The sequence below is a fragment of the Pseudocoprococcus catus genome, assembly GCF_019734885.1.
Classification (GTDB): Bacteria; Bacillota; Clostridia; order Lachnospirales; family Lachnospiraceae; genus Coprococcus_A; species Coprococcus_A catus.
In genome coordinates, this window is sequence record NZ_JAAXCM010000029.1 from 1 (window position 1) to 57,671 (window position 57,671).

53 protein-coding genes and 4 pseudogenes (1 of these 57 running past the window's edge) are annotated in these 57,671 nt (G+C 39.9%); 3 read left to right on the plus strand and 54 right to left on the minus strand.

The genetic code is table 11. From position 1 onward, the window contains the following. From HED67_RS07240 to HED67_RS07280, 9 genes are all read right to left on the minus strand, one after another. Nucleotides 1-810: RNA-guided endonuclease TnpB family protein (locus tag HED67_RS07240; RefSeq protein ID WP_221717884.1), on the minus strand; the 810-nt coding region annotated here is incomplete at its 3' end. Nucleotides 811-926: 116 nt separating this feature from the next. Continuing rightward, on the minus strand, nucleotides 927-1,337 hold the full coding sequence (gene tnpA / locus HED67_RS07245) for an IS200/IS605 family transposase (protein ID WP_178815957.1): 411 nt from the start codon (nucleotides 1,335-1,337) through the stop codon (nucleotides 927-929). A 236-nt stretch (nucleotides 1,338-1,573) separates the two neighbouring features. Continuing rightward, the gene (locus HED67_RS07250; protein ID WP_221717885.1) at nucleotides 1,574-2,476 is read right to left on the minus strand and encodes a sugar phosphate nucleotidyltransferase; all 903 of its coding nucleotides are present in this window, start codon (nucleotides 2,474-2,476) and stop codon (nucleotides 1,574-1,576) included. Between the two features lie 21 nt (nucleotides 2,477-2,497). Further along, nucleotides 2,498-3,559 carry an LCP family protein gene (locus HED67_RS07255; RefSeq protein WP_178441708.1) on the minus strand — a complete coding sequence of 354 codons (1,062 nt, stop codon included), beginning with the start codon at nucleotides 3,557-3,559 and terminating at the stop codon, nucleotides 2,498-2,500. 6 nt (nucleotides 3,560-3,565) lie between these two features. After that, nucleotides 3,566-4,321, minus strand: coding sequence for a hypothetical protein (locus HED67_RS07260; protein ID WP_221717886.1), 756 nt, complete (start codon nucleotides 4,319-4,321; stop codon nucleotides 3,566-3,568). A gap of 26 nt (nucleotides 4,322-4,347) precedes the next feature. Next, a complete protein-coding gene (locus HED67_RS07265) occupies nucleotides 4,348-5,115 on the minus strand; it encodes a class B sortase (RefSeq protein WP_221717887.1) in 768 nt (255 codons plus the stop codon). Beyond that, entirely contained in the window at nucleotides 5,108-5,815 is a 708-nt protein-coding gene (locus HED67_RS07270) for a CpsB/CapC family capsule biosynthesis tyrosine phosphatase (RefSeq protein WP_221717888.1), read from the minus strand. The genes HED67_RS07265 and HED67_RS07270 overlap by 8 nt, the downstream gene beginning before the upstream one ends. A gap of 5 nt (nucleotides 5,816-5,820) precedes the next feature. Beyond that, the gene (locus tag HED67_RS07275) at nucleotides 5,821-6,588 is read right to left on the minus strand and encodes a CpsD/CapB family tyrosine-protein kinase (RefSeq protein ID WP_221717889.1); all 768 of its coding nucleotides are present in this window, start codon (nucleotides 6,586-6,588) and stop codon (nucleotides 5,821-5,823) included. Beyond that, complete coding sequence (locus tag HED67_RS07280; RefSeq protein WP_221717890.1) at nucleotides 6,581-7,345, minus strand: YveK family protein; 765 nt, start codon at nucleotides 7,343-7,345, stop codon at nucleotides 6,581-6,583. Before HED67_RS07280 ends, HED67_RS07275 begins: the two co-directional genes overlap by 8 nt. Nucleotides 7,346-7,679: 334 nt before the next feature. Between HED67_RS07280 and HED67_RS07285 the strand changes: the two genes are divergently transcribed. Beyond that, complete coding sequence (locus HED67_RS07285) at nucleotides 7,680-8,480, plus strand: SDR family oxidoreductase (RefSeq protein WP_221717891.1); 801 nt, start codon at nucleotides 7,680-7,682, stop codon at nucleotides 8,478-8,480. A gap of 80 nt (nucleotides 8,481-8,560) precedes the next feature. Here the strand turns inward: HED67_RS07285 and HED67_RS07290 are convergent. The 17 genes and pseudogenes from HED67_RS07290 to HED67_RS07365 form a co-directional block, all read right to left on the minus strand. Continuing rightward, nucleotides 8,561-8,800 (minus strand): annotated as a pseudogene (locus tag HED67_RS07290) (AAA family ATPase); the annotation flags it as partial. Between the two features lie 304 nt (nucleotides 8,801-9,104). Next, nucleotides 9,105-9,638 (minus strand): hypothetical protein, encoded by a 534-nt coding sequence (locus HED67_RS07295; RefSeq protein WP_221717892.1) that lies wholly within the window; start codon nucleotides 9,636-9,638, stop codon nucleotides 9,105-9,107. Nucleotides 9,639-9,677: 39 nt separating this feature from the next. Continuing rightward, a complete protein-coding gene (locus HED67_RS17215; protein ID WP_260702724.1) occupies nucleotides 9,678-9,812 on the minus strand; it encodes a hypothetical protein in 135 nt (44 codons plus the stop codon). 147 nt (nucleotides 9,813-9,959) lie between these two features. After that, the gene (locus HED67_RS07300) at nucleotides 9,960-14,219 is read right to left on the minus strand and encodes a leucine-rich repeat domain-containing protein (RefSeq protein ID WP_221717893.1); all 4,260 of its coding nucleotides are present in this window, start codon (nucleotides 14,217-14,219) and stop codon (nucleotides 9,960-9,962) included. Nucleotides 14,220-14,260: 41 nt separating this feature from the next. Next, complete coding sequence (locus HED67_RS07305) at nucleotides 14,261-15,442, minus strand: nucleotidyltransferase domain-containing protein (RefSeq protein WP_221717894.1); 1,182 nt, start codon at nucleotides 15,440-15,442, stop codon at nucleotides 14,261-14,263. A 5-nt stretch (nucleotides 15,443-15,447) separates the two neighbouring features. After that, on the minus strand, nucleotides 15,448-15,882 hold the full coding sequence (locus HED67_RS07310) for a S24/S26 family peptidase (RefSeq protein WP_221717895.1): 435 nt from the start codon (nucleotides 15,880-15,882) through the stop codon (nucleotides 15,448-15,450). After that, on the minus strand, nucleotides 15,875-16,132 hold the full coding sequence (locus HED67_RS07315; RefSeq protein WP_221717896.1) for a PqqD family protein: 258 nt from the start codon (nucleotides 16,130-16,132) through the stop codon (nucleotides 15,875-15,877). The genes HED67_RS07310 and HED67_RS07315 overlap by 8 nt, the downstream gene beginning before the upstream one ends. Before the next feature lie 36 nt (nucleotides 16,133-16,168). Next, nucleotides 16,169-16,900 carry a hypothetical protein gene (locus HED67_RS07320; protein WP_221717897.1) on the minus strand — a complete coding sequence of 244 codons (732 nt, stop codon included), beginning with the start codon at nucleotides 16,898-16,900 and terminating at the stop codon, nucleotides 16,169-16,171. 9 nt (nucleotides 16,901-16,909) lie between these two features. Beyond that, nucleotides 16,910-17,533 (minus strand): VanZ family protein, encoded by a 624-nt coding sequence (locus HED67_RS07325; protein ID WP_221717898.1) that lies wholly within the window; start codon nucleotides 17,531-17,533, stop codon nucleotides 16,910-16,912. Next, a pseudogene (locus tag HED67_RS07330) lies at nucleotides 17,530-17,754 on the minus strand (GDP-mannose 4,6-dehydratase); the annotation flags it as partial. The pseudogene HED67_RS07330 and the gene HED67_RS07325, both read right to left, overlap by 4 nt. Continuing rightward, a pseudogene (locus HED67_RS17640) lies at nucleotides 17,753-17,839 on the minus strand (NAD-dependent epimerase/dehydratase family protein); the annotation flags it as partial. The pseudogenes HED67_RS17640 and HED67_RS07330, both read right to left, overlap by 2 nt. 27 nt (nucleotides 17,840-17,866) lie before the next feature. After that, nucleotides 17,867-19,705 (minus strand): glutamine--fructose-6-phosphate transaminase (isomerizing), encoded by a 1,839-nt coding sequence (gene glmS, locus HED67_RS07340; RefSeq protein ID WP_221717901.1) that lies wholly within the window; start codon nucleotides 19,703-19,705, stop codon nucleotides 17,867-17,869. A gap of 24 nt (nucleotides 19,706-19,729) precedes the next feature. Next, nucleotides 19,730-21,115: a phosphoglucosamine mutase gene (gene glmM, locus HED67_RS07345; protein ID WP_221717902.1), complete on the minus strand. Its 1,386-nt coding sequence runs from the start codon at nucleotides 21,113-21,115 to the stop codon at nucleotides 19,730-19,732. 123 nt (nucleotides 21,116-21,238) lie between these two features. Beyond that, entirely contained in the window at nucleotides 21,239-21,403 is a 165-nt protein-coding gene (locus tag HED67_RS07350; protein ID WP_221717903.1) for a hypothetical protein, read from the minus strand. A 197-nt stretch (nucleotides 21,404-21,600) separates the two neighbouring features. Further along, nucleotides 21,601-22,773, minus strand: coding sequence for a CapA family protein (locus HED67_RS07355; protein ID WP_221717904.1), 1,173 nt, complete (start codon nucleotides 22,771-22,773; stop codon nucleotides 21,601-21,603). 10 nt (nucleotides 22,774-22,783) lie between these two features. Beyond that, nucleotides 22,784-23,689: an ATP-grasp fold amidoligase family protein gene (locus HED67_RS07360; protein WP_246612146.1), complete on the minus strand. Its 906-nt coding sequence runs from the start codon at nucleotides 23,687-23,689 to the stop codon at nucleotides 22,784-22,786. Next, nucleotides 23,682-24,872 (minus strand): glycosyltransferase family 4 protein, encoded by a 1,191-nt coding sequence (locus HED67_RS07365; protein ID WP_221717905.1) that lies wholly within the window; start codon nucleotides 24,870-24,872, stop codon nucleotides 23,682-23,684. Before HED67_RS07365 ends, HED67_RS07360 begins: the two co-directional genes overlap by 8 nt. A 274-nt stretch (nucleotides 24,873-25,146) precedes the next feature. Between HED67_RS07365 and HED67_RS07370 the strand changes: the two genes are divergently transcribed. After that, nucleotides 25,147-26,313, plus strand: a complete 1,167-nt coding sequence (locus HED67_RS07370; RefSeq protein WP_221717906.1) for an IS110 family RNA-guided transposase — start codon at nucleotides 25,147-25,149, stop codon at nucleotides 26,311-26,313. A gap of 338 nt (nucleotides 26,314-26,651) precedes the next feature. Here HED67_RS07370 and HED67_RS07375 read toward each other — a convergent pair whose 3' ends face one another. The 27 genes and pseudogenes from HED67_RS07375 to HED67_RS07500 all read right to left on the minus strand — a co-directional run bounded on the left by HED67_RS07375 (nucleotide 26,652) and on the right by HED67_RS07500 (nucleotide 54,713). Further along, nucleotides 26,652-28,145, minus strand: coding sequence for a lipopolysaccharide biosynthesis protein (locus tag HED67_RS07375; RefSeq protein WP_221717907.1), 1,494 nt, complete (start codon nucleotides 28,143-28,145; stop codon nucleotides 26,652-26,654). 19 nt (nucleotides 28,146-28,164) lie between these two features. Continuing rightward, entirely contained in the window at nucleotides 28,165-29,235 is a 1,071-nt protein-coding gene (locus HED67_RS07380) for a glycosyltransferase (RefSeq protein ID WP_221717908.1), read from the minus strand. Next, nucleotides 29,222-30,424: an O-antigen ligase family protein gene (locus HED67_RS07385; RefSeq protein WP_221717909.1), complete on the minus strand. Its 1,203-nt coding sequence runs from the start codon at nucleotides 30,422-30,424 to the stop codon at nucleotides 29,222-29,224. Before HED67_RS07385 ends, HED67_RS07380 begins: the two co-directional genes overlap by 14 nt. 7 nt (nucleotides 30,425-30,431) lie before the next feature. Then, on the minus strand, nucleotides 30,432-30,560 hold the full coding sequence (locus HED67_RS17220) for a hypothetical protein (RefSeq protein WP_260702725.1): 129 nt from the start codon (nucleotides 30,558-30,560) through the stop codon (nucleotides 30,432-30,434). Beyond that, on the minus strand, nucleotides 30,550-30,963 hold the full coding sequence (locus HED67_RS17370; RefSeq protein ID WP_221717910.1) for an acyltransferase: 414 nt from the start codon (nucleotides 30,961-30,963) through the stop codon (nucleotides 30,550-30,552). Before HED67_RS17370 ends, HED67_RS17220 begins: the two co-directional genes overlap by 11 nt. A gap of 60 nt (nucleotides 30,964-31,023) precedes the next feature. Next, a complete protein-coding gene (locus tag HED67_RS07395) occupies nucleotides 31,024-32,124 on the minus strand; it encodes a glycosyltransferase family 4 protein (protein ID WP_221717911.1) in 1,101 nt (366 codons plus the stop codon). Further along, a complete protein-coding gene (locus HED67_RS07400) occupies nucleotides 32,121-32,870 on the minus strand; it encodes a WecB/TagA/CpsF family glycosyltransferase (RefSeq protein WP_221717912.1) in 750 nt (249 codons plus the stop codon). Before HED67_RS07400 ends, HED67_RS07395 begins: the two co-directional genes overlap by 4 nt. A gap of 1 nt (nucleotide 32,871) precedes the next feature. Then, nucleotides 32,872-34,047, minus strand: coding sequence for a non-hydrolyzing UDP-N-acetylglucosamine 2-epimerase (gene wecB, locus HED67_RS07405; RefSeq protein WP_221717913.1), 1,176 nt, complete (start codon nucleotides 34,045-34,047; stop codon nucleotides 32,872-32,874). Beyond that, complete coding sequence (locus HED67_RS07410) at nucleotides 34,040-35,257, minus strand: polysaccharide biosynthesis C-terminal domain-containing protein (RefSeq protein WP_221717914.1); 1,218 nt, start codon at nucleotides 35,255-35,257, stop codon at nucleotides 34,040-34,042. Before HED67_RS07410 ends, wecB begins: the two co-directional genes overlap by 8 nt. Before the next feature lie 12 nt (nucleotides 35,258-35,269). After that, complete coding sequence (locus HED67_RS07415; RefSeq protein WP_221717915.1) at nucleotides 35,270-35,836, minus strand: PglD-related sugar-binding protein; 567 nt, start codon at nucleotides 35,834-35,836, stop codon at nucleotides 35,270-35,272. After that, nucleotides 35,829-36,875, minus strand: coding sequence for a polysaccharide biosynthesis protein (locus HED67_RS07420; RefSeq protein ID WP_221717916.1), 1,047 nt, complete (start codon nucleotides 36,873-36,875; stop codon nucleotides 35,829-35,831). The genes HED67_RS07415 and HED67_RS07420 overlap by 8 nt, the downstream gene beginning before the upstream one ends. A gap of 32 nt (nucleotides 36,876-36,907) precedes the next feature. After that, nucleotides 36,908-38,158, minus strand: a complete 1,251-nt coding sequence (locus tag HED67_RS07425) for a nucleotide sugar dehydrogenase (RefSeq protein WP_221717917.1) — start codon at nucleotides 38,156-38,158, stop codon at nucleotides 36,908-36,910. Nucleotides 38,159-38,186: 28 nt separating this feature from the next. Then, the gene (locus HED67_RS07430; protein WP_221717918.1) at nucleotides 38,187-39,236 is read right to left on the minus strand and encodes an NAD-dependent epimerase/dehydratase family protein; all 1,050 of its coding nucleotides are present in this window, start codon (nucleotides 39,234-39,236) and stop codon (nucleotides 38,187-38,189) included. A gap of 275 nt (nucleotides 39,237-39,511) precedes the next feature. Continuing rightward, nucleotides 39,512-40,644, minus strand: a pseudogene (locus HED67_RS07435) (glycosyltransferase family 4 protein). Nucleotides 40,645-40,672: 28 nt separating this feature from the next. Further along, entirely contained in the window at nucleotides 40,673-42,124 is a 1,452-nt protein-coding gene (locus tag HED67_RS07440) for a sugar transferase (protein WP_221717919.1), read from the minus strand. A gap of 481 nt (nucleotides 42,125-42,605) precedes the next feature. Beyond that, entirely contained in the window at nucleotides 42,606-43,214 is a 609-nt protein-coding gene (gene thrH / locus HED67_RS07445) for a bifunctional phosphoserine phosphatase/homoserine phosphotransferase ThrH (RefSeq protein WP_221717920.1), read from the minus strand. A gap of 199 nt (nucleotides 43,215-43,413) precedes the next feature. Continuing rightward, nucleotides 43,414-43,785: a heavy-metal-associated domain-containing protein gene (locus tag HED67_RS07450; RefSeq protein ID WP_330656559.1), complete on the minus strand. Its 372-nt coding sequence runs from the start codon at nucleotides 43,783-43,785 to the stop codon at nucleotides 43,414-43,416. Nucleotides 43,786-43,852: 67 nt separating this feature from the next. Beyond that, the gene (locus HED67_RS07455; protein WP_178440788.1) at nucleotides 43,853-44,308 is read right to left on the minus strand and encodes a DUF1934 family protein; all 456 of its coding nucleotides are present in this window, start codon (nucleotides 44,306-44,308) and stop codon (nucleotides 43,853-43,855) included. 129 nt (nucleotides 44,309-44,437) lie between these two features. Continuing rightward, nucleotides 44,438-45,874: an alanine/glycine:cation symporter family protein gene (locus HED67_RS07460; protein ID WP_221717921.1), complete on the minus strand. Its 1,437-nt coding sequence runs from the start codon at nucleotides 45,872-45,874 to the stop codon at nucleotides 44,438-44,440. Between the two features lie 536 nt (nucleotides 45,875-46,410). Continuing rightward, nucleotides 46,411-46,872 carry a YhcH/YjgK/YiaL family protein gene (locus HED67_RS07465; RefSeq protein ID WP_221717922.1) on the minus strand — a complete coding sequence of 154 codons (462 nt, stop codon included), beginning with the start codon at nucleotides 46,870-46,872 and terminating at the stop codon, nucleotides 46,411-46,413. 189 nt (nucleotides 46,873-47,061) lie between these two features. After that, the gene (locus HED67_RS07470; RefSeq protein WP_221717923.1) at nucleotides 47,062-48,222 is read right to left on the minus strand and encodes a sialidase family protein; all 1,161 of its coding nucleotides are present in this window, start codon (nucleotides 48,220-48,222) and stop codon (nucleotides 47,062-47,064) included. Nucleotides 48,223-48,260: 38 nt separating this feature from the next. Further along, a complete protein-coding gene (locus tag HED67_RS07475; protein WP_221717924.1) occupies nucleotides 48,261-49,544 on the minus strand; it encodes a TRAP transporter large permease subunit in 1,284 nt (427 codons plus the stop codon). A 20-nt stretch (nucleotides 49,545-49,564) separates the two neighbouring features. Continuing rightward, a complete protein-coding gene (locus tag HED67_RS07480; RefSeq protein ID WP_221717925.1) occupies nucleotides 49,565-50,053 on the minus strand; it encodes a TRAP transporter small permease in 489 nt (162 codons plus the stop codon). Nucleotides 50,054-50,066: 13 nt separating this feature from the next. Then, nucleotides 50,067-51,071, minus strand: a complete 1,005-nt coding sequence (pdxA, locus tag HED67_RS07485) for a 4-hydroxythreonine-4-phosphate dehydrogenase PdxA (protein ID WP_221717969.1) — start codon at nucleotides 51,069-51,071, stop codon at nucleotides 50,067-50,069. Nucleotides 51,072-51,114: 43 nt separating this feature from the next. Beyond that, nucleotides 51,115-52,014 (minus strand): 4-hydroxy-tetrahydrodipicolinate synthase, encoded by a 900-nt coding sequence (gene dapA, locus HED67_RS07490; RefSeq protein ID WP_221717926.1) that lies wholly within the window; start codon nucleotides 52,012-52,014, stop codon nucleotides 51,115-51,117. A 151-nt stretch (nucleotides 52,015-52,165) separates the two neighbouring features. Beyond that, entirely contained in the window at nucleotides 52,166-53,323 is a 1,158-nt protein-coding gene (locus tag HED67_RS07495; protein WP_221717927.1) for an iron-containing alcohol dehydrogenase, read from the minus strand. 91 nt (nucleotides 53,324-53,414) lie between these two features. Beyond that, nucleotides 53,415-54,713: a four-carbon acid sugar kinase family protein gene (locus HED67_RS07500; protein ID WP_221717928.1), complete on the minus strand. Its 1,299-nt coding sequence runs from the start codon at nucleotides 54,711-54,713 to the stop codon at nucleotides 53,415-53,417. A gap of 368 nt (nucleotides 54,714-55,081) precedes the next feature. Between HED67_RS07500 and HED67_RS07505 the strand changes: the two genes are divergently transcribed. Continuing rightward, nucleotides 55,082-56,854 carry a sigma-54-dependent transcriptional regulator gene (locus HED67_RS07505; protein WP_221717929.1) on the plus strand — a complete coding sequence of 591 codons (1,773 nt, stop codon included), beginning with the start codon at nucleotides 55,082-55,084 and terminating at the stop codon, nucleotides 56,852-56,854. A gap of 86 nt (nucleotides 56,855-56,940) precedes the next feature. Here HED67_RS07505 and HED67_RS07510 read toward each other — a convergent pair whose 3' ends face one another. After that, on the minus strand, nucleotides 56,941-57,671 hold the 3' portion of the coding sequence (locus HED67_RS07510) for a DMT family transporter (protein ID WP_221717930.1). Its footprint extends 169 nt past the window's final position; only the last 731 of its 900 coding nucleotides appear in the window; its start codon lies off the right edge, out of view — the gene reads right to left on this strand; its stop codon occupies nucleotides 56,941-56,943.

A 57,671-nucleotide genomic window follows, 5' to 3' on the forward strand; every position in this document is an offset into this window, starting at 1 on the left:
ATCTTCTACTGCAACAACATCATATGCCTCTGCCATTTCATAACTCAGCTTATGTAAGAAATCTTTCCTCTGGTTTCGGATTTTTTCGTGACATAATGCAACACGTTTTTTCTGTCGGTAATAATTATTGCTTCCTTTCACGCAATGGGATAACTTTCTTTGTTCCCTTGCCAGCCGCTCCTCACTTTTTCTGAAGTATCCTTCATTTTCCTTCTGTATATCTTCAGAAAACACAGCCATTCCATGCATTGCATAATCAATTCCCAGTATCTTTGCGTCTTCATAATCAAATTCTTCTGCTTGGTTTTCACAGTCAGATTTTTCATATAATAGACTTGCATAATACTTTCCGGATGGTTCCATACTTATTGTTACAGATTTCAGGCAATATTTTTCCGGAATATCACGATGTTTTTTCATACGGATCCATTTTAACTTCGGTAGTTTTATCCGATGATCTTCTACCTGAATATTTCCATTGACCACATTTGTCGTATAGCTTTTTCGGCTCCTGTGTTTTGATTTGAATTTTGGAAAGCCAATCTTTGGATTCCTGAAAAAATTCTTATATGCCTTTTCCAGATGCATCTGCACATTTGCAAGTGCCAGGGAATCCACTTCTTTCAAAAATGGATATGTTTTTTTATACATCGCCGGTGTATTTCGCAGCATTTTTTTCGTTGCTTCATATTCCCGTATCTTATCATTCAACATCTGATTATATAAAAAACGACAGCAGCCAAATGTTTTGGCGAGCAGGACTTCCTGTTCTCTGTTTGGATATATACGAAAACGGTAAGCTATATTCATCTTTTTTTCTCTCCCTGCTTCTCGTTCAAGAATGCCTCGGCATTCTTGCTGCAAGGTGCGCGTCATGCAATTGCATGACATACTTCTACTGCGCACCTCTGCAATCCTGCCGGAGGCTATATCAGCTGGGGGATTGACTCCCAGCTGATATAACTACGGATAACATCAATCGGTGCACCACCCGCTGTCAGCAGGCAGAAACTTTGACTCCAGAATGCTTCCTTCCAAAGTCTTTCCCTGATCTGTGGATATTCCTTTTTTAACAAACGACTGCTTGCACTTTTATACGCATTGATAAATTTACTGAGTTCTGATTTTGGCTGTGCCCGAAACATAACATGCACATGATCAACATCATGATTCCATTCTTCCAGTGTGATTCCATAATCAGGTGCAATACGTTCCCAGATCTCTTTTGCACGTTCCGAAATCGGATCATCTATTACTTTTCTTCGGTATTTTACAACCATGATCAGATGATAATACATCAAATATACTGAATGTGCATTATGATCCATTTTGTCCATATAATCAGTCCTTTCTATCCTTTCGACTGATTATAGTATACCACGCTTCGCACCGCAGAACAAGTGTTCCATTTTCTTTTTTCTGCAATTCATCTCCCACCTGTAGAGGAAGGAGAATTCTTGCTAACTTTTGTTAAACCAAAACTGCTGTAAAATAAAGAAAACAAAAAAACAAAAACTGTGTGAATCATCCCACGATTTTATTCTGGAATTTTCACACAGTTCTCATATGCTTTTTATAAATCGGAGAATAATTCTTCTTTGTAAACACCCTCTGCCAGCATCTGTCTGAAGCTTTCTTTGACAGCTGCAACATCCTCATGATAAGTCATACCATACCATGTGTCGTTGGTACGAAGAACTTTGACAGACATCTGGTCCTTCTTCAGCAGTTCTCCGATATAAATTGGTATCAGATATTCAGCTTTCAGAGGATTGGCAGGCACTTCTTCCTTGAAGAATTCTGCAAATCCTTTCTCAAGTGTCTGAAGGAAATCCGGTGTCAGCCCCCACATGTTCATGGAAACAAGAGATTCTGTATCCAGTTTTACGCCGTCTGCTTCTGCACCATCAGCTGTCTTCACAATATTCTTTGTCTCAACAACCTCTGTCAGATTGTGATCTGCATCCATCTTGCAGATGCCGCGGGTTACACCGCCATTGTCAGATAATGTATTCTTCAGAACAAAACCTGCCATACAGGATTTACCGCCCTCAACCAGATAGGTGTGAACTGCCTTAAAACCTTCTTTGCCATAGTAATCATCTGCATTGATAACAATAAATGGCGTTGTGAGCAGATCCTTGGCCGAAAGGACAGCCTGGCCTGTTCCCCATGGTTTTGTACGGCCTGCCGGAAGTTCCCCCGGAATATCATTGATATCCTGGAATGCATAATCTACAGTCACATTGTGTTCTGCACAAATCGCTGAAATTCTGCTGCCGATCACTTCTCTGAATTCTTCTTCAATGTCCTTGCGGATAATAAAAATAACCTTGTTGAAACCGGCTTCAATAGCATCATGGATGGAATAATCCATAATAATATGTCCCTGCTCGTCAACAGGTTCTAACTGTTTGATACCGCCGCCAAAACGTGAACCGATACCGGCAGCCATAATTAATAATGTTGTGTCCATTAAAGCAACAACCTCCTTTATTTATTCTGTCTCCGATACTGAATCACTCTGAGTTCCATCTGTCGGTTCATAAAAATGATTAATTACATACTGTCGGAGCTGTGATTCATCCGGATAAAACTCCATAAACTCTTCACCCTTGACATTCTCGCCATCAATGGTATCAATTGTCGGTGCCGGGCACTGACCAAGGAATTCTCCCAACTCCTGAAGCTGTGATGCTGTGCAGTCCGATGTGAGATTGTCATTGATGGACAGGATCAAATCTGCCGCAAAGCCGTCATCACCACTTAATTTATTGATCAGACCTTTATAAAGCTCTCCCATATACTGGCGCTGGCGTTCCATTCGATGAAGATTCGTACTGTCGTCCAATCCCCTGCGTGTTCTGACGTAGGTCAGTGCCTGCTTACCCTGCAGGGTCACTTCAGCGCCTTTTACAAGAGCAGGATCCGCGCTGGTCATATCATCCAGCACTGTCACTGTCACGCCGCCTACGGCATCATTGATAATTGGTACCGCATCCATGGTTAATGACAAATAATGATCAATAGAAACGCCGTATAAAAGATTCGATACCGCCTTTACTGTATTGCGGCAGCTGTCCTTGCCGCCGGTGCCGTAGGTATGTGCCAAAGCCAGCTGGCCGGTAAAGGTGCCGGTGGATTTGCCGGCCACACCATAACTCTCGATATCTGTCATCGTATCACGGTTCAGCTGCAGAATCTGGCAGGACTGATTTGTCTTGTCTAATATCAGCAGCAAAAGAAAGTCTGTCTGCCTTGTGTTAACATAATCTGCATCATCTTCACCAGCTTCAAACTTATCCTCACCCATAATCAACACTGTCTCCAGATTATCCTTCAGACGATACCACTGATTATCATAGTAAATCTTCTCGCCCTCATTGTCAACCTTATTCTGCGTGTTTTCCACAGCCGCCTCATGATGACGGCGGCCGTTATCCCAGATAACGACCGCCGCAATACAAATGATCAGCAGAAGCAGCACGGCCACACGCCGGACAACCTTTTTCAATTGATGATATTTCTTTCTGCCTAATCTTCGTTTTAATTTGTTCATTCGAGTTTAGAAACCGGCTTTTCTGTTCTTGCCTGTCATTACGAATGCTGCACAAGCGCCAGCAAGGATCATAGCTGCAACTGCTGCTACAACTGTCATGTTGATATCACTTGTCTGAGGTGAAGCAGGGCCATTTGGATTAACGGCTACTGCTGCGCTGTCTTTGATAAAAGCAACCGGGCAGAACTTGTCAAATGTCACATCGACTGTGCCATCAGAATTGGTGTTGATACCCTTCTGGTCTACCATCTCCCACTTTGTGCCATCGCAGTTAACCATAGACATAAGAAGTTCACCCTGTTTTGCACCAAGATCGAATTTCAGAGTAATTGTGTTGCCGTCTTCTTCCAGTTTCTTCTGAGCTTCTTCCGGAAGAATAACATCAAAGAGGTCGCTGACAACGAGGTCTTCAACCTTTACATCACTTGTAATACCAGCCAGAGTTGTCTCGACTTCCGGGCAGATATCTTTCAGAGAAGCTGCATTCTTGATTTCATCATTGGCTTTCTTCAGTTCATCCGAAGCCTCAGAAGATGAAATAGGAACAACCTTGATCTGATCCATAGGAATGCCTTCTACTTTGTTGCCGTCTTTATCGTAGATGATCGCACCAACTTCTGTACCATCAGCTGTCTTTGTTGCAACAACCTTTGGGGCCTCCTTCTGTGTTACACTAGGTGTAAAATTATCTGCAAATGCAGGTACCGCACTGACACATACCAGTGCAGCTGTGAGTAATAAAGCACTTAATTTTTTCTTCATTCGAATCTCCTCCATTCATTGCCACATTACTTGTTGTCATTGTTACATTGTGCCGCTACCAGAAATCTTTTCTGATTGTTGCCTTTTAAGCAGGTTGAAAGGATAATGCTATTGGTATCGGCACCTTTATATGCCTTTTGATCGATACAGGCGCCAAGTGCCCGGGTCGAAAGGATATCTTGGTAAAAAATATTGGCCACACGCTGTTTGCTAAAATCATAATTGTACAGAATGTGTGTCTTGTCAAAAGGAACTGCCGCAAAAACCGTATAGTGAAGTTCCTTATCCGGTAGATAAATAATAATCGCCTGATGTTCTTTCAGAGATTCTTCATCAGAATAAATTGTCTGAAGAGAACCAAACATCTCCCCATTGTCCATATCATGTCCGTAAATCACCGTCATGGGATCTTCCATCGTCGTACTGTTGTAAGAATGCTCTGTAAACAAACAGCCGGCAACAGCATGATTGCCCTTGTAATCCCTTCTCAGATAATATTCATCCTCTGTCGGATGCTGAAGGATCGGATAACTGATATCCGTTCCCGGAATCTCCAACCATGCATAAATATCTTCATTGACCGCTTTCAAGCTGTCAAAATCAATCGGGCTTACGTAGGCCACTGTCTCCGAAACCGTTTCACTCTCAGAGTTCTGAACAGTCTCCGGCTCAGTTTCTGTCTGCCGGTACTGTGACAGCTCCTCATGATGATGTTCCCAGGGACGCCACAGGGCCATAACCAGAACAACAGCCGCCGCAATGATAATGACGATCAGCCACTTTCTCTTACCCATTATCTATCGCCTCCCCGAAAAAATAATCTTCTGTCTCACTAAGCTTATGCACCGCTTCTCTGCCGCCCTTCTCCTGAAGCACTTTCATGGCTTCTCCAATCCTTGGCGGACGAGATGTGAGATTATGACAGTCACTGCCAAGAAAAAATCCATCCATCTCCCGGATCAGCTTCATCACCTTTCTTCGGGTATTCCATGAGAGAAAAGCTTCCGCATTAAATTGGAAGATCACCCCTTCATCCATCAGACGTTCCAGCAATTCCTTTGAAGAAAGCTTAAAATAGCGATCCACATGAGCCAGAACAACCTGCAGATGGGGGGTCTCATTCAGTCTGAGTACCTCATCAACTGTATGATTCGTCCATTTTACAAAGGGCATCTCTACCAGAAGCAGATCTGTTCCGGTAATCCTGAAATCAAGCACCTCCCTGGTATGAGAAATACCATCAAACCAGGCAAACTCCGCGCCTCTGTGAAGCCGTGGTGTCTCCTGCGGGAGTTCAGCCTGAAGCCTTGCCCAGGCATGCTCTCTTTTCTCAAAAAAATGATCCGGCTGATCCCGCCATGGATAAAAATGAGGCGTAAGCACAACCGTCCCGGCTTTCTGCTTCTGCTCCATCTGAAGCAGCTTCAGACTCATCTCTACAGAACGGCTGCCATCATCAATTTCCGGCAAAATATGCGTATGTAAATCTATCAACAGAATCACTCTTTTCCAGACTTAAGAGCCTTCTTCTTTGGCTGTTTGATGGCTCTCTGCCTGTATTCATAACCATAGCCGTATTCATAATTCTTCTTGTACTTGCTGTAATACTTCTTGTACTGCTTATCCTGAGAATCAGCCATGGTCATAACAATACCGAGGATATTGGCCTTGACATAACGAAGCTTCGTAATCGTATCATCCAGTGTCGGCTGCAGACAGTAATTCTGACGCACAACCACAATCATGCCATCCAGCTTCTCCGCCATAACAAGGGCATCTGTTACGACACCCACCGGCGGAAAATCAAAAATAATATAATCAAAATAATACGCCCACATCTCCAGATACTTGTCCATATTCTTGGAATTCAAAAGTTCTGAAGGGTTCGGCGGAATATCTCCCGCCAGAATCAGGCTGAAATTGCGGTCTCCCTCCGGTTTGAGAAGAACAGACTCCAAACTGGTCATACCGGCCAGGATATTGGACAATCCCTTGCCATTCTCAATGCCCAGTTTCTGATAGATACTCGGCAGACGCATATCCGCATCCACCAGAAGCACCTTCTCGCCATTCTGGGCAATGGTGTAAGCCAGATTCAGCGCTGTGGTTGATTTGCCCTCACCTCTCATACTGCTGGTGACACCGATCATCTGACACTTCTTGCCTGTCGGCAGGGCAAACATCAGGTTCGTTCGCAGCAGCTTATAGGCCTCTGATCCCGCAAAACTCACATCCGGTCCAAAAACAATCTTTCGTTTATTATCCATTGCGCTTACCTGCCTTCTTGCCGTATTCTCCATAATTGCCATATCTTGATCGGGAAGCTCCCTTCTGAGTAAGATCCGGCACAGATGCCAGAATCGGAATATCGTAACGCTTCGTCAGCACTTCCGGAGACTTCACGCGCTTATCCATCATCATCATCAGAATAATAATACCACAGCTCAGCACCAGACCAAGGGCCACACCCATGACAAGAAACTTGGCCACGTTCGGTGAATATGGTGCTGTCGGTACAACCGCATACTGTACGATACGCGGTGAACTGCCGTCCACAATATCAGAGATATGATCCGGCAATACTTCAACAATCGTATTGGCCAGCATGCAGGCCTCCTCAGGATCCGCATCTTCCACCACAATAGAGAAAACCTCTGTGCCATCCACAGAAGAGGCAGAAATCATACTCTCCAACTGTTCATAAGTATAGGACACATTCGCTTTCTCAATCACATCTTCTAATGTTGGTCTGGACTTCAAAATAACGATATACGTATCTACCAGACTCTGGGCTGCATTCAGGTCCGTCAGGCTGATAGAAGTACTTCCAACCGAAAGATTCGAGTTGTTGACATACACCTTCGCCTCAGAATGATACAGCGGTGTGATCAAAAAATTCGCATAGGAAAAAGCTGCTGCGCCAAACACAATCATACTGAGTACAATCACCCAAAAATGGCGCCAGAGCTCGCCTGCTACTTCCAACAGGTCAATTTCAATTTCATCATTGTTCTCTCGTTCCATAAACATCCTTTCCTCATTTTCATTAGTTCGGCAGATCATATTCCGCCATTAAATCATATTACATTATATTAAAGAAATGGTTAAAAAGCAATACTTTGACATAAAATGACAATATTGGTTCATTTTTCATAAAAAAAAGCTTCCGCGAACCATCTGCAGATAATGATATCACGAAACCCTGATGGAGTAAAGGCGGAACTGATTTTATCAAGTATGAAAAAAGTAGACATCCAGCCTAGTATACGTTATACTCAATTTAGAACAATACTTCAATGGCTTTTATATAAGATTAATAATTCAGTGGCTTTTATATTAAGAAGAGGGGGATGTAAAAATGGCAGTCAGACATAAAAAAATAGCCGTCGTCACCGGCGGCAGTTCAGGAATCGGCCGATACACAGCAGCCGCACTAAGAGACAAAGGCTATCTTGTATACGAATTCAGCCGAAGGCACATTCCCATTAGCGGGGTAAATCATTTGTCAGTGGACGTAACGGATGAAGAAATGGTCACCTCGGCTATACATCATATTATGAAAGCCGAAGGAAAAATTGATACCGTCGTTAACTGTGCCGGTTTCGGCATATCCGGTGCTGTTGAATTTACAACGACAGAGCAGGCCAAATCACAGTTTGATGTGAACTTTTTCGGAACAGTGAATGTCAATAAGGCAGTTCTCCCTGGCATGCACCAGCAGGGCAGCGGCCATATTGTCAATATCAGCTCCGTGGCAGCCACAGCCCATATTCCTTTTCAGACCTTCTACTCTGCAAGCAAAGCTGCCGTTTCATCCTATTCTTACGCACTGGCCAATGAAGTCAGACCTTATGGCATCTATGTCACAACAGTAGAACTTGGCGATATCCGCACCGGCTTCACCAAATCGCGTCAGAAAAACATCCTTGGTGACAAAGACTATGACGGAAGAATTTCCAGAAGTGTCAGCCGCATGGAACATGATGAACAAAACGGCATGGCCCCAGAAGATATCGGCGGCTTCATCGCAGATATCGTGACAAAAAAGAAACCCTCCGTCCTTTATGTGGCCGGTACTCAGTACAAACTTCTGAGCCTTTTGTGCAAAATCCTTCCAACCGCACTCCGGCAGAAGGTTGTAGGTATGATCTACGGGTAAAGCTATCATTCATTCGGGAGCCGGCTGGACTTTCTTTTCCAAGCACCTGACTCTCCATAAAGCTCATAGACGAACCGCAAAATGACTGATACATATTCATTGTGAATCTTCTCTATTTGTGCAGCAACCGTTGCGCCATCCATGTCCAATGTGGCATCGAGCAAACTATCAGATTCTTGCTGGAAAGTCACCATTTCATTCCAAGGCTTGCTTTCAACTACGGTTGTAAGTTCCTGACGAATTTCTTCATTTGGTACAAAAGCTGTCTTTCTTGTTTCATTATAGCCAAGATAGCCAAGATGAATCATATAAGTCAACACAGCAAGTTGATAAACCTGTGATCATCAGGAATTTATTTTGTATCACACTCCATTTTTTATTTTCGTTATAAACTATACGTCACCTTCCAAAATACCGTGTGAACTCCTGGAGTTCAGTTTGTCCACACGGTCAATCTTATTTCAGTTTTTTGAGGATTTCATCCGTACTCATGCCGCTTGCCAGCAGCTTTTTCAGCACTGTTTCAGCTTCAGCCTTCTTCGCTTCTTCAGCGGCCTTAGCATCTGCCTTTGCCTTCTTCGCTTCCGCTGGTCGGACTCCTATCCTCGCCTGATTTTCATTTTGCTAATTTGACGGAATTATTTCCAGTTCATTATTATCTGGTTTGTTAACTCTACTTTCTGTTTCTTCTGTTTCCTGCTCTTTAGTTTCCTTGTCACTTTCCGTGTTGTCTGATTCAACTTTACTGGTCTCGTCATTATTTTCCGGCTTTTTTTCTGTTGAATCCGAACTGTTATTATCCATGGAAGTATGTTTCTTTGATGTCTCCACTTTTTCCGATGATGAATTTTTATATGAATTGTTTCCGCCTGCTTCTCCTGTAAAAGTCTTATTTTCTTTATTTACATTTGACTCCTGAGGTATGTCCACATTTTGTTCATCTTCCGAAACCTCTGTTCGCAGGAAACTGTTTTGACCTTGTTCTCCATCTCGAATAATTAATTCTGTTTCTAAAACAGTCCCCTGCAAATGGATATCTTCTGAAACGTTTTGTTCCGTCTGACTCTTATGAATGAATCCTCCAATAACAACACACGCAATAATTACACTAAACAGCCAAACTATCAGTAGAATCTTACGTTTTTGCTTTCTATTCATTTACGCTATATACCACTTCTCATTACTTGGATATACTAATTATCTGTTGATTTCATCAGCCTCTTCATCAAATAAATTAACTGGTGATTCATCATCATCACCACTTGTGCAGATAATATCCTCTACCTCAAATTCAACGAGTTCCATGACTGGTTTTACATACTTTTCTTTCATCTTCTTACCTCCATAAATTTAAATATTTTAGCAACTTTTCAGAGCTAATCTCCAAAATACCACGCATTTTATACCTGTTTTTTGAAATTTTGCTTGGCTCTGAACAGTTACATATTTTATATAAATTATAACGACAGTTACAACAAGCTAATTGAAATATTTTTCTGCTGCCTGCCAATACAAATATAAAGCAGCCATTGCATTTTTGTTTTCACTTGCTGACTGTGCATAATTTAACACACCATAAACATGGCTTAACGCACTGAAATTAGATAACTCTAATTGTCCGGCAGAAAATGTATGGGAAGTCTCCAGATCTTGTGCTGCAATATCTCTTACTTCAACATAATAAAGGCCATTGTTTCCGGACTGAACAGGTGTTACAACTTCATTATCAATCTTAAATGTATAATCTGTAATTGATCCTGATTTCAATTCATAATAAATACGAATTGTAGTCTTATCCTTTAACAGAAGACTTGACCCGTATAATTTCAGTCCATCTTCACTTCCTGACCTGCTATATTTGTAAGATGACAAATTTCCAGCAGTTACTGAAGATACATCCATTAATGCTGATTTATCAATAGACGCTTCATTATATCCAAATAAAATTTGCGTATATTGTCCATAGCTAATCAAAGCTGATGTAAGTGCCTTCAGATTCTCATTACTACTTGAAGCATTTGCCTCTTCTGCATACTTTTTCACAGAATAGTATTCGCTCCAACTGCCATATTTTGTTTTCAATGTAGCTTTAATTGTATCAGCCACTTGTTTTGCATTTACGTAACACGAAAATTTATAACAATTATGACTCTGGCCATCTGTGCCTTTTACAACTGTTACTCCATTTTTAACAATATCACTTACATTTACTGTAGATAACGTTTTCCCTGCTGCTTCCATCGTCATTGTTGCTGTGGTATCTTGGACAATTTTATCATTCAATTCAAGATAAAAGTTTACACCAATTTCACCATCCAGAGTCAATGAATGCGCCTGAAAACCTAACTCCATCGTCTCACCAGACTCACTGCCTCCGGTTGTTCCGCCTGATCCACTGCTACCGCCGGTTGTTCCGCCTGATCCACTGCCGCCGCCAGTTGTTCCGCCTGATCCACTGTTTCCACCAGTCGTTCCACCTGTTTCAGTGCCACCAGAACTACTTCCACTTCCGCTTCCAGTACCACTTCCTCCTGCGCCAGAGCCTGAACCACTTCCTGAATCACTTCCTGAATTGTTGTTCCCACTGCCTGTACCGCTGCCGCCGCTTCCTGAACCGCCACTGCCAGCTCCTTCACTTGGCTTTACCATTTCTTTAGCTACCCAGGTCAATTTTTTTGCCCCATAATTTTTGAACATTCCTGAAGTCCATTCACTATTATTCGATGGATAATAGCATGTAGCCGTCACTACATTTGAAAACACTTCTGAATCCATTTGAGGCGCATTCCAACTGAAAGTAATTGTATTCAACGCCTTACATGACAGAAAAGCATCATTTTTTATCACTTTAATACTCGATGGCAAAACGACTTTTTCCAATCTTGTACATCGATTAAATGTCTGCCCTCTGATCTCTGTTACATTATTCGGTATATTAATACTTTTCAATACACTGCAGGAGCCAAATGCACCCTCACCAATTTCCTGTAATGTGGATGGTAATGTAACAGATGTAAAATTAGAAGATTCATAAACTGTACTCATTCCATCATAAAAACCACATGCCCAAAATGCATAATTGCCAATGCTGATCAGGCCTTCCGGAAGCACAACACTCTTTAAGCCATAACATTGTGAAAAAGCACTTTCCTCAATTCTTTGTAAACTTGAAGGTATTGTTACATCAAGTAAACGATAATCCTGCTCAAATAATTTCTTTGAAATAATTGTTAACTTATCAGGCAGAACAGCTGTTTTAAGATATGCAACTGAGGAAAAGGCTCCAACCCCAATTTTCTCAACCTCATCCGGTACAGTTATCGATGTTAATGCACTTCCTTTAAAAGCATATTCTCCAATTTCCGTCAATGACTCCGGCAAAGTTACAGATGTCATACTGCACTCATAAAATGCTGCATTTCCTATATAGGATACCCGATTATCAATTTGTACATCTGTTATAGATTTTCTCTGCTCATACCATGGTGCATATGTGCAGTCATCAATTGAATAATCATACATTCTGCCTGTTCCAGAAATTGTTAATACTCCTGACTCATCCAAGTGCCATGTCAAGTCATCTCCACATTTAAACTGATCTGGATTTTCTTCCTGTCCTTCATACGTCCATATTAGATTTCCTCCAAAATCCGACGTTGTAATTCTGTCTGAATAAGTGTCATCATTCTTCGGATAATAACAAGTGGCTTCGACCCCAGAAAAAGCGTAGTCTGAAACCTCAGGCGCACTGCCTTCAAATACTACTTTTTTCAACTGTGTACAATTAGCAAATGTATAATTTCCTATTGTCTCTAAATGCTTAGGTAAAATTAATTCTTCAATACTCTTGCAATTTTGAAAACTATATTCTCCCAGTGATGTAATTCCCTCTGCGAATGTTATACTCTTCAAATTACTGCAATCAGAAAAAGTATATCCACTTATACTTGTCACTTTCTCCGGAATATCAATGTTCTCTAATCCTTCACATCTGCTAAATGCATATTTTCCAATCGACTGTACACTTTCAGGTAATATAACTGCTGCCAATGCTTTACATCCGGCAAATGCAGAATCGCCAATGCTGACTACAGCAGATGGCAATACTATCTGATTTAAAGATGAACAATCTCCAAGTACAGCTTCTTTAATCTCCGTCATTTCATTCGGAAAGGTAAAAGTGGTTAATGAACTACAGTTACTAAAAGCATATTCTCCAATCTGGTTAATACTCTGCGCTAATACTAATTGCTTTAGTAGTACACACCCCTCAAAAGCATACTTTCCTATATAGGTAACCTTATTCCCCATTTCCACACTTTCCATTGTCTTGCACTTTGAAAAGGCATATGGCTCAATACTAAGTACTTCTTGCGGAATCTTTATTCCAGCCAGACTCTCACAACCATAAAAAGCATATTCTCCAATCTTATTGACACTCTCCGGCAATGTAATCTGTTGTAACGATGTACAATCCTTAAAAACAGCTTCTTCGATAGTGCTTATATTTTGAGGCAACGCCACATTCATAAGCTTCCTACAGCCCTGAAAAGCACCTTTTTCAATACTCTTTACACTTTCCGGCACAGTGAACTCAGTTATAGCACAATCCAAGAATATATATTGCGGAAGCTTCTCTATTCCCTGCGGCAGCTTTATATCTTCCAGTTTCTCGCAGGAAGCACACACACTCTTCCCCAAGGTTTTCACACTATCCGGAATTTTCAGCTTCACCAATTCACTGCATCCGGAAAATGCACTATCTCCTATAGTAGTAACATTCTCAGGAATTTTTATCTCCTTAAAATCATTGCCCACAAAAGCATAATTTCCTATTGTTGTAACAGCATCTGGAATATTTACCTTCTGTGCATGGTTATTTGAAAAAGCGTGATCCCCTATTGTTATAACGGACTCCGGTAACTTTATCTCTGTTATCCGATTGACCTGACGGGCATTTGAAGTCTGCGCAAATGCATATGCCTTAATCTCAGTTATCCCATCTGGAACTACAATATCAGTTATTCTCACACCATTTACATATATGTATGCACCAAACCGCAATGGATTGGCATTTTCATTTTCAAATTCAATATGACACCACGAAGTAATATCAGGAATAGAAACTTTCACCAGGTTTGGACACCATCTAAAGGCTTCATTACCAATAGCTTTCACAGTACTAGGTATCGTTACCTCTGTTAACTGCTCACATTCATAAAAAGAACATGCGCCTATGGATGTTATGCCTTCACCTATAACGACTTTTTTGATCTTTTGACGATCATTCCAGGATCCCCACCCACAATTTACTTCATCATCCTTTGAAACATATTGATATGTATACATGTCTCCACTACCCGAAACTTCAAAAGTTCCATCTGAATACAATGCCCATTTCGCATTTTCACCACATTTTCCAGAACTCTTTAATATACGGTCGTCAGACTGTACTTGTATATCTGCAGCAACATTATCTTTAGTCACTTCGTCCACAGTATTCTGCTCATCCGAGGTATTATCCACATCAGTATTTAATACCGCTGCAGTATTACTTTCATTTTCCAAACTGCTCTCATTTGTACTGTCCACTTGCTCATCACTAAAATTCACAGTCTCCTCTGTGCTTAGAGTGTCTTTATATTTTAGTAAATTATTCTCTGCTCCATATACAGGTACATAATTCATGATCATGCAAAAACTCAAACCTAATGCAGCCCATTTTTTTAAATTTTTCATAAGCTTTCCCCTCGCAAATTACATTTTATAAAACTTTCTCATTAACGATCAAAAAATCTTACTGCTTTTATTTCCCTAAATGCCCGCTCTCTTCGCTCACCTGACAATACTATATTTATAAAACGATGAAACCAAAAAAATGGAACAGCCCATCGGTGTTTATTATAAAATGTATACCGCCCATAGATTTCTTTTCCCGGAAAAAATCGTTTTAACAAGTATTTCATTTTTGCTGTAAAATTACTTCTTCCACTTTCCTGCTTATACGCTTTCAAATCATTTTCTATTTTATTCTCAATATTTCCATAAGCTCCCGAAGAAATATAATACAAAAGCATCGTCAATTCTTCATGACTCAACAAACTTTTGAAAGCATCTATTCCGTAAGAGTTTGCTCTTTCACTTGAAAATACTTTATCACATAGCACACGACTCTCCATCTCAAAATCGGCAATACCTAAAGTTCCACATTCGCGCTGAATGTAATCCCAATCCATTGTTCCGGCTTTCACCCTTAAATATAAGAAAAAGTCCAACAATGCTCTGAGTCCTATTCCTTTTTTGATAAAATGCTTATATGTATGACAAACCATGTATATATAGAAATCCTCATCACTCATATGGTATCCAAAGGATTTTTGTTCATCTAATACCAAATGTTCCTTAATACCAGAATAATATTTCTGCCAAACATCCTTAGCTGTCCTGCCAAACAATGCCCGATGCATCTCAAAATTGTAAACCGGTGCCTTCTTATAGATATCCACATCACAAGAATTATCATATACAAATTGATACCCATGAGCTACCATATATTGTCTCAGCTTTTCTGTATTTGCATCATCATATAATATATCATTATCAGACATTTGACGCATTTCCGCAGATGGATAATAATCTTTCAAAATAATTCCCTTTAAAGGAAGATACCAAATTCTGTTTTGCTCCATAAAAGAACAAATATTCATACGTTCTGTATCAAACAAAATTACTCTTCGAATTGCTTTTGCAATACTATCCTTCCACTTTCTGGATAACTCTACATTGTTTTTCTGCAATATCTGCCCTATCAAAGCATCTAAAAAATGTATTTTACTGACTTGATAAAGCACTGACTGCATGTGCTGATCATTCCTGTAAATATCTATACACTCATGTACCGGCTTTATTTCATTTACAGCGCATGATATCAGATAAATCATATCGTAATACACTTTATTCATCTTTTTCATTCCTTCTTATTCAGAGCTGCATTAAACCATCGTTTTAACCATATTCTTATTTTGTAAGGCTTACACCATAGAGCAACATACATACCATATCGTCTATCATTTATTTTATAAATTTTATTTTTATGCGTAAACTCTGTCATCACACCAATAATATTTTCCTTTGGAATATGTCGCTCAATACCTGTACAATTGTCTCCCAGTATGTCATAACTATCCTCATAAATGCGAATAATCCTATGCAGTACATATATATCCGGCAAGCGCTTATATAAAACAACATCCCATTTTCTACAGGATTCATGTCTTTCTACCAGCCTGACAGTAAAGGTATCTCTGCCCGGTTTCAAAAGAGGCCACATACTCATTCCGGCAATTCTATATGTCAGGCAATGGTATTTATTGAGATATGCTTCAAATGAAACTTTATTCATCAATAGCTCCTATGGACTTCAATTTTTGTATGATATTATTCACATCCTGCTGAATTTCTTCCAATGGTGCATCATATTTTTCATATAAACTATTAGTAATAGCTTCCATTGTTGTGTCATGCTTTAAACAATTAACTATAAATGCAGCTGTTTTATTATTTCGAACCATTCCGGCAAATGTGCCTGCTGCATCTACCATAATCTGCTCATCCCTATTTTCATGTACAATAAAACCTTCTTTTAACCTCATCTTTCTCCCCCACTCATGAAAATACTTATATTTTATCTACTGCATGCCCTCAAAAGCTATCCTTGCAGCTTCCAACTCCATATTGCATCCAAGCCTGTATAATGCTGTCTGATCAAGCAATCTATCTATTAATTTTAAAGTTTGCTGCATCTGTAATGGATGTTCCGCTCTATTTGTCTGCTGAACAATCATAGGATAAGCTTCCCTTCGATTCACAGGCTCTATATGATTTATAATGTCCCTTTGCAAAATACAAATACTTTTTAATGGCACCGCAACATTGCCGGATAATCTGTGTTTACCATTCCATGGTGTTCCATAAGCCAGCACACCATTTTTCGAAATTGCAAGCAATGGTTTATCATCATTTACCATAACTGCTCTTTCTTTAAAAACTTTCCTCCACAATCCAACATGTGTAGACTTACCGGTTCCACTCGTCGCTGTAAAAAGATATCCCTGGCCATCCACGGCTACAACTGACCCATGAAACAACAAGGTATCATAGTCCAGCATATGCTCAGCAATTTTTCGATAAACTGCCAGTGTTTCCAGATACTCATCAGAAAACTTTCGAACATTACGCTTTTCCCTAATAGCTTCCTTTTCAGATTTTCTTCTCTCGACTTCGATATCACTTTTATTAATTTCTATCATAAAATCAATTTGATCTTCATTAGCATCATATAAGTAATCTCTGCAATATTCGCAAACATAAGGGTAAAGATGATTAATTTGAATAATTTTCCCTGCCAGCTTAATTATCATACTTCTACCTCACTTATATCTTGTTTTCAACTTCCAGCCAATCCAATAAATTGCACCTCCCAGAAATCCTCCCAATGTGTTATAAAAAATATCAGAAAGCTGAAAAGTACCCAACCTGAGAAATAACTGTAAAAATTCTATAAAAACAGAAAAAATAAAAGCTGTTTGTGTACATTTTCCAACAATATTTCTAAAATCAATCTTTTTAAGCAACTTTTCTTTTGCAGTCCACATTAAGATAGCTGTAAACGGCAGCATCAGCAATACATTCTCAAAACATTCTGTTGTCAATGTAACCGTTCCATCTGAGGATTTACTCCAAATCCACCAACCACCCATGACATCGGATAAAGGATTTGCCCACATATTACGGTTCAGTAAAGTCCTAAACAAAATCATCACTGTGAAAAACACGAGTAAAAATAATTTACGAAAAAATAATTCTTCTTTAAAATTTTCAATCCATACTTTTACAGCCTTCTTACATCCTCTTCCTGAGCCCGTGGGCTTATAACAAAACATATAAAAAAACATAATCATTATCGAAAGTAGTAATGCAAACCAAAACGGCTGATATAGTGCTGTAAGCACATTTGCAATTATATCTCCAACAATTTTAATAAATTCCATCATTCTTTAATGCAAGTGTGGTCCGGCTTTGCTGGACACACCGAATAACTTGGATTATTCTTTTGCCATCTCCAAGAATCTTCACACATTTCCTTGATACCATTTTCTGCTTTCCAGCCCAACTCTTTTGCTGCTTTTCCTGGATCACAATAACAGGTAGCAATATCGCCCGGACGACGCTCTTTAATTGCATATGGAACTTTCATTCCAGTTGCTTCTTCAAACTACAACTTCTTTTCCATTCTCCAACAGTTCCACACATGTATGACTTCCTATGTATCCTGCGCCACCTGTTACTAATATTGCCATGATGCCTCTCCTATCTAAGTAATAATTTTACTCTACTGTCACACTCTTAGCCAGATTTCGTGGTTTATCTACATCCAAGCCTTTAGCTACACTGATGTAATATCCCAGTAACTGTAATGGAATCACTGCAAGTGATGTTGCAAAAAGCGGATCTGTTTTGGGAATGTAAACTGTAAAATCTGCTGTATCTTCAATGTTATACTTTCCAAAAGTGGTCAGTCCCATCAAATACGCTCCTCGGCTCTTACATTCTAGCATATTGGATATAGTTTTTTCGTATAGTTCTGGCTGGGTCAATACTCCTACTACTAGAATGTCATCTTCAATTAAAGAAATTGTTCCATGCTTTAATTCTCCGGCTGCATATGCTTCTGAATGAATATAGCTGATTTCTTTCATCTTTAAGCTACCTTCCATACAAATTGCATAATCAATGCCCCTTCCAACAAAGAATACATCATGGGCATTTACCTGTTTTGACGCAAACCATTGGATACGTTCTTTGTCTTCTAAAATCTTTGCAATTTTTTCTGGTAAAATTTTTATTTCTTTAATAAGTTCAACATATCTTTCTTCTGAAATTTCTCCACGAACTTTTGCAAATTGGATTGCTAAAGCGTAAGTTGCAACAAGCTGTGTACTATAAGCCTTTGTTGTAGCGACAGCAATTTCAGGTCCCGCCAAAGTATAAAATACAGAATCAGCTTCTCTGGCAATTGAAGAACCAACAACATTTACAATACCTAATGTTCGTACTCCCTTTTCTTTTGCTTCTCGAAGTGCTGCTAAACTATCTGCGGTTTCTCCAGACTGACTAATAACTACTACCAGACCATTTTTATCAAGAAGTGGTTTTCTATATCGGAATTCTGATCCAAGTTCTACTCGAACTGGAATTTTTGCTAAATCTTCAATTACATACTGTGCTGCAATACCTACATGATAAGCTGATCCACAAGCAACAATATAAATCTGACTAATATCTTTAATATCCTCTTCAGAAAGTCCAACTGCTGATAAATCAATCGTATTCTCTTTTACAACAGAATTGATTGTATCTTCTACCACTTTTGGCTGTTCATGAATCTCTTTCATCATAAAATGCTCATAACCAGCCTTTTCCGCTGCTTCTGCATTCCAATCAATAGTCTTTAACTCTTTCTCGATTTCATCTCCATCCAGATTGTAGAAAGTAATCTCACCTTTTCTTACACGAGCCATTTCCATATTCCCGATGTAATACACATTTCTTGTGTATTTTAAAATAGCTGGTACATCAGAAGCAATGTAAGACTCTCCATTTTCAATACCCAGAATCATTGGACTGTCTTTTCTCGCAACATATATTTCTTCTGGATAATCATTGAACATCACTGCTAAAGCATATGAACCACGAATACGCACCATAGCATGGTTAATTGCATCTACCGGTGTTCCTTCATACTTTTTGTAATAATAATCAATGATCTTCACTGCTACTTCTGTATCTGTATCAGAATAAAAAGTGTATCCTTTTCTTACGAGTTTTTCTTTTAATTCTTGATAATTTTCAATAATACCATTATGTACTGCCACAATGTTTCCATCATCGCTTCTATGTGGATGTGCATTATTTTCTGATGGTTCTCCATGTGTTGCCCATCTGGTATGTCCAATTCCACATGAACCAATTACTGCCTTGCCATCGTTTGTTTTCTCAGCAAGAATTTTAAGGCGACCTTTTGCCTTTACAATATCTACTTGCTTCTCTCCATCACGAACAGCTATTCCTGCTGAATCATATCCTCGATATTCTAACTTAGACAGCCCATCTAATAAAATGGGAGCAGCCTGCTCATTTCCTGTAAATCCAACAATTCCACACATAATTATTTACTCCTCTTTTTTTGCTTATCTTGCTGCTTCTTTCTTATTAATTATAGAAACAACATCATCAACGTAGTTCTTACATATTTCCTCTGTCTCCGCTTCTACCATTACACGAATCAAAGGTTCTGTACCTGATTCTCTAACAAGAATACGACCAGTATCACCTAAAGCATCAGCAACTTTCTGAACAGCTTCCTGGACATCTTTGTCAGCCTGTGCAACCGCTTTATCCTTGACTTTGACATTTACAAGGACCTGTGGATAGATATGTAAATCCTCTGTGAGCTGACTCATTTTCTTTTTCTTTGCCATCATAACTTCCATCATTTTAAGGCTGGTAAGAATACCATCCCCTGTTGAAGCATATTTTGAAAAAATAATATGACCCGACTGCTCCCCTCCAAGTCGACAACCATTTTTCTGCATATACTCATAAACATATTTATCACCAACAGCCGTTTTGGCATAACCAATTCCAAGCTCATCAAAGGCTTTATAAAGTCCAAAATTGGACATTACCGTTGTAACAACAGTATTTGTAATCAATTTCTCACGTTCTTTCATGTATCTTCCGTAAACATAAAGAATTGCATCTCCATCGACTACATTTCCTTTTTCATCTACGCAAAGACAACGATCTGCATCTCCATCATAAGCAAAACCAACATCCAGTCCTTTCTCGACTACAAATTTCTGCAATCCCTCAATATGAGTGGAACCGGCATCTGTATTAATATTGGTGCCATTTGGATCTGCATTGATTACGTATGTTTTTGCTCCCAATGCATCGAATACTGCTTTGGCAATATTCCATGAACTACCATTGGCACAATCAAGTCCCACTTTCATACCCTTAAATGAATAAACACCCAGGGAAATCAGATAACCCACATATCTGTTTCTTCCAGAAACATAATCTACTGTACATCCAATTTCGTCCCGATGAGCATATGGAATCTCTGCATAATCTTTGCCAAATACATTCAAATTACCATCAAGGTATGCTTCCACCAAAGAAATTGTATCTTCATCCATCTTTTCACCATTGCCATTAATTAACTTGATTCCATTATCATAGTATGGGTTATGGCTTGCTGAAATCATAATACCGCAATCAAATTCATCTACTCGTGCAACATAGGCAACAGATGGCGTAGTCGTCACATGAAGAAGATAAGCATCCGCTCCTGATGCTACCAGACCTCCAACTAAAGAATATTCAAACATATAACTTGAACGGCGAGTATCTTTTCCAATTACAATACGAGCTGGTGTGTCATCACCTGATTGCTTCTTTAATTCACCATAATACCAGCCTAAAAAACGCCCGATTTTATACGCATGATCTGCTGTTAAATTCTTATTAGCTTCTCCTCGGAAACCGTCTGTTCCAAAATATTTTCCCATTTTATTTTAATTCCTTTTCTTTTTATAAGATACTTGTTATTGTACTTTCAACATGAATATTACGGTGCGGCAGAGCCGCCTGTCCGATCATCTTGCATCGGAATACTCGCAGGTACGGACTATCTACCGTTTACTTCCCTTCAGTGCATTCTGTACATACTCTGTCGTCATAATCTTCTTAATCGTACCTTCTGCATCCAGTTGCTCTGTTTTCTTTATGGAGTGCACCCCCATTGTTTCCCCATAAACAACTTTTCTCCATAACGAGTGCCAATGATATTCGTCCAAGTGTCACCAAAAATCTGCTGAACAGCCTTTGCCAGATCATCGATATTCGAAGCATCCAACTCCTAGATAAACAACTGACCTAGAGATCATCAGCCGGTTATCATTGGAAGAGGAACGGTTCTGAGAATAAGAGATATTGGAGGAATGCAGATTCTCTCCAAATGCCGAATTTTCAATATTTTTATACCTTATTAGCCCTAAAATTTGTTGAGGGGAGATTTTTTCGGAAGTTCACATAAAGACTCTTTTAATCCTTGAAGAAAAAGTTCTCTATGTGCTTCGCATTCTAAATAATTACATAACGCAAGTTTTTGATCTTTTGTTATTCTTCTTTCAAACCATGTTCCTTTTGATAATTTATTAAACACTCTATTAAGCAAACTAGTATTATGTGGCATCCCTGTTCTTAAATATGCATTAATATGTTGTTGTGCAAATTTTGAATACTCTGTTTCTATAAAAGTTGATTCAATAATGCTTTTACTTCTATCTTCAAATCCGTTAATTATTTCTTCCTTTTTTTCATTTTCAGCCAACCTAATTCCGCTTCCTACTTTTACAATAGGTATATACTTAATCGAAAAATCATTTTTACTTTTAAAAATAATTTCAATTAACAAAGATGTTTTCCAAAACTCTGAATCCGAATCATCAAATAGAAAATTTCCCTGTCCATAAATAATTTTTCCAGTTTCCCAATCTTCATAACATCCTATACAATGTGAATGTTGACAAACAACCAAATCAGCTCCACTATCAACAATACGTCGGCATATTTTTTGCAAATTTGGCGAAGGATATCTATAATGTTCTTTTCCTCCATGATACAGTACAATTACATAATCAACATCTTTTTTTAATAATTTAATATGATCTAAACTGACTAATGGATCGAACGGGTTAGCACCTGCTTTATTTTCTGTAGCAATAGAAAATTCTCTTTCGGCACAACAATAAATGCCTATTTTTATTCCATTTTTTTCAAAAATAAACGGTTTAGATGCTTCCTTTAAATTGTTACCTGCACCCGCATATTTTATGTTTTCTCTATTCAAGTTTTCCATCGTTGCTTTTAATCCTTGAACTCTTTGATCTAAAATATGATTATTCGCTAATGTAAAAAAATAAGGATTTAGTTTTTTTATGCCATTAATTGTTTTACTTAAGGCTTGTAAATTAGGCCCACACTTTTGAAGTGGGGATATTATGTCTGTTAAAGGAACTTCCAAGTTAAATATTGTGAAATCCATTTCGTGCAATAATTCACACATTGCTTCTCCCACAAGTGCCTCAACATTACCTTTTATAAACTCTGCATAATTGCTTTTTGTAGGAACCATATCCGCACCAATTAGTATCTTCGTATCCATTTAATTCTCCCTATAATTCTATCCAATTTCCAATTTTGTAATCCCATTCTATTGGTTCAATTTTATCAAATCCACTTCCATCAAAAAATGTAATTTCTCCAAAGTATATCTTATTCGAACAATAATATAAATCAATTCTAACATGCTTCATATTTTGAGATAATTTTTCAGCTATTTCTATCATTTTCTCATAATTACACGGTTTTTCAGGTTTAATACGTGAATGTTCATATCCCCATTGAAAATCCAACCAATTAAAACTTCTATCAAAGTAATCTGCTTTTGTGGGCTGGTCAGAATTTCTATCAGAATTAATCATCACAAACTTCACTTCGCCATTGAAGCAATAAAACTTATAATCTCTTAAATCTTTTGTATCGGGATCAATCATATATTTTTCTGCAATTATTTTCTTTGGAACATCTTTATATGGCCATTCTCTACCTGCATAATAATACTCTTCTTTTAAACCTTTTTCTAAATTTTTCTTTACACTCCTAATATCAAGTTCTTTTTTATTCGTACAAATATACATTCCTCTACCAGAATTATGATTACATTTTAATACAAATTTATCTGGCAAACTATTAAAATCTATTTCCTCTGGTGCATCCCATACACCTAACATTGGAATTAAATACTCCTCTCCCAACACCTGTTTAATATAATTTCTAACTTTGTATTTGTCAACCATCATCGTATATTCAGGTCTTCGTTCATTTATTTTTAGCCACTGAAGCTTTTCATTATAAGTTTTTGGATTCTCTAAATCTAATGCTCTACCCATTGAACTTTTAAATACTCTTTTTAGATATATATCATCGGGCATTGTTTTATAAAATCCGCGCCTTCCTAGCACCATTGTACGAAAATTCTTATCAATTATTATCTTTACTATTTTTCTTATTTTATTCATATAACTCCTTTAGTTTATTTAAAAATCCACTCATTTCTTGAGTATAACTATCAATATTAAATACTCTACTTGCAGTAATATATGCATTATTTTTCATTTCTATTATTTCTTCTGACGACTTATTCATCAAAATAATCAATGTTTTTTCTATTGTTAATATATCATTATTATCCAAACAAATGCCATCATACATATGTGTTATCACTGAATCTGCACCTCCAACTTTTGTACAAATCACAGGCACTCCTAAACACATACTTTCTGCAAATTTAGTAGAAAATCCAGCTTTTGCATATTGTTTATTTTCTCTTAGAAGAAAGCTAAAATCTGCTCTTTGAATTATTTTTTTTGCTATACTATTCGACACTCTTCCATGAATATCAATACCATATTTTTGCCAACAAACTTCTCCTGTTACATTTTCAAGCTGCTCTAACGTCACTCCTATAAGATCCATGTGAATATGTATTTTTTTTAAATTTATATGCTTTACAGCTTGCAATATCGGCAAAATATAATCTTTATTTCCACCTATACTACCAGCATAAACTAAATGAAGCATCGAACTTCTTTCATATTTTTCTAATATATCACTATTTCCAAATTCAAAAATAGGTGGAACAAAAATTGTTGGGACTTTCATTTTATAATAGTATTCTTTAAAAAATTTACTAATTGAAATAACACCATCTACATATTTATCTATTTTTAATATTGTTTTATCAACTTGTCTTTGGATGAGCTCTCTTTCAATAAATCCTGTTCTGTCAGATTTTTCAAACCAATCAACTCTTTCAACCAAAAAAGGAATCCTCCTTTTATGGCAGTATTTCACCATCCATGACTCACCTGCATAACCATACATTAAAATAAATTCTGGTTTTTTATTTTTTATTTTTTCTTTTAAAATCTTTCTGTATTTCCAACCAGTCAATTCATCTATCAACCATTCTATAGTTGAAATCTTAGGTATTGTTATAAATTTTGATGTATAACAATAATTAAATAGATCTGTCTCATCTGATATTTTATTCATACCTTCATAATCATCACAAATAAATGTCGTATGATATCCCAAATTTCCGAAAAGACGAGCCATATTTTGAGCATGTATCGATAGTGCCGTATTAGGTTTGCCCACATCTCCTATATATATAATTTCCTTTGTTTTATCGTTCTTCATCAAATACTTGTATGATGTTATTAGAAGCAAAAACAACATACTTCCTTTCTTTTTTTGTTTCGTGGTTTAATACATTCAGATACTGTGACTTTTGATTTTTTTCTGTAGCTTTGACTACTCAACAGGAGTGTATTGCCATCTCTTTTATCTGAATTGTTTATTAGCTGGATGTTGCCAGAGCGTTTGCTCAGAGTACTTATTTCAATCAAGTCTACGATGATAATTGTTGGTGGATACCACGGTATCAGACTTTATGAAAGGGAGGTACAACCTCATGATTTACGTCGGCATTGATATTGCCAAACTTAACCATTTCGCCGCTGCGATTTCTTCCGACGGCGAGATACTCATTGAGCCGTTCAAATTCACAAATGACTATGATGGCTTCTATCTGCTGCTTTCTAAACTGGCACCACTTGACCAGAACAGCATCATCATAGGTCTTGAGTCAACGGCACACTACGGTGACAACCTTGTTCGTTTTCTTATCAGCAAGGACTTTAAAGTGTGTGTTCTAAACCCGATTCAGACTTCTTCTATGCGTAAAAATAATGTACGCAAGACTAAGACTGATAAAGTCGACACGTTTGTTATTGCTAAAACCCTTATGATGCAGGACTCCTTACGATTCATGCCCCTGGATGATCTGGATTATATTGAACTCAAAGAGCTCGTCAGATTCCGTCAGAAACTGGTGAAGCAGCGTACCCGTTTAAAAATACAGCTGACTTCTTATGTGGATCAGGTTTTCCCTGAACTACAGTATTTCTTCAAATCTGGCCTGCATCAGAATTCTGTCTATGCCCTCCTTAAAGAGGCTCCGACACCAACTGCCATTGCTTCTATGCATATGACCCATCTTGCTCACCTTCTCGAAGTTGCTTCCCACGACCATTTCGGTAAGGAGAAAGCCAGAGAATTAAGAGTTCTCGCACAGAAGTCTGTCGGTGTCAATGACAGTTCTTTATCTATTCAGATAACTCACACCATTGAACAGATTGAGTTACTGGATAGCCAATTGTTTCACACAGAGCTTGAAATGGCAAATCTTGTCACCTGCCTGCACTCTGTGATTATGACCATTCCCGGAATTGGTTTCATCAATGGCGGGATGATCCTTGGTGAGATTGGTGATATACACCGTTTCTCAGAACCAAAGAAACTGCTTGCGTTCGCCGGACTGGATCCATCGGTTCATCAGTCTGGTAATTTCCAAGCACAGAGAACCAGAATGTCCAAGCGTGGTTCAAGGGTATTACGCTATGCCCTTATAAATGCAGCTCACAATGTTGTTAAAAACAACGCTACTTTCACGGCTTATTATGATGCCAAGAGAGCTGAAGGCCGAACCCACTACAATGCCCTTGGACACTGTGCTGGCAAGCTTGTCAGAGTCATCTGGAAGATGCTCACTGACGAAGTAGAATTTAACCTCGAATAAGAGGTCTGCATACCATAATCGATAGATTTTGAAAAAGGGCTTTTAGGGAGCTTTATTAAAGTTACCCTTTTTACCCGAAACAAAAAAATTGAATTTCTGGCTAATTTATACTTGACTTTTCATAGCTGGTCTCCTTTATATTTTTAAAAAAATTAATCCTTTTGATACAAGTCTCTTGTATACACTTTGTTACGGACATCATCAAAAACTGAATCTTACCTATTGACAATATAAGCAGATTTTCATCAAATGTTGCCGTTAAATCCAGATCTTTTTCTACTAAATATTTTTCAATATTGTATACTTTGTAGGGCTGGAATCGGCAACCCCTCTTCCCCTTATTTTTCTTTCAGACTGAACTTTGAATGACTCTTTTTACTCCTAAATATAACTTTTAAGTTATTTTTTTTAATTAAGTTCAAAATATACAAAAACGCTTCTATCTTTAATACGTACGAACCTATAATATAAATAACTATTCCTAAACAAATTTGTAGAAAAATTGTTATTATATCTGCACATCCAATATTTACTATAGGAGAAACTAGAACATACATAATTATTGACAATACTAATGATGGTAAAATATCTTTCATCTGCTCTACAATACCATATCCTATTAATTTTTTATTTGGAAAAATATTTAATAATGCTGAAATTCCTGCAAAAACAGCATTCATAATAGCAACTGCTAATGGACTAATCTGTATCGCAATAAATAAAAGAATAACACCTATCGCTTTTTTTATCATTTCTAACCTTAAACATATATCACTTCTTCCAGACGCCTTAATTGCTTGTACATTTGCTGTCTGAGATGGCTGAAACATCCAAAATAAGCAACTAATTTGTAAAAAAGGAACACAAGAGATCCATCTATCTGTTAGAAGAAGTCGAATCATTGGTTCCGCCACTATTATCAATCCTGTAACAATTGGAAACACAACATATGAACTCATCATAATAGATTGTCTTGTTAATTCTTTTAATTTACCCTTTTCCTGATTCGCTATAGACATTGCTGGAAAAAGTACACTACTTATTGCACTGTTAATATTCATAACTAATACTGACGGGAATTGTTCGCCCTTATTGTAAGATGCCAAATCTGCCGGTGTATAAATTTTACCAATAAATAAATTTTTTAATTCTACATATAATTGATTCATAAATTGAGCAGCTACTAATTTCCATCCAAATGAAAATAAAGTTTTTGCAGAATCCTTATCAAACTCAAACGTAGGATACCATTTTACTGTAATAAACAAAATAAATGTATTTATAATTGTATTTGTCATATACTGAGTAACTAATGCCCAAATTCCAGCGCCATTATATGCCAAGACAATCCCTGCAAAACCCGAGATCAAAGTCCCCCCAACTGTTGAATAAAAAAATTTTCGAAACATCATATGTTTAGATACATAGGCCTGCTGAATAGTATTCACCGATGAAAGCGGCACTTGTAACCCTAATACTCTAAGAACCAATATAAGTTGTTCATTATTATAAAATCTTGCAATAAAGGGTGCTGAACAAAATAAAAAAACATATAAAAGTAATGAAAGAAATAAACTACAAAAAAACATTGTTGAAAAATCACTTTGCTTTGCATTTGGCTTTTGAATCAATGTTTCACCCAACCCATTTGACACAAAGACATTAGCTAAATTTATAAATACTAGAACTAATGCAACACTCCCATATTCTTCTGGGAGTAACATTCTTGCCAACACTAGAGATACAATAAATGATACTCCCTGTGCTAAAATTCTTTCTCCAAACTTCCAAAATAATCCTGAAATAATTTGTTTTTTTAAACCATTTTTCATCAATTTTTCCTCTAACGTGTTAGTCTTTCAACAACTTTTCCCATTTTTTTGCTATTATTTCAACACTTAGTTTTTCACGCAATAAACTTGCATTTTTCCCCAACTTATCAGCTTTTTTAGGATTACTAAGCAAATCTATTATCGCGTCAGCAAATTTTTTATCATCACCAACAGGTGTAAGGATACCATTAATGTTATTTTTTATAACCATTCTAGCACCACCTATCGGACAATCTGTACATACCACAGGAAGTCCTATTGCCATAGCTTCTAACATTGAATTAGACATTCCCTCATAATCTGATGATGATACAAAAACACCAGCATTTACTATATACTTTTGAACATTTGCTTTTTGTCCCATAAATTTTACGTTATCAAAAATTTTTAGTTCTTTAGCATATTTTTCTAATTCCTCTTGTTGTTCTCCCTTACCATATATTTCTAAAATATATTCTGGAAATATATCAAAAACTCTTTTCATTGCTCTGAGTAGCATAAGTAAATTTTTTTGTTGACTTAATCTATTTACAGCTACAATTCTTTTTTCTCTTACTCCATCATATGGATTCGGAATTGATGACGTAATAGGATTTGCAATTACTTTTGATTTTTTCTCTAAATTCTTACCAAAATACTGTTTTGCATCTTCAGTTTGGAAAACCACTCTATATGCTTTTTTGTAACTATATTTTACATAAATCTTCTCATACCAATTGTAAAAAAATTGTGGAGCATTTCTTTCCGATAAAATAAATTTATATTTATTTAATAAATTTCCTAATATCAAATATTGATATCCTAAACCTAACGAAATCACATAATCTGGTTCTTGATTTTTCAATATTCTTTTCAATTCTTTTATTCTCAAAAATATTGCACTTTTCCCTGTGTTCTCCGGTAAATAATCAACTTTGATTTTCGGATTAATCTCATAATTGTTATTTACCTTTGAAAATACAATAAAAAACACTTCATAACCGCTTTCACAAAAATAATCAGCTAGGGCAACTGTAACTCTTTCAGCACCGCCTCCACCTAGACTGCCTATTAAAAACGTTATCTTTTTCATTAATCTATGAATTCCCATAATATTTTTCCCTTAAAGCTTTTCCAATAAGTATCATTACAATAACACCATTATATCCCAACTCAATTTGATAATATGTAGAAACTCCCATATACGCTAATAATATAAATAATCCAACAAATTTTGCTGCTTGAAGCACTATCCTATTTTGCTCATTATATACTCTGCTATTTTTAAAAACAGATGCATATACACATAGCCAAACAATCACTGGAAAGATTCCATAATGGAACATGACAAACATAAACTGATTATCGAAATAGGTATAATGCGCATTTCCCAGATATCTATAAGAAGCATTTATACCCAATCCAAAGATCAAATCTTCCCATGAATGCTGCGCAAAAAAGATTACGTATTGTCCACTTCTGGTATCTTCCAATCCTCTATTGAATAAATTTCCTGTAATCTCTGGAAAAACATAAGAAACTCCCAATACTGCAATAATAATCAGCAAAAATCCCATTAAAATCTTAACATATCTATTCCTATTACCCAAAACAGCAACAAATATAAATAATAGTATTAATGTCTGCAATACCCAACCTCTTGACTGTGTAATAAACGCAGCGGCAATGATAAACAATAAATTACAGTATATTATTTTCCTTTTATTTTTTTGGGGGAACTCTATAAAGGTCATAATACAAGCAGATGTAAACCAACATGAAAATATTCCTTTATATGACGCATTCATGGGCCAATTTATTCCATAATTAGACCAAAAAGAAAAAACAGCAATATAAAAACAACAACAAAAGAGTAAATTTATACGTAATAATTCATCCTTCAATATATTCCATATATTATCATCAAAGCCAAGCAGTGCTGACACTGGCAACAAAATTACAGATGTAGAAATTGCTTCAAAAAAAACAGATTGAATAGGTGCTTTATCTAATGACAATATAGTCCAAATCAAATAATAAAAAATCAAGCTTATAAGCAAAATTCTTATTCCTACATGGATTTTTTTTATGTAATGTATACTACATCTAAATATCAACACAAAAAGAATAATACTTGAAAAATTCAAAAAGAAAGTTCCCCATCTTCCCTTACTAACAAACGTATATGTATCATATATCGGCTCCCATTCACCAAACATATTTCTTAATATACACCCTAAAACCACACATATCAAATATGCCTTAAATAACAATTCATTTATTGTATATTTTGTTCTCATATTAAAATCACCCTTTGGATTTTTCTTGCAAAATCTTTATATGATCTTCTAATTCTTTGTTTTTAAATCTTTCAGAAATGCGTTTACCAGGTACTCCTACATATACGCCATAAGGCTGAGTACTTTTAGTTAACACGGTTCCCGCTCCTACAACGCACCCCCTCAGCCACAGTTACTCCCTTAAGAATTGTTACATTAGCCCCTATCCAAACATCCTTTTCAATAATTACATCCTGATCGTCATCTTCATCTTTTTCATCATCTGTAACATCAAACATATACTTTCCTATCACATCTATTTTGTGATCGCCTGTGATGATACTAAGCCTTGGGCCAATTATTACTTTCTCTTTAATGATAATATTTGCTCGTGTTGTCCACAACAATGCATGAGGGCCAATCGCAACATCATCTCCTATACTAATGTTGCCAATTCCCTTAATATCACTTTTTTCGGCAATATGTACATTTTTACCACAGTTTCCAAAAGAAGATTTAATTACACTTTCTCGAAAAATCTTATAAAATACCTTACGCACAAATTCTTCTGATCTATATACGAGGCTTCCTATTTTTTTATTGATTTCAGCCCCCCCATTTTATATAGATTTCTTCTGTAATAGCTTGTCACTTCTCAATCTCTCCACTTCCGTATAAACTCTTTCAAGTTTATCAATATTTTGCTGTAGAGAATATGATTTTCTTATAACATCAACACTTTCCCGTCCAGCTTTTAATCTCTTTTCATCATCTGTAAGATACTCAATAATTGCACAAGCCATGCTTTTACTGTCACCTGGTTTATACAAATATCCGTTAATTCCTTGCCTTACAATTTTAGGAATACCTCCAACATCTGTACTCACAATTGGAAGGCCACACCCCATAGCGTCCAATATTGCCATAGGCATGCCCTCATTATACGAAGGGAGAAGAAAAACGTCTGCCTCTCTCAAATATTGCTTTTTTTGCTCATTTCGGACCCATCCTGGAAATTCCACATTATCTTTATATTTCGCACTGAGTTTCTGTTTAACTTTTTCGATTTCACCACTTCCACCAAGAATAAACCGAGCATCCGGTATTTTTCTGCACACTTGGTCTACAATAGCTGGAATATCAAAGCACCCTTTTCTTTCACATATAAAACCCAAAAAAAGAATCAATTTATTATTCGGTTTTGTGATTTTTTCTTTGATCAAATCTTCTTGTAAAACACCATAATTTTCAACAACTCTTATTGTCTGTTCTGGCACAATCTCAGCAAGATTCTTTTTCCATTCTTCTGACAGTGCGATGGTTCTGATGCATTTATTGTATATTTTTTCTATGTTTTTCTTCTTTCTCTTAGATTTTCTTCGATAGAACTCATTAAAATCTGCACCGTGAACATGATTGATAACTGGAATTTTAGCAAGAGAGGACATCTCAATTATTAAAGCCTTTCTATAAAAACTTCTTCCAAAAGATGTATGAATATGGACTAAATCTGGTTTCCAAAACAAAGCTGTATAAATAAATTTAAAATATGCTCTCATTGCTTTAGAGACTTTTCGAATTATATTTCCATCACAATAAGTTTCTATAAATCGTACATTGTAATTTTCTGTCAATTGAGAGTTTGGGTACCCATTGACTACAGAGGTAATTCCGCCCTTTGCAGAAAAACTAGGCACTATCATACATACTTTCTTTTTCATTTTTCACCTTTATCTCTAAACAAGTACCATAAAAACTTGCTATTTGTTACAAAATATCTCTTAAATAATCTTCGTGGTTCTTTCATAAAACGATAAAACCATTCAAGTCCATGATCTTGCATCCACTGCGGTGCTCTTGGGATAACTCCAGAGATTACATTAAACGCACCTCCAACTGCCACCCATACCGCATTAGACCGACTTGATAATTTATTGCAAAAAATTTCCTGTCTTGGTGCTCCCAATGCAATCCAAACGAAATCCGCTTGCGATTCACTGATTCTTTCGAGTAATTCGTCCTCTTCTTTCACAGTGAGTGATCTAAATACAGATGGTTCAACACCTACGATTTTCAAATTTGGATATGATTTCTTTACTGCAGAAATGAAACTATCTAGATTTTCCTGTGTCGTACCATAGAAATAGTGTCTTACTTCTGTGTTTTCTGTCCTTTTTAATACTTCCTCAAGAAAATCCGGACCTGTTACTCTTCCCATAGAGCTTTTTCCTCGTTTTTTTCCAACCACCGATAATGGTTTTCCATCTGGAAGCGTCATAAAAGAGTTATTCTGAACTTCTCTGTAATTACTATTTTCATGGGCTGTAACCGTCGTATGTACATTTGCTGCACATATATAGTGTCCTCTCGCCTCTTCAAAATTGTCGAATAAATACTTTTGAGCCGAATTGAAATCCACCACAGATATATCCACACCAATTATCTTTATTCGTTCCATTTTTTGCATTTTAAAACTTTCTCCAAACCATCTTATCTACTACACCTGTATAACTCTGGATAATCTTTACCACTTTTGAACTTACATTTTCTTCTATATAATCAGGCACCGGGATACCATAATCTTCATCCAGATTCATCTGAACTGCTGTATCAACCGCCTGTAAAAGACTCCTATCATCAATACCTGCAAGCACAAAGCAAGCTTTATCCAATGCTTCTGGACGTTCCGTTGATGTTCTGATACAAACTGCTGGAAACGGATGTCCTACACTGGTGAAGAAACTACTCTCTTCTGGAAGTGTACCGCTATCGCTTACAACACAGAACGCATTCATCTGCAAGCAGTTATAATCATGAAACCCCAAAGGCTCGTGCTGGATGACGCGCTTATCCAATTCGAACCCACTCTGCTCCAAACGCTTACGGCTACGCGGATGGCAAGAGTAAAGAATAGGCATATCATATTTTTCCGCCATCTTATTGATAGCTGTAAACAGTGACGTAAAGTTTTTTTCTGTATCAATATTCTCCTCGCGGTGAGCAGACAACAGTATATATTTGCCCTTTTCCAAACTTAATCGCCGATGAATATCCGATGTCTCGATCTTCTCCAGATTCTGGTGCAGAACTTCCGCCATCGGAGAACCTGTCACAAAAGTACGTTCTTTAGGAAGACCTGTGTCTGCTAGGTAACGACGAGCATGCTCAGAATATGCCATATTGACATCAGAAATAATGTCTACAATGCGCCGATTGGTTTCTTCCGGCAGACACTCGTCCTTGCAACGGTTACCTGCTTCCATATGGAAAATCGGAATATGCAAACGCTTTGCGCCAACAACAGACAAGCAACTGTTGGTATCACCCAGTACCAGAATTGCATCCGGCTGAATTTCTGCCATCAGTTTGTAACTTTCAGCGATGATGTTGCCCATAGTTTCACCAAGATCCGCACCAACCGCATTCATATATACTTCTGGGTCAGCCAATTGTAAATCATGGAAGAATACACCATTTAGGTTATAATCATAATTCTGACCCGTATGAGCCAAAATCACATCAAAGTATTTACGAGTTTTGTTTATAACAGCTGCCAAGCGAATAATCTCAGGACGAGTACCAACAATAATCAATAATTTTAGTTTTCCATTATTCTTAAATGATACATTACTATAATCAGCCATTTTTTTTCTCCTCCCCCACTATCTCAAAAAATGTGTCCGGATGACTCGGATTAAAGATTTCATTACAGGTCATAACAGTCACCAAATTCTCGGTGTCAGACAAATTGATAATATTGTGTGTCCACCCGGGAATCATGTGAACCGCTTCCATCTTATCACCAGATACTTCAAACTCCACGAACTCACCTGTATTGATGTTTCGCTCCTGAATAAGTCCATGTCCAGCTACAACAATAAACAGTTCCCATTTCGAATTATGCCAATGCTGCCCCTTGGTGATACCAGGTCGGCTGATGTTGACACTTACCTGTCCGCAATCCTCTGTGTGAACCAGTTCGGTAAAAGAACCTCTGTTATCTACGTTCATCTTCAGCGTATATTTGAACTTGTCAGCTGGAAGGTATGTTAAATATAAGGAATACAGTTTCTTTGTAAAAGAGCCATCCGGCATCTTAGGCATCATAAGTGTAGTAGATTGCTGTTTGAATTTTTGCAATAAATCAACGATTTCGCCCAGCGTGACCTTATGCGTAACAGGTACACAACAATAGCGACCATCCTCTTTCAATACAGTTTCAACACCATCGAACTCACAGTGTTTCTCTTTATTTTCCAGCAAATCAAACATACCTTCTACAAGGTCATCAATATAAAGCAATTCAAGTTCTGTGCTACGATCATTAACAGTGAACGGCTCATCATTTGCGACCGCCCAGCAAAAGGTACTAACCGCACTATTGTACTTCGGACAGCTATGACCCATCAGGTTTGGAAAACGATAAACAGCAACCTTTGCTCCCGTTTCTTGTGCATAATCAAAGAACAGCTCCTCGCCAGCCTTTTTACTACGTCCATATTCGCTGTTTCCAAAACGTCCAGATAATGTAGCCTGAATGGAAGAAGACAGCATAATAGTTGCTTTGTTGTTGTGCTTTTTCAGGCAGTTCAACAGAGCAGAGGCAAATCCGAAATTTCCCTTCATAAAATCCTCAGGGTTTTCTGGACGATTCACACCTGCCAAATTAAAAACAACATCTGACTTTTGGCAGTATTCATCCAACTCTTCTGCCGTTGAACCTAAATCATATTCATATATTTCCTCAATTGCTATTTCTGGTCGGGTTTTATTTTTTCCGTCTCGAATATTTTTTAAATTATTACACAGGGCAGTTCCAACCATACCCTTGGCACCCGTTACAAGAACATTCATATTCTCACCTCTTTATTTTATCGCAGTGCAATTCGGGATATCTGCATCATCTGGAACAACTGCGTCGTTGCTAATTGTCACATTACTGCCGATTCGAACACGCTTTCCAACCTTGGCATATGTACGCACCACTGAATTGGTGTAAATCAAATCAAAATCATCTACAGAACAGTCGTGGTGGATTTCAACCCCTGGATTCAGCAGTACACCGTTACCTACTACAGAGCCATTTTGAACAGTTACATGATTCAGAAAAACGCAACCCCATCCGATTTTTGCATATGGACTTATATATGTGCTAGGATGAACCAGATTCGGAAACTCATATCCGATTTTGGCTGCTATATTATAAATACTCTCTCGGACACGATTATTCCCGATCGTGACAATCAGTTTTTTATATTCTCCAAAAAGTGTCTGTAAATCCGAAGTATTTCCAATCACTTCTACTCCACATATTTCAGTGCCCATTCCAAACCCATCATCTACAAAAGCACAGTCATAATTCAAAACCGCTGTTTCAGATGCAACACGACCAAATCCACCTGCACCCACTAACAGCAGTTTTTCTTTACACATTTGGAATGCCTTTCAGTTCATTCTGAACATACTCGGTGGTCATAATCTTTTTCACAGTTCCTTCCACATCCAGACGATTCGTATTATGGCTTGTGTAAGACTCATCTGCCATAGTATGTACTTCTCCCCTGACCACAAACTTATCGTAGTTTAAATCGCGGTTGTCAGCAGCCACGCGGAAATAGTGACCCATATCCTCGCTGCGCAGACGCTCCTCACGAGTCATCAGAGTCTCAAACAACTTTTCTCCATGACGAGTGCCTATGATATTCGTACCAGTGTCACCAAAAAGCTGCTGAACAGCCTTTGCCAGATCACCGATCGTAGAAGCATCAGACTTCTGGATGAACAAATCACCAGGATTTGCATGCTGGAAAGCAAACATAACTAAATCAACAGCTTCATCCAAATTCATCAGGAAACGTGTCATACTAGGATCAGTAATAGTAATCGGATTGCCTGCTTTAATCTGATCAATAAACAGAGGAATCACGCTTCCACGGCTACACATAACGTTACCATAGCGAGTACAGCAGATAGTGGTACCACCACGTTCCGCAGCTACACGGGCGTTGGCGTAAATAACGTGTTCCATCATGGCTTTAGAAATGCCCATGGCATTGATTGGGTAAGCTGCCTTATCAGTAGACAAGCAAACGACACGCTTGACACCTGCGTCGATAGCAGCGTGAAGCACATTATCGGTACCGATAATGTTGGTCTGGACAGCCTGCATAGGGAAGAATTCACAGGAAGGCACCTGCTTCAGAGCTGCAGCATGGAAGATATAATCAACACCAGGCATAGCATCACGGATGGACTGAGGATTACGAACATCTCCGATGTAGAATTTCACCTTTTTAGCTGCTTCTGGATGTTTAGCCTGAAGCTCATGGCGCATATCATCCTGCTTCTTCTCGTCACGGGAGAAAATACGAATTTCCTTCAAATCAGAGTCCAAGAAATGCTTCAAAACCGTAGAACCAAAAGAACCAGTACCACCAGTGATCATAAGAGTTGCGTTATCAAATGTAGACATATTTTTTTCTCCTTTTTTATTAATCATTTGTGTTAATCACGCTGAAAAATATCGCGTGTATAAACCTTATCCTTCACATCATCCAGACACTTGTCATAGCGGTTTGCAATGATAGCCTGACTCGTTTCCTTGAACTCCTCCAAATCATTAACCACAACGCTGCCAAAGAATTTCTCTCCATTTTTCAAAGTCGGCTCATAAATGATGACAGTTGCGCCTTTGGCTTTGATGCGCTTCATGACACCCTGAATGGAACTCTGGCGGAAGTTATCACTGTTACTCTTCATCGTCAGCCGGTAAACACCAACAACAACTTCTTTCTCCTTGCTTTCGTCCCAGCTGTCATTTGCTTCGTAAGCACCAGCAATCTCCAGAACACGATCAGCAATGAAGTCTTTTCTTGTTCTATTGCTCTCAACAATAGCTTCAATCAGGTTCTCCGGCACATCAGCATAATTGGCCAGCAGCTGCTTGGTGTCCTTCGGCAGACAATATCCACCATATCCAAAGGACGGATTATTATAATGAGTACCAATACGAGGATCAAGGCAGACACCATTGATGATCTGCTGAGTATTCAAACCCTTCATCTCGGCATAAGTATCCAGTTCGTTGAAATAGCTGACACGCAGAGCCAAGTAGGTGTTAGCGAACAGTTTAACAGCCTCAGCCTCGGTGAAGCCCATGAACAAAGTATCGATATTCTCTTTTATAGCACCTTCCTGCAGGAGTTCTGCAAAAGTGTGTGCAGCCTTTACCAGACGAGCATTATCTACATCGGTACCGACAATGATACGAGAAGGGTAAAGGTTGTCATACAATGCCTTGCTCTCACGCAAGAATTCCGGACTAAAAATGATATTGTCGCAGTGGAATTTTTCACGCACAGAAGCCGTATAGCCAACCGGAATCGTCGACTTGATAACCATAATGGCTTCCGGGTTGTACTCGATAACCAACTTTATCACAGCTTCCACCGCACTGGTGTCAAAGAAATTCTTCTTGCTATCGTAATTCGTAGGTGCAGCAATAACCACAAAATCTGCATCACTATATGCTTCCCTAGCATCCAAAGTTGCAGTCAGATCCAGCTCTTTTTCTGCCAGATATTTTTCGATATATTCGTCCTGAATCGGTGACTTTTTATTATTGATAAGTTCAACTTTCTCAGGGATGATATCCACAGCAGTCACCTTGTGATGCTGAGATAACAGCGTAGCAATGGAAAGGCCAACATATCCCGTTCCGGCAACAGCAATCTTTAAATCCTTAAACTCTCTCATTTCTCTGTCCCTCTAATTTTCTTATTTCTTATTTATAAAATTCAGCGTACCACTCAGCGAACTTTCTTAATCCTGTCCGCAGACTTGTGCTCGGCTTGTATCCGAAGTCACGCTCCAACGCACTGGTGTCTGCATAGGTCACAGGTACATCACCCGGCTGCATTGGAACCAGTTCCTTGTGTGCCTCGAAGTCATAATCTTCCGGCAAAATCTTCGCTCTAACTAGCTCCTCACTCAGAATCTGTACGAAGTCCAGCAGATTCTCCGGATTCTGATTGCCGATGTTGTAAACGGCATACGGCGGAACCGGCAGACCGTCCTCACCATTCTTCTTGTCCGGTGCCTTCTTCATCACACGAACAACACCCTCGACGATATCGTCTACATAAGTAAAGTCACGCTTGCAGTTTCCATAGTTGAAAATCTTGATGGTCTCACCCTTGACCAGCTTGTTAGTAAAGCCAAAGTAAGCCATGTCAGGACGGCCTGCAGGACCATACACTGTGAAAAAGCGCAAACCAGTAGACGGAATGTTGTACAGCTTGGAGTAAGCGTGAGCCATCAGCTCATTGGATTTCTTAGTTGCCGCATATAGGGAAACCGGGTTATCCACCTTGTCATCGGTACTGTACGGCACTTTCTTGTTGCTACCGTAGACACTGGAAGAAGAAGCATAAACCAAATGCTCTAGACTCTCACAATGGCGGCAGGCTTCAAGGATATTGAAAAAGCCGACCAAGTTAGATTCCACATAGGCATCCGGGTTGGTGATGGAGTAACGCACACCAGCCTGTGCCGCAAGGTTGACGACCACAGACGGCTTGTACTTCTCGAACAGCTCGGTGATCAGTACCTTGTCAGCAATATTGCCTTTGATAAAAGTGAATGTGGGATACTTGGCCAGCTCATTCAGACGGAACTCTTTCAGTGCCACATCATAGTAGGCATTCATATTGTCAATGCCGATAACCGTAGCAGAAGGAGCCTCCTGATAAATTCGCTTCACAAGATTGGAACCGATAAATCCGGCCGCGCCTGTGACTAGAATTGTTTTATTCTCTAAATTAACTATACTCATTGCATTTGTCTCCTTATTTTTTTGAAGCCTATATTTTAAGTGTCACTACCTCTGTTCAGATGAAGCACTTCCAATGTGTTGTTCATAAACCAGAGTGCTCCATACAAACGCAGGTAGTGATACTGAAAGTTATGATGATTGATAATTTCATCTGCTTTTGCTAAAAGCAGTTTCTGAGATAAAAACTGCTCTCGCAGCTCCGCCCACAGTTCAGAAAGCGTTGTAAATACGCAATGTCATTAACCCGAAAGCAGAAGATATTTATTCTAAAAGAATTAGATATCTCTCCTATACAGCTTCACTGTTTCTTTCACAACATCATCCCAGTTATATTTTCTGCATATATAATCAGCCGCCTGCTCTTTTAACCGCTTAACTGTCTCCGGCTGTTCACAGGCTTTCTGCAGTTTTTTCTTCAAATCACTGACATCTGATTTTTTAAAGATTATTGCCGTATCTTCGACCACTTCCGTACATTCCAGTATATCGGAGACCAGACAGCAGTTGCCGTAACTCATGGCTTCCAGAAGACTTAAGGGCATACCTTCCAGATCAGAAGGCAATGTATATATGTAAGCATTGCTGTACAGTTCATCCAACAGCTGGCCCTGTACAAATCCTGTAAAGATAATTCTGTCATCACCTTCGGCCAGATTCTTTAGTTCAGCCGTGAAATCATCTGTATCACTGGAGCCGCCCGCAATTACCAGTTTCTTGTCTGTCTTGACTTCCTTGAACGCTTCCACCAGATACCTGATGCCCTTCTCCGGCACTAATCGGCCGAGGAAAAGGATGTAAGAATCTTTTGTTAAGGCAAATTTGTCCGTGATTAGCTGCGGCTGTCTGATGACTGGCCGGTTAACACCATTTGGAATAAAATGTGTCTTCCTGCCGTAAGTCCGCTCAAAGTAGTCTTGAACACCTTTACTTAAAACAATGATCTCATCGGCATATTTCACAGCATTTTTCTCACCCTGGCGGATGAATTTTGACCCAAAACCGGATTTCCATTTCTCTCTGGACCAGTCCAGGCCATGAATGGTAACAACAACTTTTTTGCCAAACAATTTAGGTATCCAGGAAAAGAATGCCGGTTCCTCTGCATGAATATGGACAACATCATATTTGCCCAGTGCACTGTACAAAGCTGCAAAGAAAGAAGAACTTACTGCTGCCAGACCTTTTTTTCAATTGTCAGAACAGATTTTTGACGGATACCCGGATATTCTGTTTTCTCATTACTGTCAAATTCTGCACCGCTGACATGGTGGCCTGAACGGTTGTAACAGGTAATTTGATACCCTCTCTGTACCATTCTGGTACAGAGCTCTTTGACAACGATTTCCACTCCGCCCTCTCTGGTGAGCCTTTTCTGGCCAAACATGGCAACTGTAAGTCTCTTTTTCATACTTCCTCCAACTGTTTTCATACGCTTCCTACATCGATCCATCTTTTCTCAGAACCACCATCACTGTCTTAAGCAGTATCTTGATGTCCATCGCGATATCCCAGTTCTCAATGTATTCCTTGTCCAGTCTCACCACTTCTTCGAAGTCTGTGATGTCGCTTCGGCCGCTGACCTGCCACAGTCCGGTGATGCCCGGTTTGATAGCCAGTCTTGCATAATGATGCAATTCATACAGGTTGGTTTCTGAGATCAGTGGTGGTCTTGTGCCGACGATGGACATATCTCCTTTTAGCACATTGAAGAACTGTGGAAATTCATCTAAGCTTGTCCTTCGGATGAAATCTCCGATGCCGGTTTTGTGGCTGCCGTCCGGTAAAACTTTGTTGCCGATGACTCTTGGATCGAAGTCCATTTTGAACATCTTGCCGTCACCCAGCTTATTATCCTTCATCAGCTCGGCTTTGCGGGCTTCCGCATCCACATACATGCTGCGGAATTTGTACATCTTGAACTTCTTGCCGTTCTTGCCGACTCTCTCCTGTGCAAAGAAGATTGGTCCCGGAGAACTGATATAGATGGCCGGTGCCACGAAGATGAAGATAATGCCTGTCAGAAGACATCCCACCAGTCCGCCGGCGATATCCATCATACGCTTTGCCAGAAGCTGTCTTGCAGAAGCACAGTTGATACTTGTTGTAAGTACTGTATAGTTACCGACTTTCTCCACAAACTGCTTTTTGCCCGGCAGATCAGATGCCTTGGCCAGGTTCAGATGCACAGTCACTCCTGTTTCTGCCAATTGGTTGATCAATTTCTGCGGATATGCTACATGATCCGAAATCACGATCAGTACTTCATCCACCCACTGATGACAGATGTATGAGACAACATTGTCCTTGTTGGCCACAACTGTCACATCATGATAGCTTCTGCCCACCTGATCATCATCAATCACGGCAGCACCTGCCAGCTTATAGCGGGCGTAATTGTGATCCTTCATATTGGCAATAACGTCTCCCACCATATCCTGGGATGTAACAATGAATAAGGTTTGCTTGACTCCGGTTTCCATCTGCCTGCGAAGTTCCCTTTTGTGAAGCTCTCTGGTACCATATGTAATAAATATATAAAGGATAAAAGTGATCAGCAGAGATAATCTGGAATAGTTCTGCCCTTCTTTGATAATAAAAAGGTACACCACTGATAAGGCGCCAAGAATAGCCCCATGCTGAACGGTGATGACAAAGTCTCTATAACAGCCTTTCTTCAGCACACCTGAAAGGGTGCCGAAAAGGATCATCACTGTCAGATCCATGACTTCAAGAATCAAAGCCATATTCCGGTATAATGGATCCGCATAAGGATTCACATGACGTCCCAATATAAGAAATGAAAGCAGAAAAGCAATCTGCAGACAGACCATGTCCAATAGCAGAAAGTCAAAGTGCTTCATCCATCCGTCTGATTTTCTTTTGTACATACAATACTCCCTCTTAATCTTAATCTGGCCTACCTGCATATCTGACAACACCGAACTGCTGCTGTCACTTGCTGTCACAGTATGCTGACAGAATATACATCATCATCGATGAACTGTACAAAGGTGTTATCAGATAATTGGAATATAAAAAGCATCACTCCAAATCCAATAACACCTCCAAAATATTTTTCATTCTATTCTCGCATTCTTAATCCGGCCGCCCTGAAAAAGTTCCTCCTGAACACTTCCGGATCCTGCCGGTGAAGCTCTGTCATAATCATACGTACTCTGTATGTTTTTAACACTATTGTAACAGACAGATTTCATTTACATTATAGTGGATTTTTTGACAATGTCAATAGCACAGCCGCCCTTTGATGTATAAAAATAGACACGATGTTAACAAATGTTAACAAAAAAGCGAATGCAGCCTCTTTTATACTCGATACCGCATTCGCTTTCAATTTTTATACGTTTGTTTTTATGCCTCAGTCATTGCATTTCTGATGGCAGCAAGAAGCTCATCATAGGTCTCATAAGCCGGAATGTCCGGATAATCTGCCTTGATCTTGTCTGTGCTTCTGAACAGGAATCCCGCCTTGCTGGCCTGAATCATACCAAGGTCATTGTAAGAATCACCGCTGGCGATAGTCTCAAATCCGATGGACTGCAGTGCCTTCACTGTGCTGAGCTTTGACTGCTCGGTACGCATCCTGAAGCCTGTGATTTCTCCGTTATCTGCCACTTCCAGCGTATTGCAGAAAAGCGTCGGCCATCCCAGCTTCTCCATCAGCGGTGTGGCAAACTGCGTAAATGTATCGCTGATCAGAATGACCTGTGTGAAGCTTCTCAGCTCATCTAAGAATGCCTTCGCACCAGGCAGCGGATCGATCTTCGCAATCGTTTCCTGAATCTCCTTCAATCCAAGGCCATGCTCCTTCAGGATTCCCAGACGCCAGTTCATCAGTTTATTATAATCCGGTTCATCACGGGTGGTTCTCTTCAGTTCAGGGATTCCGCTGGCCTCCGCAAATGCGATCCAGATCTCCGGTACCAGTACGCCTTCAACATCCAAACAGGTAATATACATAACAGATAACTCCTTCCATTCTGGTGGCCCATTCTCCAATTTCTCTATGAAATAGTACCACTTTACTACATTGAAATCATCTTATCATATTTTCTGGCACGATACAAGTTTTTTCTTGGCTGTATTTCATATCATCCAGAGATTTTGTCTTTTGTGACCGGCTCCTATTCCGGATTTTTAATTACTGCACTATTTGCTTTTATTTCTTACCAAAATGGAAAAATCCCTTTTTCTCATATGGTTCGCTTGTATAACTGATCAGTTCATATCCAATATCTTTGATTTCTTTCTTCGCCCATGGAATATCCAACTCTGCATCACTGATGATGACTGTCTCTCCATCTTTTGCTGAAGATGTAACTTTCTTTACTTTAAAGTTCTTGCGGATCAGATCATTCATATGTGCTTCGCACATTCCACACATCATACCATCAATTTTTAATACTGTTTTTACCATAATTATGCATTCCTTTCGTTGTGAACTCCAGGCTTGCCGCTTACCTTCTTCGTCAGCGGAAGTCATACTGCCTGCACCGGCAGACAGGTCGATATAATGACATACTGTTTTCACATGTCAATATACACCCCCAGGGGGTGCTTGTCAATTCATAATTATGTAAGCTTGATGTGATTTTTTATCAATTAAAGACAGCCACAATCTCCTGCTCCCCAACAATTGGTGTATGACCGCTGCTGTCATCCAGCGTATACTGTACCCGTATTGTCAATCCTGTTTCATTCTCTTCTATAGAATATGTCTCTGTATGCAGCAAAAATTTTGCTCCGACCATATAGGCTTTATAATCCACCATGGTCGCAGTCAATGTATCAAACAGCATATCACAGGTAATCGCGCCCACACGGTGCAGCAGCATTTTCTCCTGATCTGCAAATATCCCATTCTTGGTGATGGCATTGCCTGTATAATCTGTATAGGCCAGCATATGCTGTCTGCCGTCCCATTTGTACTCTCCCGTTGTCTCCCACTGACTATCAACGCCTTCTACAATACTTTTAATACGGATAGCAACGTTTCGCACTGCCGATTCTGATCCTGTACCTGTCTCTTTGATATAAATAAAATCCTGTTCCATTTATCTGACTCACTTTCGTGTATTTTCTTATTCTGATTTATCATCCGTAAAACTCTCCCCTTCTCCCGAAGAGTTCTTCGGTCTTCTGACATAACTGCTACAAACATAAATAAAAAATTCAGTATTATTTTATTTTCGTTTCCAAACCCCGGTTTTGTCCTCGATTCCGAATTTTGCCGGATCAAAGACCGGATTCTTGCCTTCCTTCTTCTGCTGTTCGTAATCCTTCAATATAGCCGACGCTTTCGGCGCCAGCAGTGCAATGGCGATAATGTTGGCCCAGGCCATAAGTCCATAACCGATATCACCCATGGACCAGATAGCGTCCGCATTGACCAGTGCGCCGAAAAATGAGGCTGCAAGGAAGACTGCACGGCAAATGTTGACTGCCAGCTTGCTGTTGCCTGTCAAATAGCGGATGTTCGCTTCTGCCTGATAGCAGTAGCCTGTCATAGATGTAAAGACAAATAAAACGATGACAATGGCCAGTACTTTGCCGCTCCATGTTCCATATGTATTCATCAGCGCATGCTGTGTCCATTTGATACCAGCCTCAATGCCGCCTGTCTGACTGAGAAGCAGATTTCCCGCACTATCGCAGACATCAAATGTACCTGTCAGCAGAATGATCAGTGCTGTAGCTGTTCCGATGAACAGTGTATCCACATAGATAGAGAATGACTGGATCAGCCCCTGCTTCGCCGGATGAGAACATTCTGCCGCTGCAGATACGATGGCGCCGCAGCCCATACCTGCTTCATTGGAATAAATGCCTCGCTTAACGCCCCAGGAAACGGCAGAACCGAGAATTCCGCCGAAAACTGCATGTTTACCGAAGGCTGATGAAACCACCACTCCAAGAATTCCCGGAAGCTTTGTGATATTCAATCCAAGAATCACAACCGCTGCCAGGATATAAATACCGCACATCACCGGTGCCAGCATCTCAGCAATCTTCGCAATACGTTTAATACTGCCGTATACAACAATTCCAAGAATCACACAGCAAATGGCACCTACCAGAATCTTATTCACAGAAAATGCTTCTTCAAAAACCGTTACCAGCGAATTGATCTGAACCCCAGGCATCAGAAATCCCGGGCCAAGGAATGCCACCACTGCAAACAAAATGGCGTACGGCTTGCATTTAAGTCCCTTCTCGATATAGTAGGCCGGTCCGCCCATATACTCACCATCGGGATTCTTTACTTTATAAGCCTGTCCCAATGCGGATTCTGTATAGGCAGAAGCCGCCCCGATCAGGGTAATGATCCACATCCAGAAAATGGATCCCGGCCCGCCAAAATAAATGGCTGACGCCACACCGGCAATGTTGCCCATGCCCACACGGGCACCAACAGTTGTGGCAAATGCCTGAAACGGCGTAATACCGTTCTCACTTTCTTCTTTTGCTCCAAGTAAACGTACCATTTCCTTCAGTAACCGAATCTGAGGAAACTTCATGCGAATTGATAAATAAAGACCGACTCCCAGGCAGAGCAAGACAAGCACCATACTCCAGATCATGGAGTCTACATGACTGACAAATTGTGAAAATGCTTCCATAAAAACGTTAAAACCTCTTTCCAACCGGCACATAGACAAAACAAAATCCTGATAGACAAACCTATCAGGATTCTGACAAATAAGCCCGGTTAATTACGCAACAATGGTACTATGATACGCTATATTCTACAAAAAATCAACCATCACAGGCAAAAATGTTCATTTTTTAGTACATTAAATTATTGCATTGTAGAATGTAAGGTATAATACGTATTTCTTGCCCTTCCATTCTTCTGTAAATATCCTTTTCTAACCATATTTATTCACCTCTTTCAAGTCTATCGGCTCATTATTTAGCTCAATTGATTTGATTGATTTGATTTTTAACTATGAGAAACACGCTTCGCGAGTTTCTCAAGTTATCGCGGCCTCTACACTCCGTTTCGGTCGTTGCTAAACAAGCGCCACTGGCGCTTAGCAACGCCAAGGTCTCGTGCAAGCACGGACTTTGGCTCGTTGCTTGCGTAAATAAAAAAGGCCTGTATATTTCATATCCTCATAAAAATAGAATATGATACATACAGGCCTTTTAATAACTATACAGGCAATTTCAATATGATTTTTGTGAATACATGCGGTTCGTCCACATGTGACACCGCTTTATGGCCATCGTGCGGATACGCAATATAGAAGATGTCTTTTGAGATTGTCATGTGATGTGTGCGTTCTCCATCCCATCTGGCAGCATCTTTTTCTGCATCGTATGGAATGGCCTCTGTCAGATCTGCCAGTTCCATCCAGGCCATTTCTTCCTGGCCATCCAGAAGGATCTGAACATCAATGTACTGCTTGTGGGATTCAAATGTTCCTTCAGAAAGTGGTTTGGTGGTACCATGTTGAACTTTGAAAAAACCGTCTGGCACACTGTTTAATTCATAGCGTCCGTCAGAAAGTTCACCTTTTTCCTGAAGCATCTGCTGAATTTCCTTCCAGGCAGCTGTGATGCCCACTGCCATTGGTTCATAAAAACCGATATGTTTGATATGGTCGATAATCATGATTTTTCACCTCATTGTTATTCGTTTGAACAGCTATTCATCATTCTCCCGCATACTTTGTGCGGAATTGACTCAGTTGTTATCTTACTTGTCTTACTTATCTTACATTTGTTTGACCCTGATAAATGTAGTCAAAATCGACTGCACTCATCAGGGTCTTTTGGAATTTTATGTTAGCTTAAGAAAGCGCTATTTGATCTGAGCGGATGTCGGGTTGTAGAAGCCTGCTGTTTCACGCTTTGCACCCATGACATCTTCTTCTGTGAAGCCCATGTATTTGATGCCGATTCTGTTTTTGTAAGCAAATGCCAGATGGAGTCTGCCGTCTTTGCCCTGCATCAGATAAGGGTATTCGTACTGCTTGTTGTTGGTTGTATTTTCGTCCCCTGTGAAGCCTTCGCCTCTTTCCATGACACGGATCATTGGCCATGTCTTGCCGCCGTCCTCAGAAAGTGCAACAGCAACAGGGCAACGAAGTCCCGGCCATGCCACTTTGCCGTATACCGGATGTGGCGCATGGGTTGGGTTGTAAGCGATGGCAATTCTGCCGCTGGCCAGTTTCAGCGCACTGATACTGGAGTTATTGTTCGGAAGTACTGTCGGAACCGGTTTTGTCCATGTATCACCCCAGTCTTTGGATTCGCTGATATAAATGTTGTCAGCGAAACGGCTGCGGAGAAAGCATACAAGTTTGCCGCCTTCAAGTTCTACAACATTGGCATGAACAGCACCGTTGCTTTCAGGCATGTCGACTTTCTTCCATGTCATGCCTTCATCATCTGAAATACGGAATGCAGTTGGATCGCCTTCAAGACCATTCACAGAGTCTGTGCAGATCCAGTTACCGAAAATCCAACGACCATTTGAAAGCACCTGGATTGGCTGACGACAGAAGCTGCCCTCTTCCGGGAAAATAACTTCCGCTTCGCCCCATGTTTTGCCGCCGTCAAAACTCTTCTGGCAGCGGATAATGGAGGTGAACTGCATATTGTCTTTGCCTTCCATACGGTCTAACTGTGCTGTATACATACACCATACGGCACCGTCCGGTCCTTTAAATAAGGAAGGATTCTGTTCACTTCTCTCACTATCATAGGAAACCTGGACCGGTTCACTCCAGTGATCACTGCCATTTTCCCATCTTGCGCACACAATGCTGATATCTTTGCTGCCTTCGAAGGAACCAGCAAACCATGCGCAGAGCCTATCACCGTTTTCAAGCTCAAGAAGTGCCGGTGCATGGGCTGTGCTGTATTTGCCCGGAGGTACCATAGCCTCAAGGGTTCCCATATCTTCATTATAATAAACGGTTCCGTCCGGGGTCAGTCCCTGAATATGTTTGAATTCCATAGATTTTCTCCTCTCGTATAATAAGTACTCCAATGATTCTACATGTACGCCCAAGTTGACAGCTGCGGGAAGAACATATAAATTGCGATGATCAGTGTCATAATGCCCCACAATGGCAGGATGCTCTTGGCAATCTTAAAGGGCTCCACCTTAGCAATTGGTGCCATGATATAGAGGCTGACGCCAAAAGGCGGTGTCAGTGAACCGATGGCTACGATGCCGGACATACCTGCGCCGTAAACCATTGGATCAATACCAAAGGATGCTGCAATTGGTGCAACGATTGGTACTATAATGGCAATCGGGTTCATGAACATCATACCGATAGACATAACAATAATACTTACAAAGATAAATGCCTGTGGTGAAGAAAGAACGCTTGTGATAGCTGTTCCGATGATCTCGCCGCCATTGAACACATCCATCAGTTTTGAGAATGCAACTGCAAAAGCCAGCATCATGGCAACGGATGCCACGTTTTTGACAGAACCGACAATGGCCAGCCACAGGCCTTTGAGATCCAGTGACTTATAAATAAACAGAGAAACAATACATGCATAAACAACGGATACGGCTGCTGCTTCAACAACTGTCAACAGACCGGAGAAAATACCGCCCAGGATGATAACCGGTGATAAGATCCCCCAGATACCGTGACCGATAACTTTGCCTATGCCTTCTGCACGAAGGGCTTCATAAGATTCACGGATCTTTGTCTGGTCTCCCTGGTCTTTACGACAGTGAAGCAGCGTGATGACAATCAGTGCAGTGGCACATGTCAGACCAATAACTGCACCGACTTTGAACATCTGTCCTTCATCTGTACCTGCCATGGCGCAGTACTGAAGGATAGCTGAACTTGGAGGAATCAGCTGTCCCAGAGAACCGGCTGCAGCGATCATACATGCGAAGAACAGGCGGTCATAACCGTATTCAATGAGAATTGGCAGTACCATGGCACCCACAGCTGCAACAACGGCCATACCGGAACCTGAAATCATACCGTAGAAAATAGCAGTTAAAACAGCTACCAAAGGAATACAGGAACGGAATCTTCCCAGGAAGTAACGGAAAACATTGAAAATCTTTTCTGTCAACTGTCCCTGCGACATGATATTACCGGATACAACGAATAATGCGATGGCAACGTAAGTTGTCTTACCTGCTGCACTTGTCAGCCATCCGACGATATCGGACATCTGGTAAAGGCTTCCGCCTGTCATCAATGAAGGAATGATAAACGCAGCGCCGTATGCAGCCACCATAGAAAATCCAAAGAGGAGCAGCACTACAAAAAATACTCCGAAAATTACGCCTAACATTTTTAGTCCCCTTTCTTTTTCTATGATACAGATACTTCATCCGATGATTTAATCGTTTTGATAAACATCTGGATATCTCTGATCAGATTAAGTGCAAAACCTACAAGCGGTGCAAGGTAGATGAGCCATAATGGCATACCTGTTACACCCACACTGCCTTCTGCCTTTGTCTGAGCGACAAAGATGACAGAGCCGTAGATAAAAAATACTGTTAAAATACCGTCAAATACGAACTGTGCTGAGAACAGGAAGTTCTGCAGCTTTTTAGGATATTTTGCTGTCAGTGCGTCAACGATGATATTGGCACCTCTCTTTGTACAATAGCTTGCACAGAAGAAACATACCCAGATATAGGCAAAGATTGAGATTTCTTCCGGAATGCCCATCCAGCCCGGAGCAAGGAATTTGCAGATAACATTGACTGTTTCCATGATGAACATGATAATAATGCCCACTGCAATAACATTTTCTTCAAGTTCTTTAAACCAATGATTTTTTGCCTTCTCCATAGCAGTCCCCTTTCTATTTTGTTCTTCCTTCTGACATGCGGATTGCGTAATCCATTGCATTAATAAGGCTTAATTCGTTGGCCACGCCTTTTCCTGCCTGGTCAAAAGCAGTACCGTGGTCAACAGATGCACGAATGATCGGAAGACCAAGTGTGATATTAACACCTGCCACTGCATCCCATTTCTGTTCTGCCTGATTGTATACAAAGCCCACCACTTTAAGTGGAATATGTCCCTGATCGTGATACATAGCTACAACGATATCATACCATCCGCCCCGGGCTTTTGAAAAGACTGTATCCGGAGGGACAGGACCATCAACGATGATGCCTTCACCTTTGGCAGCTTCGATAGCCGGTGTGATTTCTTCAATCTCTTCACGGCCAAACATACCGTTTTCGCCGCTGTGCGGATTTAAGCCGGCAACACCGATCTTCGGCTCTTTGATGCCGAGTTCTTTGCAGGCCTGATCAGCGATTCGGATAACTTCCAACACACGGTCTTTTTTGACTCTGTCGCATGCTTCTCTCAAGGATACATGGGTAGAAACATGAACAACTCTCAGATTTTCATGGGCAAGCATCATGGTATATTTCTTTGTGCCTGTATATTCCGCATAAATTTCTGTATGGCCTGAATAATGATGACCTGCAAGATTCATTGCTTCCTTATTTAATGCATTTGTCACTGTGGCATCTACTTCATGGTTCATAGCCAGTTCAATGACTTTCTTTACATACTGGAAAGCTGCATTGCCGGCCATAGCAGAAACAACACCTCGCTCCAGTTTGTCCATATCCACAAGTTTCATATCATAAACATCAATGGTACCGAATTCAAATTTTGCTTCTTTGACATCGGATACAGCATTGATCTTGACATCTTTTCCGACGATGCCCACTGCTGCTTCCATGACAGCTGCGTCACCGATGATGATCGGTGAGCATTTCTCATAGATTGCAGGGTCAGATAATGCTTTAACTGTAATTTCAGGGCCGATACTTGCAGGATCGCCCATTGTAATACCAAGGATCGGTTTCTTACTCATTTTCATGTGCCTCCTATGCCATGCCTTTTGCTTCGTTTTCTTTTAATACTTTCTTGATGGCTTCAATACCGGCTTCAGGCACCTGGTTGAATGGTGCACGGCACTTGCCGACCGGATGACCCATCAATGCAACTGCAGTCTTAACGATGGTGTTTGGATTGCCGTATTTGAAGCAGGCTCTGAAGGATGCGATGGATGCATTGGCCACCTTTGCTTCTTCGATCTTGCCTTCCATAAACAGATCATAAATAGAAGACATTGTCTTAGGATAAAGGTTTGCGCAGCCTGCGATACCGCCTGTGCCGCCTGCTAACAGATTCCAGATGATCAGTGCGTCGTTGCCGGATAAAACACTGAAGTTCTTGTCTGTCTTTGCGATATATTCAAGAATATTGTTGAAATTGCCTGAAGAATCTTTTGCACCAACGATGTTATCGATTTCAGCCAGTCTGCCTACTGTATCCGGTGCGATGGCATTGCCCGTTCTTGCAGGAATGTTGTAAAGAACGATTGGCATGTTCGGAACTGCTTCAGCAACTGCTTTGAAGTGTTCATACAATTCGTTCTGGGATGCAGCTGCAAAAGATGGTGTGATGATAGAAAGAACATCTGCGCCAAGGGATTCTGCCATCTTGGACATACGGATTGTATCTTTTGTGCTGATGCAGCCTGTGCCTGCGTATACAGGAACTCTGCCATTTGTTTCTTCAATAACTGTCTTCAAAACCAGTTCTTTTTCCTGGTCATTGAGAATGTAGCCTTCGCCGTTTGTACCGAATGGGAACAGAGCGTGTACACCACCGTCGATGAGACGGTTTACCTGGTTGCGAAGTTCTGCTGCATTGATGCTTTCATCATCGTTCATCGGAGTAATAATCGGTGGGATAATTCCTTTAATTTCAACGTTTTTCATTTTACTTTGCGCTCCTTTATCTAATCTGTAACTATAAGTTCCGTTTGATTTTTCTTTTATTTCTTCTATATATAATGCTGTATGCCTGCGGCTTTATCTGATTTTCTCTAACTCAGAAATTTTTTCTTTTTTTGCAAACACTTCTGCTATTTTAGAGTATTTCCAGATATAAAGCTCTTGCATCTTCAGCAGTTACTTTTCTCATGTTGTTAACAAGCAGTCTCTGGACATCCATACCGGCTGTCACAAGGAAATCAAGATCATCTTTTGATACACCATATTCCTTCAGGCTTGTAGGAATATCCAGATGTTTGATGATACTGCACATACGATCTAATACCCATGCAGATTTCTCTTCTACAGAGAGACTTGCATCACCATTGTGGTTGACTCTGTCATAAGCTGCTGCAAACTTTTCACGAACAACCGGCTCATTGAATTTCATAACCGGTGCCAGCATGATGGCATTGGATACACCATGCGGAATATGATATTTACCGCCCAGAGGATAACTCAGTGCATGGACAGCTGTTGTACCGGATGCTGTGATGGCTACACCTGCATAAAATGCTGCGATAAGCATATTGTTCCTTGCATCATCTGCTGTTTTATCGTCGCAGGCTGCTTCAATATTGTTGATGATCAGATCGAATGCTTTCAGTGCAAATGTGTCTGAGAAAGGATTGGCCTTATTGGATGTGAAACATTCAATGGCATGCGCCATAGCATCGATACCTGTTGAAGCTGCAATCTTTCTTGGCAGTTTTTTTATCATTTCACCATCAAGGATCACATAATCAGGAATCATTTCATCATTGACGATACCGACTTTTAATTCTTTTTCAGGAACAGCCACGATAGCATTTGGTGTTGCCTCTGCGCCTGTACCGGCTGTTGTAGGGATCATCAGGGATTTCACACATTTTTTAGCCAGCTTCGGATTGTCCAGAAGATCTCTTACCTGATATTCATCTGTTGCAAGGATAGAACAAAGCTTTGCTGTATCCATAACGCTGCCGCCGCCAACAGCAACGATGAAGTCACAGCCTTTGTTTCTGAATTCATCGACAACGTCCTGTGCCTGATCACATGTTGGTTCCGCAGCCAGGTCGCTGATGAGTTCATAAGCAACGCCGGCTTCTTTAATATAGTTTAATGGTGCTTCCAGAAGTCCCGCACCGATAATGCCCTGATCTGCAAATACTGCGATTTTCTTTGCATTCTGAGCTGTGATATCTTTGACATTCGCTAATGCGCCTTTGCCTGCATAGACTGCATGGGGCATTTTTAATGTGTACTGTTCTAACATTTGCTTTTCCTCCTGTTTGATTAAAATTGGTTAAAATTAATCTATCGTTTATCTGTTGTTCGTTGTAACCATTTTTATTGATATCTGCTGTTTACTGTGCCAAAATCCTTGTCAGCTGCTCAATCAGTCTTTCCTGACCAAAACCGCCGGATTTTGTGATTACATAATGTTTTTTGTCCTGATAATTTAAGGATGTCAGAACACATCCCGGTCTGATCTCATTCACCGGTTCCAGTTCACTGACTCCGATGGCCTTCATAAATCCGATCAGTGTATCACCGCCTGTGATCAGATAAGTAGCTTCCATGCCGGCATCGATAAGCTTTTTCAAAAGATAACCCAAAGTTTCTGAAATTCTCACCCGGACATCTTCAATGGAGTAGCCCTTTTTGGCTGCATATTCCATTGTGTCATTGTGTCCTTCTTCATCATTGCTGTCGATGATAATATGCTGCATGCCGTCCTTTGCAAGCTGACGGATCTTCCCAAGGCCTTCTGGCTGATCCCAGTAACTGATTTCCAGTTTTTCCTCCGGTTTCAAATGGATTCTCGGAATGCCCATCTTCTCGCCATAAACAATCTGGCTCTTTGTGATCGGATTAACACTGCCGCACAGGAAAACAAGGTTTTCTTTTAATTTCACATCGCCACTTTTTTTCACCGGCAGTTTCAGAAGCTCCGGAAGCTTTGCCGCAAAACCGGCACATCCTGCAAGAATCGGAATATCGCTCTTTTTGCTGACTGCCTCAGCAATTTCATCTAAATCCGCATCTGTCTCAGCGTCATAGAGAAATAATTGCTGTTTTGCTGCTTCTGCCGCCTTCTGCCTTCTTTCTTCTGATGCCTGAGTTTTCCAGTCCTCAGCTGTCTGAAGCTTTCTTTCTGCTTTGCTGACGCCGATAACCCCGCCTCTGTAACCGGTTGCCCGAAGTAATTCATCTACCCGGTCATACATCACGGGTTCAAAAAGATCCTGTCCGAATACGCTTTCCTTCACCGGAATACCGTCTATATAATGAACACCGTCAACGGTGATTCTTCGCATTGCCGGAAAAGCCGGAACAAACACGATATTTTTTCCAAAAACTGCATCTGCCGCTGCCTGCAGCTCACTGCCTACATTTCCTCTTAAGGCTGAATCCGTTTTCTTATAGAAGCAACGGATACCGTACTTCACGGCCCGCTGACACACATCATTGACAATCTCATAGGCTTTTTCTTTCGGTACATGACGTGTCTCCACATCAATCACAATCACATCACAATCAGAATCCGGCTCCACCCAGTGACCGCTTACAACAACCTGAGTCCGAATGCCCTTTCCCGAAAACTGAACACCTGTATCCAAAGCCCCTGTAAAATCGTCCGCCAGTATTAACAGTTTAACCATCTGCCTATCACCTTCCTCCTGAAAATTACTCAATACTTCGTCAAAAACCACTGCGACCGTTCAATTCATTAGCAGTCACAATCGCTCACATTTCATATCCCTATTCTATTCAAAAAGCATTCTGCGCACAATTTCAAGAATATGCAAAAATGTTTCATTTTGAAACATAATAGAATTTTATAAAATAATGTATTGATTTATCCTTTTTTTAATCGTATAATATGTTTCATATTGAAACACATTATACAATTTGTTATACAGTCACTATCATTATTCAGGAAATTCTACTTTTAATTTCCTGTTAGATTCAATGTACCTGGATTGTGACAGAGTTTCTCATCAAAAACAACGGAGGAAATGAAGCAACCATGAAAGACACTATTCGCGTACTGGCCATTGCCCCTTATGAAGGGCTTGCCCATCTTTTAAAACTTATCGGCAACCAATACGATATGCTCCACCTGGATATTTTTGTTGGTGATCTGGAACAGGGTCTGACCATTGCCAGGTCCCATCTTCCCGGCCGATATGATGCTGTCATCTCCCGAGGCGGAACGGCGGATAGGATTCGCTGCATCACACCGCTTCCGGTCATTGATATTTCTTTCTCGGTTTATGATATTTTGCGATCATTGAAGCTGGCTGAAAATTACGCTCAGAATTATGCGTTTGTGGGATTCCAGAGTATTATTGATACAGTGCATATTCTCTGTGACCTGCTGCAGTACCGCATCGAGACCCACGTTGTTAATTCAGAAGAAGAAATTGCCCCGACCCTGGAGCAATTAAAAAAGCAGGGCATCACCCTTGTATTCGGTGACACCCTGACCCATGAAATTGCCGGAGAAATGGGTATGAATGCTGTTTTTATTAATTCCGGTGCTGAAAGCATTCATGAAGCCTTTCGGCAGGTGATTCAAATGTTTAATACATTTTCCATGTTTGACAGCCGGGTTCATCTGCTGGAAGATGCCATGAGGCTCCAAACTTCTTCCAGTATCATTTTACAGGAAGATGGCAAACTCTATTTTTCCTCTTATGACGAAGATGATGCTGAAGAAGTGCTGAATTATTTGCGGGGAATGATCACTTCCACTCTGCCTGACCGCCATTCCAAATCCTTCCATCTGATCGGAGAAAAACTATTTTCCATTCAAATGCAGAAGAAAAACTATAAAGACAACGTATTTTATCTTTTTTCCCTTGGATTGTCGCCAATTCCTAAAGGCAGCAGCAAAAACGGTGTGCGCTACTATAACCACGAGGAGATCAAAAGCAATTATTTTACCAGCTTTTTCTGCCTGACGGCAAAGGCTTCCGACCTGAATACGACGCTGCATGAAATGAATGCCAGCCGCCGTCCGATTATGATCCTCGGTGAACGCGGCACCGGCAAAGACCACATTGCCTATCGTCTGTATCTTGAGAGTCCCTATACCAATAAGCCTTTCATCTCCATTGACTGCAAATTGATCACGGAAAGATACTGGACCTTCCTGACCAAGCACATCAATTCGCCATTTTGCGACAATGATAACACCATTTATATCAGCAACATCCAGGATCTCAGCGACTCCTGGTGCCGCCAGCTGCTTTCACTGATTTTGGATACCCACCTGTATAAGCGAAACCGGCTGATGCTCTCTTGCTCACTGAGTATTGAATCTGACAGAGATCCATCCAGGGATTTCATTGATTATCTGCCATGTACCTCTCTGTACATGCCGCCGCTGCGTGAACTGACGGATGACCTGCCATCGGCTTCAGCCCTTTATCTGAACAAATTGAACTCTGAACTTTCCAAACACATCTCCGGCTTTGAGACGGATGCTCTGAAAATTCTCTGCGACTACGACTGGCCGGATAATTTTCTCCAGCTTAAGCGCGTGCTGTCAGATGTTGTCATCCACACAACCGGCAATTACATCCAGGCCGACTGTGTCAAAGAGATTCTGGCACGTGAAATGACACAGTATGCGATGACTGCACCTGTCAAATCCACCATTGATTGCAATCAGCCGCTGCAGGATATTATCAAAAATGTTGTCCTGTCAACTCTTCAGGACTGCGGTGGCAATCAGACTAAAGCCGCACATAAACTTGGCATCAGCCGCACAACCATGTGGCGGTATTTAAAATAAGCGCTGAACGGTAAAAAGCACTGAATCCAACCAAAGGTTTCAGTGCTTTTATCTCTATTCATTAATATTATATTTACTTGTAACTGTTAGGATTGATGTGCCACAACTCGTACCAGCTGTTTCTTTTTCCTGACAACAGAAGCTGCAACCACACCGGCCATTACCAGCATTGCACCCATATACCCCTTCCCGGACAATGTCTCATGCAGGAAGATGTATGAGAAAATAGCCGAGAAGACCGGTTCCAGTGCAAATAAAAGACCTGTATGTTCCGGTGTTGTATACTTCTGTGCCATTGGCTGCATCACGAATCCAAAGGCACTGCATACAAATGCCAGACCAAGAATAGCAATCCACTGGGAACCGCTTGACGGCAATGTCGGTGTTTCAAATATAAATGTGCAAATGACACCATACAGTGCTGCAAATCCAAGCTGCCAGATGCCAAGGAGCATTCCGTCCTCTTCCTGTGCAAACTTGTCCGTCAGCAGAATCTGCACCGCATACACAGCTGCACCCGCAAGGCAGAGAATATCACCGCTGTGGAACACCAGTGACTGCTGCAGAGTCAGCAGACAAATACCTGTCATGGTCAGCAGAATACTCAGGATATTCTGGTGATCCGGCATTTTCTTCTTGATCACCCCATGGAAAATCGGCACAAGAACAACGGTTGTACTTGTCAGAAAACCGCCGTTGGAAGCTGACGTCGTCTGAAGGCCATGCATCAGAAACGCAAACAGCCCAAACAGAAACAGGCCAAGAACCGCACCTTTCATCATCACACACTTCGTCGTCTTCCTGAACTTTTCAAAAA

Excerpts from the sequence above, each read along its gene's own strand:
- HED67_RS07365 (WP_221717905.1), bottom strand. The coding sequence starts at position 24,872 with ATGAAGAACGATAAAACAAAGGAAATTATATATATAGGAGATGTGGGC.
- HED67_RS07480 (WP_221717925.1), bottom strand. The coding sequence starts at position 50,053 with ATGGAGAAGGCAAAAAATCATTGGTTTAAAGAACTTGAAGAAAATGTT.
- HED67_RS07475 (WP_221717924.1), bottom strand. The coding sequence starts at position 49,544 with ATGTTAGGCGTAATTTTCGGAGTATTTTTTGTAGTGCTGCTCCTCTTT.
- HED67_RS07305 (WP_221717894.1), bottom strand. The coding sequence starts at position 15,442 with ATGAATAAAGTGTATTACGATATGATTTATCTGATATCATGCGCTGTA.
- HED67_RS07255 (WP_178441708.1), bottom strand. The coding sequence starts at position 3,559 with ATGAACAAATTAAAACGAAGATTAGGCAGAAAGAAATATCATCAATTG.
- HED67_RS07495 (WP_221717927.1), bottom strand. The coding sequence starts at position 53,323 with ATGTTAGAACAGTACACATTAAAAATGCCCCATGCAGTCTATGCAGGC.
- HED67_RS07285 (WP_221717891.1), top strand. The coding sequence starts at position 7,680 with ATGGCAGTCAGACATAAAAAAATAGCCGTCGTCACCGGCGGCAGTTCA.
- HED67_RS07320 (WP_221717897.1), bottom strand. The coding sequence starts at position 16,900 with ATGATAATTAAGCTGGCAGGGAAAATTATTCAAATTAATCATCTTTAC.
- HED67_RS07375 (WP_221717907.1), bottom strand. The coding sequence starts at position 28,145 with ATGAAAAATGGTTTAAAAAAACAAATTATTTCAGGATTATTTTGGAAG.
- HED67_RS07425 (WP_221717917.1), bottom strand. The coding sequence starts at position 38,158 with ATGAGAGAGTTTAAGGATTTAAAGATTGCTGTTGCCGGAACGGGATAT.
- tnpA (WP_178815957.1), bottom strand. The coding sequence starts at position 1,337 with ATGGACAAAATGGATCATAATGCACATTCAGTATATTTGATGTATTAT.
- HED67_RS07280 (WP_221717890.1), bottom strand. The coding sequence starts at position 7,345 with ATGGAACGAGAGAACAATGATGAAATTGAAATTGACCTGTTGGAAGTA.
- HED67_RS07465 (WP_221717922.1), bottom strand. The coding sequence starts at position 46,872 with ATGATTATCGACCATATCAAACATATCGGTTTTTATGAACCAATGGCA.
- HED67_RS07360 (WP_246612146.1), bottom strand. The coding sequence starts at position 23,689 with ATGAATAAAATAAGAAAAATAGTAAAGATAATAATTGATAAGAATTTT.
- HED67_RS07260 (WP_221717886.1), bottom strand. The coding sequence starts at position 4,321 with ATGAAGAAAAAATTAAGTGCTTTATTACTCACAGCTGCACTGGTATGT.
- HED67_RS07355 (WP_221717904.1), bottom strand. The coding sequence starts at position 22,773 with ATGGATACGAAGATACTAATTGGTGCGGATATGGTTCCTACAAAAAGC.
- HED67_RS07310 (WP_221717895.1), bottom strand. The coding sequence starts at position 15,882 with ATGAATAAAGTTTCATTTGAAGCATATCTCAATAAATACCATTGCCTG.
- HED67_RS07395 (WP_221717911.1), bottom strand. The coding sequence starts at position 32,124 with ATGAAAAAGAAAGTATGTATGATAGTGCCTAGTTTTTCTGCAAAGGGC.
- HED67_RS07455 (WP_178440788.1), bottom strand. The coding sequence starts at position 44,308 with ATGGAACAGGATTTTATTTATATCAAAGAGACAGGTACAGGATCAGAA.
- HED67_RS07420 (WP_221717916.1), bottom strand. The coding sequence starts at position 36,875 with ATGTCTACATTTGATAACGCAACTCTTATGATCACTGGTGGTACTGGT.
- pdxA (WP_221717969.1), bottom strand. The coding sequence starts at position 51,071 with ATGGGCGATCCTGCAAGTATCGGCCCTGAAATTACAGTTAAAGCATTA.
- HED67_RS07275 (WP_221717889.1), bottom strand. The coding sequence starts at position 6,588 with ATGGATAATAAACGAAAGATTGTTTTTGGACCGGATGTGAGTTTTGCG.
- HED67_RS07505 (WP_221717929.1), top strand. The coding sequence starts at position 55,082 with ATGAAAGACACTATTCGCGTACTGGCCATTGCCCCTTATGAAGGGCTT.
- HED67_RS07370 (WP_221717906.1), top strand. The coding sequence starts at position 25,147 with ATGATTTACGTCGGCATTGATATTGCCAAACTTAACCATTTCGCCGCT.
- HED67_RS07410 (WP_221717914.1), bottom strand. The coding sequence starts at position 35,257 with ATGAATGTTCTTGTAACGGGTGCCAAGGGTATGGTTGGAACTGCCCTG.
- HED67_RS17215 (WP_260702724.1), bottom strand. The coding sequence starts at position 9,812 with ATGAAAGAAAAGTATGTAAAACCAGTCATGGAACTCGTTGAATTTGAG.
- glmM (WP_221717902.1), bottom strand. The coding sequence starts at position 21,115 with ATGGGAAAATATTTTGGAACAGACGGTTTCCGAGGAGAAGCTAATAAG.
- HED67_RS07400 (WP_221717912.1), bottom strand. The coding sequence starts at position 32,870 with ATGCAAAAAATGGAACGAATAAAGATAATTGGTGTGGATATATCTGTG.
- HED67_RS07380 (WP_221717908.1), bottom strand. The coding sequence starts at position 29,235 with ATGGGAATTCATAGATTAATGAAAAAGATAACGTTTTTAATAGGCAGT.
- thrH (WP_221717920.1), bottom strand. The coding sequence starts at position 43,214 with ATGTATATTACCTGTTTGGATGTTGAAGGCGTACTGGTACCGGAGATC.
- wecB (WP_221717913.1), bottom strand. The coding sequence starts at position 34,047 with ATGGCTGATTATAGTAATGTATCATTTAAGAATAATGGAAAACTAAAA.
- HED67_RS07385 (WP_221717909.1), bottom strand. The coding sequence starts at position 30,424 with ATGAGAACAAAATATACAATAAATGAATTGTTATTTAAGGCATATTTG.
- HED67_RS07265 (WP_221717887.1), bottom strand. The coding sequence starts at position 5,115 with ATGGGTAAGAGAAAGTGGCTGATCGTCATTATCATTGCGGCGGCTGTT.
- HED67_RS07315 (WP_221717896.1), bottom strand. The coding sequence starts at position 16,132 with ATGAGGTTAAAAGAAGGTTTTATTGTACATGAAAATAGGGATGAGCAG.
- dapA (WP_221717926.1), bottom strand. The coding sequence starts at position 52,014 with ATGAAAAACGTTGAAATTAAAGGAATTATCCCACCGATTATTACTCCG.
- HED67_RS07295 (WP_221717892.1), bottom strand. The coding sequence starts at position 9,638 with ATGAATAGAAAGCAAAAACGTAAGATTCTACTGATAGTTTGGCTGTTT.
- HED67_RS07250 (WP_221717885.1), bottom strand. The coding sequence starts at position 2,476 with ATGGACACAACATTATTAATTATGGCTGCCGGTATCGGTTCACGTTTT.
- HED67_RS07500 (WP_221717928.1), bottom strand. The coding sequence starts at position 54,713 with ATGGTTAAACTGTTAATACTGGCGGACGATTTTACAGGGGCTTTGGAT.
- HED67_RS07460 (WP_221717921.1), bottom strand. The coding sequence starts at position 45,874 with ATGGAAGCATTTTCACAATTTGTCAGTCATGTAGACTCCATGATCTGG.
- HED67_RS07430 (WP_221717918.1), bottom strand. The coding sequence starts at position 39,236 with ATGAGTATAGTTAATTTAGAGAATAAAACAATTCTAGTCACAGGCGCG.
- HED67_RS07440 (WP_221717919.1), bottom strand. The coding sequence starts at position 42,124 with ATGTACAAAAGAAAATCAGACGGATGGATGAAGCACTTTGACTTTCTG.
- HED67_RS07415 (WP_221717915.1), bottom strand. The coding sequence starts at position 35,836 with ATGTGTAAAGAAAAACTGCTGTTAGTGGGTGCAGGTGGATTTGGTCGT.
- HED67_RS07325 (WP_221717898.1), bottom strand. The coding sequence starts at position 17,533 with ATGATGGAATTTATTAAAATTGTTGGAGATATAATTGCAAATGTGCTT.
- glmS (WP_221717901.1), bottom strand. The coding sequence starts at position 19,705 with ATGTGTGGAATTGTTGGATTTACAGGAAATGAGCAGGCTGCTCCCATT.
- HED67_RS07470 (WP_221717923.1), bottom strand. The coding sequence starts at position 48,222 with ATGGAATTCAAACATATTCAGGGACTGACCCCGGACGGAACCGTTTAT.
- HED67_RS07300 (WP_221717893.1), bottom strand. The coding sequence starts at position 14,219 with ATGAAAAATTTAAAAAAATGGGCTGCATTAGGTTTGAGTTTTTGCATG.